Genomic DNA, 56,314 nt, shown 5'->3' with positions numbered 1-56,314 from the left:
CGTAGACGAGGTGGTCGTCCATGAACGGATTGTTCGCCGGGGGGAGGACGACGGTCCACATCATCAGGGTCAGCAGTGCTCCGGCGCCGGCCGCCAGCCGCATCGCGACGCCCAGGAGCAACGCGACGCCGATGGCGAGCAGGGCGCCCATGAACAGGACATCGGTCAGGGCGACGCCGGCGATCGAGTGGTAGAAACCGGCGAACGGGCCCGTTGCCGCGGATCCCAGGAATCCCTTCGTCGGGCTCCCTCCGTTGACCCAGGACTTGGCGGCGGTCGTGTCATGCCCCAGGCCGAACGCCTTGTCCAGGAACGCCCACAGGAATATCCACCCCAGCGCGAGGCGGATGCCCGCGAGCAGGTACCGCACCGTGGCGTTGACCCGCGGGTCGCCCCCGGACGCTGCCCTCGCCATGGTTCCACCGGCTCGGTTCACACCGACACCCACCGACTCGACGCCGGGCCGGTGTGCGGAGGTGTCCGGTACCAGCAGCGCCAACCCGGCGGCCGGCACGGCGTTCCGTAATGCTGCATTGTGGTTCCTGGCGATGTAGGCCATCGCACTCACATTCCTTGTTCTGCTCGTCACGCGGTGCCGCGGCCTGCTGGACACGGGTGGGTCGGTGCCGACACAACATCCGATGCGACGGAAGACGTGGTCCTCGGCACCTGGCGGGAAAGCCGCTGGAAGTCGGTCTCGACATCGAGCGGACCGGAGGCGGCGGCGGGGGGTCAGCCACCGGGGACCCGAGCGACATCCTCACCATACGCGCTGCCGTACGAAAAGGCGGCGGGAGAATCGGCGGCACCAGGCATCACCGGTACCGGTCCGCTGGTCTTCGTCACCGGTCCCACGGGGGCGTAGGCTCAACGTGTCGCCCGGGCCCCCGGTGGCTGTCCCACCCACCGCAAGGCCGGCCCTTCCTGACGGTTGCCGACCCGATGACGGCCCACTCCCCGGCCGGAAGACAACCCTCAGCGGACGCGGTGCCACCCCTCCCCTCTCCTCGCCCACGCGGGCCCCTTGCGACCAGCCGGTACCGGTGACCGCGCGAGAAGGCCCGAGAAGGGACCTCGTCGTGCCCACGCAGACTCACCCGACCGGCAGTGGATCCATGAGCCAAGCGCTGGTCGACGCGGCCACCGTGGCGGGCCACGCGCCGTCGATCCTCAACACCCAGCCATGGCGGTGGCGGATCGCCCGGAACCGGCTGGACCTCTTCATCGACCACGACCGGGTCCTCGACATCACCGATCCCGACGCCCTGCTCGCCACGCTGAGCTGCGGAGCCGCGCTGCACCACGCCCGGGTCGGCCTGGCCGCGCAGGGGTGGCACGTCGCCGTCACCCGGATGCCCGACCCGGCCGACCCCGGCCATCTGGCGCGACTGCGCGTCGACGGGCGGGCACCCGTCGAGCTGCAGGCCGTTCGCCGTACGCACACCATCCGGCTCCGGCGCACCGACCGCCGTCCCGTCACCGGCCTTCCGGTCGGGTCCGACGATCTCGGGGCGATCAGCGCGGCGGCACGGGCTGAAGCGACGTTGCTGCACGTCCTGCGACCCGATCAGGTGGTGGATCTCGCCGCCGCGACGAGCCATGCCCAGGAGACAGAGACCGCCGAGCCGGCGTGGCAGGCGGAGCTGGCGTACTGGACCGGCGGCTCCCGGCCGGCGGGCACCGGCATTCCCGACACCGCGATACCGCTCCATGCGCCGCAGACGACCGTGCCCGGACGCGACTTCGGCCACCACGGCGACCTGCCCGTCAGCACCGGACACGACCACAACGCCACCTACGCGGTGCTCTACGGTCGCGCCGACCAGCCGATGGACTGGCTACGAGCGGGCGAGGCCCTGTCGTCGGCCTGGCTCACCGCGACCGAACTCGGCGTGTCCGTACTCCCGATCAGCGCCCCCGTCGAGGTAGCCGACAGCCGGCAGACCATCCGGCGGCTGGTGGCCAACCTCGGACACCCGTACCTGGTGCTGCGCTTCGGCATGCTCGACACCGACGACCCGGGACCGGCGCACGCACCGCGGCTGCCGGCCGGACAGACCATCGACCGACCTCCGCCGGCGGACTTCCGCTCCGGCACGGTTCCGGTCGGAAGACCAATCAACCGGGAGGGCGACGGTCGGTATGAACCCACGTCACCACCGGCACCCCGCTAACCAGTACCGGCTCGACCACCGCACCTCCGGACAACGGCTGGCCGACTCGGTCACCTCGATCTTCGGCTCCTGACGATTCATCATCATCCAGACCGGCATCGTGAGCGCCTGGATAGCCGTCAATGTCGCTGCCGTCCTGCACCGCTGGGACCCCTACCCGTTCATCCTGCTCAACCTGCTCTTTCCACCCAGGCCGCCTACGCCGCCCCACTGATCCTGCTGAGCCAGAACCGCCAGGCCGACACCGACCGGGTGAAGGCCGAACATGACTACCAGGTCAACCAGCTCGCCCTGCAGTACCTCATCGCCTGGCACCGCGACGCGCACGGCGACACCTGCGACTGCGTACGGCGGGCCGAACCGGTCGTCCGCGGCATACTCACCAAGCTTGCTCGGGATCTATGACGCGGTTCGGGTGTCACTGGGACGAGGGGGCCGCCGCCTTCGCCGGCCAGCGGACGGACGCCACCGACGCGCTGTTGATGGCCGCCGCACGTACGGCGGCCTCGCCGCCGCTGATCGGGCGCGGCCTGTCCAACACGGAGCTGACCGAGCACCTCGGCCTCAGCCTGGCACCGTGAAGACGCACGTCGGGCGGCTGTTGAGCAAGCTGGCGGTACGTGATCGGGCGCAACTGGTCGTCGTCGCCTACGGACGGGCCTGGTCGGACCGGGCAGCCCACGCTGAGCGCATCGCCCCTCCATGGGAGAAGAGGCCAAGCGTGCTGGGCCTAGCGTAGTAGGCTGACGGGCATGCGCGGCGGGCTCCGAACGCCGGCTCACGTCACGACGCGGACACCGGGCCAGCGTTCGGTGGGGCGGTGGCGGGCGAGCCGTTCCCGAGAGATCTCCAGGCTTGCCCTGGTCGGGTTGCGGCGCCACACCCCGTCGAGGAGGTCGTCGAGGCCGTGCGGCGCACACACCGCGATCTGGCCGTAGGTGTCGAGGCGGGTCGCCACGGCGGTGGCGTACTCAGGCCAGGTGGCAACGGCATCGGCGATCGTCCGCAACGGCGCCACCGAACCACCGCCGAACTTCGCCGGATACCAGGTGTGCACAGCGGCCTGGTTCTTCGCCTCCCACGGAGGCTCCGGCCAGGCTGCCACCAGCCGCCGGGTGGCCTGGTCGTCGTTGTCCCGGCTCAGGTCCGCCGGATCGAGGAAGACGACGTCGACGTCCCGCACCGACGAGGGGTCGAAGCCGTCGCCGTACCGCTCGCTCCAGACCAGGTCGCGGATGGCGCCGGCGCCGATCCAGGCGTCCGGGAGGCCGGAGTCTCGAACGACGCCCAGCGCCCGGATCAGCCACGGGCTGCGCTGGACCAGATCCCGTAGTTCGTCTTCCCGCATCGTCTCCCCTGGTTGCCGCTGCCGGAGTCCTGAACAGTCGAACATTCGGCCCACGAGGGCGCCTGGCCGGACTGCTGGACCTGCGCGGCTCGTAACGGTCAGTGTCAGTGTCGGGGCGGGGTTCTGCCGGTCATCAGATGGTGAGTGTCGGTGGCGGCGTCGGCGACTTCATGCCACCGGAGGTGAGTGAGGTAGTCGTCGTCGAGGGCAGTGGGTCCGAGTTCGTTGAGGATGGCGGTCAAGGGTTCGAGCGTCGCGCTGATCGGTGCCATGGTGCCTTCGGCGGGGTGGCGGCGCTCGCCGGCTGCCGTTCGTCGTGGGCTTCGACGAGGACGGCGCTGCGACAGGACCGGAGGGCTGCCGCGCGGCGGGACTGGATCGGTGCCTGAGCGGGGACATATCAGGGCCAAACGGGGGTAACGGGCCGCCGGAGGTGGCGCATGGTGGCGATGGGGCAGGCCGCGCTCTCGGGTGAGCGGCTCCGGCAGACCGACGGCTTCCTCGCCGAGGCGTGGGCCGACATGGTCCGGCACGACGAGCGGCTGCGCGGGACGGCAGTCGAGGTGCGCTTCGACCGGGGGGTGGCGCACCTGACCGGCGAGGTCGCCGACCCGGAACAGTTGCGGCTGGTACGGGAGCTGATCGGCCGGGTCTCCGGCGTACTCGGGGTCTGGTGCCGGGTCACCGTGGCCGGGCGGGCGCCGGTGGCGGTCGACCTGGGCTGCGGTGCGACCAAACAGTGGCCGGGCAATCTGGGACTGGACATCTATCCGGCGCCGGGGGTGAACGCGGTCGCCAACCTGGCCGGCTCGCTGCCGCTGCGCGACGACTCGGTGGACGTGTTCTTCGCGGTGCACATCGTCGAGCACCTGATCGACTTCCTGCCGCTGTTCGACGAGTGCCACCGGGTGTTGCGTCCCGGCGGGGTCCTGCACGTGATGAGCCCCTGGTGGCGGCACGTCAACGCGGTGGCCGACCCGACCCACGTGCGGCTGCTCGACATGCAGACGTTCAAGGGCATCTGCGGTCAGCGACCACCGGGCACCCCACGCTGGTATCCGCTGCATGTCGGCTGCGACGGCGCCTCGATCTTCGCCGACCTGACTCCCCTGCCCGCGGACGCCCCGCCCCCTCCCCCAGCCCACCTGGCCCGCTTCTTCGACTGACCTCGCGGCCCGAACCGCATCACTCCGACGATCATGAGGTTGGCGGCAGCCGAGGAGGCAGACACCGCCGCCATGATCGCCCGGGCGGTGAGGACGCCGCGGGAGGGAGGGCTAGGTGGGAGGGGGTGGGGCGGACTCTCTCAAGGCCAGGTGGTGGGGGGCCACCAGCTCTCGGGGCGGAGCGTCGCGGTCGGGGCCCAGGCGGCCGGCCAGCAGCTCGACCGCCAGGCGGGCGACGCGCTCCTTGTCCGGGGCGACCGTGGTCAGCGTCGGGATCGAGAAGCGCCCGTCCTCGATGTCGTCGAAGCCGGCCACCGCGACGTCCTCGGGCACGCGCAGGCCCATCTCGTGCAGGGCGCGCAGCACGCCGAGCGCGAGCGTGTCGTTGAAGCAGAAGACGGCGTCGGGGCGTACCCCGGTGGTGAGCAGGTGCCGCACGGCGGCTGCGCCGTCCGCGCGGTGCCAGGCCGGTGCGGGCGCCACCAGGCGGTCGTCGTAGCCGATGCCGGCCTCGGCCAGCGCGGCGGTGTAGCCGGCCAGGCGGAGCCGGGCGCTCGCGCCCTCGGGGGTCCGCTGGGAGCCGATCGCGGCGATCCGGCGGCGGCCGAGCCCGATCAGATGGGCGGTGATCTCGCGGGCGGCGGCCACGTTGTCGATCATGACGTGGTCGGCAGGGCCGTGGTCGACCCGTTCGCCGAGCAGCACCATGGGCAGGCCGGCCAGGGCGGCGAGATCGTCGGCGGTGAGCGCGAGCGGGCTCAGGATCAGGCCGTCGATCATGTGGTCGCCGATCCCGCTGGCGGCCTTGCGCTCCTGCTCGGAACGGCCGCCGGTCTGGTCGATCAGCACGGTCCAGTCGTGGTCGGCGGCGGCGGTCACGACGTGCCGGGCCAGCTCGGCGAAGTAGGGGATGTCCAGCTCGGGCACGGCCAGGGCGATCACCCCGGTACGCCCCTTGCGCAGGTTGCGGGCGGACAGGTTGGGCCGGTAGTTGAGCGCGGCGATGGCCTCCTCGACCCGGGCCCGGGTGTCGGCGCGCACGTGCTGGTAGCCGTTGACGACGTTGGAGACGGTCTTCACCGACACTCCGGCCCGCTCGGCGACGTCCTTGAGCCTGTGCCGCACTGAACTTCCTCCCGGTGAACGCTGGCCGCAGCGTACCGCGTCACGACGACGCAACTGCCCCCTTTACACAGGTGCTTACAACGTTGTAGAAACCACTGACAGCGGAGTGACAGCGGTCACTCGCCACCGCAACGAGGAAGAGGTTGGCATCGTGCCGAACGCGCAGCTCACGATCGATCCGGCGTTCAGGGTCGCGCCGGCGGACCGTCGGATCTTCGGTTCCTTCGTCGAGCACATGGGGCGCTGCGTCTACGGCGGGGTGTACGAGCCGGGCCACCACACAGCGGACCGGCGAGGGCTGCGGCGCGACGTGCTGGACCTGACCCGTGAGCTGGGTGTCTCGGTCGTGCGCTATCCCGGTGGCAACTTCGTCTCCAGCTACCGGTGGGAGGACGGCGTCGGCCCGGTCGGCGACCGTCCACGCCGGCTCGACCTGGCCTGGAAGACCATCGAGACGAACGAGTTCGGGCTGGACGAGTTCATGACCTGGGCGGCCGAGGCCGGGATCGAGCCGATGATGGCGGTCAACCTCGGCACCCGCGGCGTCACCGAGGCGCTCGACCTGCTGGAGTACACAAACCACCCGGGCGGCACCCAACTGTCCGACCTGCGCCGCAAGCACGGCGCCGAGCAGCCGTACGGGGTGCGGCTGTGGTGCCTCGGCAACGAGATGGACGGGCCGTGGCAGGTCGGGCACAAGACCGCCGACGAGTACGGCCGCCTCGCCGCCGAGACCGCCCGCGCGATGAAGATGATCGACCCCTCGATCAGCCTGGTCGCCTGTGGAAGCTCCGGCCGCGGCATGCCCACGTTCGCCGCGTGGGAGGCGACCGTGCTGGAGCACACCTACGAGCACGTCGACTACATCTCCGCCCACACCTACTACGACCCCTCCGACGGCGACCGGGCCAGCCTGCTCGCCTCCGCCGTCGACATGGACGCCTTCATCACCGAGGTCGTCGCCACCGCCGATTACGTGGGCGCAAAGCTGCGACAGAAGCGCAAGCTGAAGATCTCCTTCGACGAGTGGAACGTCTGGTACCAGTCCCGCCTCCAGTCCGACCTGGACCGGCGCGGCTGGGTCGAGGCACCGGCGCTGATCGAGGACGACTACACGGCAGTCGACGCGGTGGTGGTGGGCGACCTGCTGATCACCCTGCTCCGGCACGCCGACCGCATCGGCGTGGCCTGCCAGGCGCAGCTCGCCAACGTGATCGCCCCGATCCGTACCCGCACCGGTGGTCCGGCCTGGCGGCAGAGCATCTTCCACCCGTTCGCCCTGACCGCCCGGTACGCCCGCGGCACCGTGCTGCGGACCGAGCCCACCGGCCCGACCTACGAGACCCGGCGGTACGGCGACGTGCCCGCGCTGGACACCGTCGCCGTGCACGACGAGGAGAGCGGCGAGCTGGCCGTCTTCGCGGTCAACAGGGGTCCGCAGGACATCCCGCTCGACCTGGACCTGCGCGGCCTGCCCGGCCTGCGGGCCGAGGCGCACACCACGGTGGCGGCCGGAACCGACCCGGACGCCACGAACACCGAAGCGGATCCGGAGCGGGTCACGCCCCGGGACCTCACCACGCCCACTGTCGACGGCGGCCGGGCCTCCGTGCTGCTGCCGGCCACCTCCTGGAACCTGCTGCGCTTCGTGCCGGCGTCGTGACCAGGCAATACTCCATCCCGTCCCCAAGGAGTACGCATGATCCAGAACGAGATGAGCCGACGGCACCTGCTCGGCCTCGGCGTCGGGCTCGGCGCGGCGGCCACGCTGACGCTCAGCGGCTGCGGCGGCGGCAGCAGCTCCGACAACTCCGGCGCGGCCGGCAACGGCGGCAAGGACTACACCGGCCCGAAGGTGGACCTGAAGCTGTGGAACGGCTTCACCGGCGGCGACGGTGACATCTTCAAGACGCTCGTCCAGCAGTTCAACGGCGAGCACCAGAACATCGCGGTCAGCGTGGTCACGTACCAGTGGGAGGACTACTACAGCAAGCTTCCCGGCGCGGTCTCCAGCGGCAACGGCCCGGACATCGCGGTCATGCACATGGACCAGCTCGCCACGTTCGCCGCCCGCGGCACGATCAGCGAACTGGACGACGTGGCGAAGGCCCTCGAGCTGAGCGAGGGCGACTTCGCCCCGACGGTCTGGAAGGGCGGCCTCTACAACGACAAGCGGTACGGCATCCCCCTGGACATGCACCCGCTGGGCTTCTACTACAACAAGGCGGTCATGCAGAAGGCCGGCCTGGACCCGGAGAAGCCGCCGGCCACCCGGGACGAGTACACCGCCGCGCTGACCGAGCTGAAGAAGTCGGGCGTGCAGGGCTTCTGGGTCAGCCCGTTCCAGTTCACCGGCGGCATGACCTTCTACAGCCTGCTGCACCAGTGGGGCGGCACGCTCTTCGACGCCGAGGTGGCGAAGGCGACGTTCAACTCCGACCCGGCGGTCGAGGCATGCTCCTGGCTGGTCGACCTGATCAAGCAGGGCCACTCCCCGGCCAACGTCGGCCAGGACGCCGACTACCTGGCATTCAAGAGCGGCAAGAACGCGTTCAACTGGAACGGCATCTGGCAGATCAACGACCTGAAGAAGAGCTCGAACGTGCAGTGGGGCGTCGCGCCGCTGCCGCAGATCGGCAGCCAGAAGGCCGCCTGGGCGAACTCGCACAATTTCACCATCGTCAAGCAGCGCTCGGCGAACGCGAACAAGACCGCCGGCGCGAAGGTCTTCATCAACTGGCTGAGCCAGCACTCGCTGGACTGGGCCAAGGGCGGCCAGGTGCCGGCCCGCAAGGCGGTCCGCGAGAGCAGCGAGTTCAAGGGCCTCGCCGAGGTCAACGCGCTCGCACCGGAGCTGGAGTACGCCGCGTTCCCGCCCGCCGCGCCGGGCCTGGGCGAGGTCATGCTGACCTTCTACAGCGCGTTCAACGAGGCTGCGCTGGGCAAGAAGTCGCCGAAGCAGGCGCTCGACGACGGCGTGACGAAGGCGAACAAGCAGCTCGAGGACAACCGCAAGAAGTACGGGAACTGATCCGCCGTGGCGGACGTGATCGAGGTCGGGGCGGCGCGCGACGGCGTGCCGCCCCCGGCGGCGCGCCCCCGCCGCCGGGGCGCGACGGAACGCGGCAACCACGCGACCCCGTACCTCTTCCTCGCGCCGTACCTGATCCTGTTCGGCGTCTTCGGCCTGGCGCCGATCCTGTTCGGGGTCTGGATCAGCCTGCACCAGTGGGACCTGCAACTGCCGAACCGGCCGTTCGTCGGGATCGGCAACTACCGGGACCTGTTCTCCAGCGACTCGGCGATCTACGGGGACTGGTGGTCCAGCGTCCGGGCGACCGGGATCTTCACGCTGTTCTCCGTACCGCTGCTGGTGGTCGTCCCGCTCGGCCTGGCGCTGCTGCTCAACCGCTCGTTCCCCGGCCGGACGTTCTTCCGGGCCGCGTTCTTCGCGCCGTACGTGCTGGGCGTGGCGGTGATCGGCCTGCTCTGGCGGTTCCTGCTGGACGCCAACCTGGGGCTGGTGAACCGGCTGCTCGGCGTGGTCGGGCTCCCCTCGGACACGCCCTGGGTGACCGACGTGCCGTGGGCCTGGGTGTCGCTGGTCGGGGTGACCGTGTGGTGGACCTGCGGCTTCAACGCGGTGATCTACCTGGCCGGCCTCCAGGACATCCCGGCCGAGCTGTACGAGGCGGCCGAGGTGGACGGCGCCGGCGGCTGGGACCGGTTCCGCCACGTCACGATCCCCGGCCTGCGCCCGGTGATGCTGTTCGTCTTCACCACCACGATCCTCGCCTCGGCGAACGTGTTCGGGCAGGCGTTCCTGATCACCCAGGGCGCACCGGGCGAGCAGACCCGGACCGTGGTCTGGCGGATCGTCGACGAGGGGTTGCGGGACTACGACGCCGGGCGGGCCGCCGCGATGAGCGTGTTCTTCGCGCTGATGCTGGCGGTGGTGAGCGTCGCCAACTTCCGGCTGTTCCGCTACCGGGAAGACTGAGGCTACGACATGAGGAACATGCGCGCGGTGGCGCGGTACGGCGTACTGCTCCTGATCACCGCGATCTTCGTGACCCCCCTGGCGTGGATGCTGCTGACGTCGGTGAAGACGTACGACGACGCGCAGCGGGTGCCGCCGGGCTGGCTGCCGAACCCGTTCTCCACCTACGGCTACCAGCAGATCGTCGACAACGCGGCGAACCCGGTGCTGCGCTGGTTCGTCAACAGCATGCTGGCGGCCAGCCTGCACACGCTGCTGGTGCTGGTGACCGCGTCGATGGCCGCGTACGCGCTGGCCCGGATGCGGTTCCGCGGCCGCAAGCTGCTGTTCGCGCTGATCGTGGGCACGCTGTTCCTGCCGCCCACCTCGCTGATCATCCCGAACTTCATCATCGCCGAGAAGCTGAGCTGGATCGACACGCTGACAGTGGTGATCGTGCCGGGCGCGGCGAGCGCGTTCGGGGTGTTCTTCCTGCGGCAGTTCTTCCTCTCCATCCCGGCCGAGCTGGAAGAGGCGGCGGTGCTGGACGGCGCGAACCACTGGCAGGTCTTCCGCCGGGTGCTGCTGCCCCTGTCGAAGCCGGCGCTGGCGACGCTCGCGGTGCTGTCGTTCCTGACCAACTGGAACGACTTCCTCTGGCCGGTGTACGTGCTGTTCAGCCCGGAGCGGCTGACCCTGCCGGCGGGCCTGGGCCTGCTCCAGGGCGCGTACGTGACCGACTATCCGGTCATCATGGCCGGTGCGGTGCTGGCGAGCGTGCCGGTGCTGATCCTGTTCGTGCTCGCCCAGCGGCACGTCATCCAGGGCGTCTCCCGCAGCGGCCTGAAGGGGTGAGCGGGTGAGGAAGGGCCCCTCTCAACGCGCGCCGGCGTTGAGAAGGGCCCTTCCTTCGGGGTGCCCGCCTCAGGGGATGGGGGCGCGCTCGGGGGTCTCCGAGTGCTCGCGACGGGCCAGCCGGTTCTTGCGGTGGCCGTACCCGAAGTAGATGACCGCGCCGATCAGCATCCACGCGAGGAATCGCAGCCAGGTCTCGACCGACAGGTTCAGGCTCAGGTAGATGCACGCCAGCGCGGTGATGATCGGCAGCACCGGCGAGAACGGCACCTTGAACGGCCGCTCCAGGTCGGGGCGGCGCTTGCGCAGGAGCGGCACCGCGATGGCGACCAGCGTGAACGCGCAGAGCGCGCCGATACTGACCAGGTCGGCGAGCGCGGACAGCGGCAGGAAGCCGGCGAGCAGCGCCACCGCGATGGTCATGATCCCGGCGATCCGGTACGGGGTGCCCCAGCGCGGGTGCACCTTGGCGATGGCCGGCGGGATGAGCCCGTCCCGCGCGATGGCGAAGCCGATCCGGCCCATGGCCACCAGGTCGACAAGGATCACGCTGGTGAGCCCGGCGACGGCGGCGATGGAGACGAGCACGGCGGCCCAGCCGGCACCGACCGCCCGGAACGCGGACGCGATCGGCGCGCCCTCGTCGATCTCGGTGTACTTGACCATGCCGACCACCACCAGCGAGACGCCGATGTAGAGCACCGTGGAGATGATCAGCGTGCCGAGCAGACCCAGCGGCAGGTCCCGCTTGGGCTTGCGGGTCTCCTCACCCAGGTTCGCCACGGCCTCGAAGCCGGTGTACGCGAAGAACACCACGGCGGCGGCGGTGAGGACCCCGACGAAGCCGAAGACGGAGGGTTCCAGCCCGAAGATGGCCTGGGTGACCGGTTGCTTGATGCCGTCGTCCCCGGCGCCGGCCGGCTCGGCGGCCGGGATGAACGGGCTGAGGTTTGCCGCCTTGACGAAGAACGCCCCGGCGATGATGACGAAGGCGCAGATCGCCACCTTGACCAGCACGAGCAGGTTGGTGACCCGGGCCGACTCGCGGATGCCGACGATGGCGACCACGCCGAGCACCAGCACGATGCCGATCGCGCCGAGGTTGACGACGCTGCCCTCCTCGGCGAACCAGGCGCTGGGCAGCCCGAACAGGTCGGCGAGGTAGCCGGACCAGCCGCGGGCCACCACCGCCGCGCCGAGCGCGAACTCCAGCAGCAGGTCCCAGCCGATGATCCAGGCGACGATCTCGCCCATCGTCGCGTACGCGTAGGTGTAGGCGCTGCCGGCGGTCGGCACGCTGCTGGCCAGTTCGGCGTAGCAGAGCGCGGCGAGCAGCGCGACCAGGCCGGCGATGCCGAACGAGATCACCACGCCCGGCCCGGCGCTGTTGCGCGCCTCGACGCCGGTGAGCGTGAAGATGCCCGTGCCGATCACGATGCCGATGCCGAAGCCCATCAGGTCGACCGCGCCGAGCCGGCGCCGCAGGCCCGGCTTGCCGTCCTCGCCGTCGGCGTCGCCCTGGGCGAGCACGTCCTGGATCGGCTTGGTGCGCAGGACCGACATCTGATCACCTCCCCGCCGTACGGCCGCCACGGTGGCGGTCTGTGACCGGGGGAGCTACCCAGCCGTTTCGGCTCCAATCCCGTACGCCATGTATCGGAATCGTCACGATCCGGTCGGTCGGACGAAGCCGGACATCGATCGGCCGTCCGGGTCTTGCGCCCGGCACGGATAGATGAAAGTTTCCTACCGGAGGAATGGATGTATCGGCGAATCTTGCCGCTACGCCCGCCACCGACTGTCCCCCCGGACCCGACGAAGGGACCGCACCGCATGAAGGCAACTCGGCTCGGAGCCGCCGCGCTGGCCGCGGCGTTGCTCGGCACGCTGGTCGCCGGCACGCCGGCGCAGGCCGCACCCGGCGACAACAGCACCGCCACTTACCCCTCCACCGACTGCGTCACCGACCCGGCCACCCCCAAGCGCCAGTTCCGGGCCATGTGGATCGCCTCGGTGACGAACATCGACTGGCCCAGCAAGGACTCCTGGACCGCGCCGGACCAGGTGGCCAAGCAGAAGGCCGAATACCTGGCCTGGCTGGACCTGGCGCAGAAGCTCAACCACAACGCCGTCGTGGTCCAGGTCCGCCCGACCGCCGACGCGTTCTGGCCCTCGCCGTACGAGCCGTGGTCGGAATACCTGACCGGCGTACGCGGCAAGAACCCGGGCTGGGACCCGCTGGACTTCCTGGTCGCCGAGTCGCACAAGCGCAACCTGGAGTTCCACGCCTGGTTCAACCCGTACCGCGTCTCCATGCCCGCGCCCGGCGGCGCCGGCGCCGACCTGTCGCAACTGGCCCCGGACAGCCCGGCCCGCCAGCACCCCGACTGGGTCTTCGCCTACCCGCCGGCCGGCGTCGCCGGCAGCCGGCTCTACTACAACCCCGGCGTCCCGGAGGTCCGCGAGTTCGTCCAGACCGCGATGATGGACGCGGTCAAGCGGTACGACATCGACGGCGTGCACTTCGACGACTACTTCTACCCGTACCCGAGCGGCACCCACCAGGTGCCCGACGACGCCACGTTCGCGGCGTACAACAGGGGCTTCACCGACAAGGCCGACTGGCGGCGGGACAACATCAACCTGCTGATCCAGGAGATGAACGCCAAGATCAAGGCGGTCAAGCCGTATGTGAAGTTCGGCGTCAGCCCGTTCGGCATCTGGCGCAACGCGTCGGCCGACCCGAACGGCTCGGACACCACCGGCTCGCAGTCGTACGACATCATCTCCGCCGACTCCCGCAAGTGGGTCAAGGAGGAGTGGATCGACTACATCGTGCCGCAGCTCTACTGGTACATCGGCCAGTACCCGGCCGCCGACTACGCCCGGCTGGTGCCGTGGTGGGCCGAGCAGGTGCGCGGTACGCGGGTGCAGCTCTACATCGGCCAGGCCGACTACAAGAGCGGTGACCCGGCGTACGGGTCGTTCTGGATGAACCCGCAGGAGCTGTCGAACCACCTGACGCTCAACCGGTCGTACCCGGAGGTGCTCGGCAACGTGCACTTCTCCGCGGTGCAGGTCCGGGCGAACCGGCTCGGCGCCACCGACATCTACGCCGCCGAGCACTACTCCCGGCCGGCGCTGGTGCCCACCATGACGCACCTGCCGCGTAAGCCGCTGCTCTTCCCGGTGGTCACCAAGGCCCAGCGGGAGGCGGACGGGGTACGCCTGAGCTGGCGGCAGCCGGCAGACGGCAAGGGGCCGCTCGGCACCGCCGCGTCGTACGCGATCTACCGGTTCGACGGGCACGGCCTGGCCGGGCGCTGCGACTTCGCAGACGCCTCGCATCTGGTCGGCACCGTGCGGGCCACCGACGGCGCCGTGCAATCCTGGCTGGACAGCACAGCTGCCGACGGCGCCCGCTACACCTACTACGTGACCGCGCTGGACCGGCTGGCGAACGAGAGCCCGGCGAGCCTGCCGCGCTTCGTGCGCTGATCTCCACCGGATGCCCCCGGGCCGCCTCGCCGGCCCGGGGGCATTCGTCTGTTTGGGCGAATGTCAGCGAGCCGTTCCCCGAAGCATCGCCGCAGCTCATCGGCTTGATCGACACTTGTCGACATCCGGAGATCCCGGACGCCACCCCCGCGGAGGTTCCCGTGTCCCGTCGCCTCGCCACCACCCTCGCCGCCGGAACACTCGCCCTGCTCACACTGCTCGGCCTGGCCACACCGGCCGCCGCCGCGGTGAGCACCCAGCAGAAGCTGTCCGTCCTGACCAGCTGGACGCAGACCAGCGCGTCCAGCTACAACGCCTGGAACAGCGCCCGGCAGAACCGGTCGCCCTGGGCCGAGTACGGCTTCGACTGGTCCACCGACTACTGCTCGTCGAGCCCGGACAACCCGATCGGGTTCAACTTCAAGCTCTCCTGCTACCGCCACGACTTCGGCTACCGCAACCACAAGGCGATGGGCGTCTTCTCCGCCGGCAAGTCCCGGCTGGACAACGCCTTCTACGCCGACCTGAAGCGGGTCTGCGCCACGTACAACGCGGTGGTGCGGCCCGCCTGCTACAGCCTCGCCTGGACGTACTACCAGGCGGTGAGCGTGTTCGGCTCGGTCGCCGCCGTGTCCCGGGCCGACCTCGACCGCGCCGCCCGGATGAAGGCCGAGGCCGAGCGCCGCGCCGCCGCCCGAGCCTGACGGGTGGGGAGCCCGCCGCCCGGCGGGCTCCCCGCACAGCCGTTCAGCGGCCCGGCTCAGCCCGTCGTGCTGCGCGGCTCGAACGCCGGCCACGAACCCCGCGTCTGCCCGCCGAACCGGGGCGAGTCGGCCGCCATGTCCGGGTGCTCCACGTGCAGCGCGAGCGCCGCGACCTCGTCCAGCCGCAGCCCCGCACCGGCGCCGTACGCGGCGTCGAACGCCTCGTCCCCGAGCACCCGGCGCAGCTCCGTCTGCCGGGCCGACCAGTACGGACCGTAGATCCCCGGCGTGGCCCGCAGGTTCGCCCGGGTGGCCTGCGCCGCGCCGAACAGCCGCGCCGCGGAGAGCGCGTCCCCCGCGAGCGCGCAGCGCACCGCTATCGCGTTTATCGTGTCGCAGGCCCGGCCCAGGTAGCCGTGGCTCATCCGGGACCGCAACGCCACCAGCAGGTGCTCGTGCGCGGCGACCAGATCGCCCCGGGCCAGCGCCACCATCCCGAGCAGCATGTCCACGGAGCGGCCGCCCCGCTCGGCCGGCCGGGACGCCTCGACCGGACGGGCCGCGGCCAGCAGGTCGGCCGCCTCGTCCAGCGCGCCCCGGCGCCAGAGCAGCTCGGAGAGGTTGTAGACGGCCAGCAGCGCGTCCCCCACCACGTCCTGCGCGTACGCCCAGTCGATCACCTCGCGGCAGATCCGCTCCGCCTCGGCGAACTGCCCCATGTCGACCAGCGGCGCCGCGCGTCCGGCCAGCACCCGGGCCAGCAACCCCCGGTCGCCGGACTGCCGGGCGGCCGCCTCGGCCCGCTGCGAGTACCGCAGCTCCTCGCCGAACTCGCCGTCCGCGCCCGCGTGCAACGAGTGCATGTGGTACGCGGCGGCCAGCTCGGCGTCCGGCATCACCTCGCCGGTCTCGGCCAGCCGGCCGTAGAGCCGGAACAGCCAGAGCCGCCCCTCCCGGGCCAGCCCGCGCTCCCGCCACCACTGGTCCAGGTCACCGGCCAGCGACAGGCCCGACCGGGCGCTGCCGCCGGTGGCGCACCAGCGCAACGCGGCCCGCAACTCGTTCGCCAGCGGGTCGAGCGCGTACAGGGAGAGCGTCACCGGGCGGCCGTCCGGCCCCAGGTGCGCCCGGTCCAGCGCGTGCCGGCACCAGGCGACGTGCCGGTCCCGGGCGCTCTGCTCCTCGCCCGCCTCGACCAGCCGCCGGGCCGCGTACGCCCGGATCGGGTCGAGCATCCGGTACGTGCTGCCGGAGGCGTGCGGCTCGGCCAGCACCATCGACTTGTCCACGAGCACCGAGAGCGGGTCGAGCGGGTCCTCGTCGAGCAGCCACTGCACGGTGGGCAGGTCCAGCGGACCGGCGAACACCGCCATCCAGCGCAGCAGCCGGGCCGAGCGCGCGCCGAGCGTCCGGTACGACCAGGTCACTGTGGCCTGGATGGTCAGGTGCCGCTCGCTCGCCGAACGCTGCACCGCGCGGGTCGCCGGGGTCGGCGGGGCGGCGCCGGTCGCGGCGGCCGCCAGGTCGACGGTGTCCTGCTGGTTGCCGCTCCAGCCCGCCTCCACCGGCGGCGGCTCCGCCGTCTCCCGGCCGGCGTCGAGCGTGCCCAGCATGTCGTCCAGCCGCTCGGCCAGCTGCCCGGCCGAGAGCACCCGCAGCCGGGCCGCGGCCAGCTCTATGGCCAGCGGCAGCCCGTCCAGACGGCGTACCACCCGGTGCAGGTCGGCCTGCTCGGCCGGCTCCGGCGCCCGTCCGCCCCGGGCCACAGCGGTGCGGTCCAGCAGCAGCGCCACCGCGTCGCTCCCCCCACCGTCGGGGTCCTCGTCCACCGACAGCGGCGGGATACGCCACACCACCTCGCCGGGCACGCCGAACGACTCCCGGCTGGTCGCCAGCACCCGCACACCCCGCCCACCGGCCAGCAACCGACCGATCACGTCGGCCGAGGCGGCGGTCTGGGCGTCGCAGGTGTCCAGCAGCACGAGCATCCGGCGCGGCGCCGCGTACTCGACGAGGGTGTCGACCATCGGCCGGCCCGGCTCCGGGCGGAGGCCGAGCACTGCGGCGATCTCGAACGCCACGAGCCCCGGGTCGGTCACCGCGGCGATGTCGACGAACCAGACGCCGTCCGGGTAGTCCTCGACGGTCCCGGAGGCCAGCTCCACCGCCAGCCGGGTCTTGCCGGCACCGCCCGCGCCGAGCACCGTCACCAGCCGGTACGCCTCGACCAGCCGGCCCAGCTCGGCGCGCTCGGCCTGCCGGCCGACGAACGAGGTGACCTGGGTGGGCAGGTTGTGTGCCGTCGCGTCGGCGGTACGCGGGCGCGGGAACCGCCGCTCCAGCCCCGGCGCGACGAGCTGGAACAGCCGCTCCCGGTCGTCGAACCCGCGCAGCCGGTGCAGACCGAGGTCCAGCAGGGACACCCCGTCCGGCAGCGGGTCGGCGTGCCGGGCGGTGGCGGCCGAGCAGAGCACCTGCCCGCCGTGCGCGGCGGCGGCCACCCGGGCGGCCCGGTGCACCTCGGGGCTGGCGTACTCGCCGTCGCGGGGCTCGGCGTAGCCGGTGTGCAGCCCCATCCGTACCCGTGGGGTGGCGTCCGGGTTGGGCCATTCGTGCTCGGCGAGCGCCCGCTGCGCGGTCAGGCAGGCGCGGACCGCGGCAGCGGCGTCCGGGAACGCGAGAAAGAACGAGTCCCCCTCGGTCAGCAGCTCCGCGCCGTCCGTGCCGGTCAGGGTGTCGCGCAGCAGCCGCCGATGCTCGTGCAGCACCGGGCGGTAGACCGGGCCGAGCATCCGGGCCAGCCGTGTCGAGCCCTCGATGTCGGTGAACACGAAGGTCACCCACCCGCTGGGGAGGTGGTGTCCTTGGGACATACGTCGAACCTCCGCCCGGTGACGTCGGGTTCATACTGCCCTATGGTCGCGCCGTCACGCATCGTGAGAACGGCTGGGCAGATTCCGCCCCAAGGTGCCAAAAGATCACACCGACGGCAAGACCCCGATCGACACGCGGGACGGACGCCCGAAAGTCAGCAACCGCAGGAGCCGCCGCAGCAACCACCACCGCTGGGAATCCCACCGCTCGGGGCGGCGCCGCCCCGGCCGGTGACGGCCACCGTGGACAGCAGTTTCACCGTGTCGGCGTGGCCCTGCGGGCAGGTGGCCGGCCGTGCGACCTCGGCCATCGGACGGTTGACCTCGAAGGTGTCGCCGCAGGCGCGGCAACGGAACTCGTACCGGGGCATGACCCAAGCGTACGGCCGGGCCTGACGTCGTCACCCCGATGGGTGATACTCGACGAGTGGTGGACGGCGAACGGCGAGCGACGGCCCGGCCCCTGCGACCCGCCGCGCCACCCGACGACGGCGCCCGGTCCATCCCGCGTCAGCGCAGCGACCGCGACTCCCTCCCGCCGGAGTCACCGGCCGACCGGCAGCCCGCAGCCGACCCGGGTACCGCGACCGGCCCGGACGCCGGGCCCGGCGCCGGGGCAGGCACGACGCCGGACCCCACGCCCGCAGCCGGGGCGAAGCCGACCGTCGAGCCGGACGCCGCGCCCGGCGGGAAGCCGCCGCCCGAGCCGGACGCGAAGCCGCAGCCCGAGCCGGGAGCGGACGGCGGGCGACGTCGGCGGATGCCGTTCGCACACGCCGTCCGGGCGCGGCCCGGGCAGGTCGCCGCCGGGGCGGCCCGGGCCACCCGCGCCTGGTCCCGGCGGCCCGGCGGGCGCACCACTCTGCCCGCGCTGTTCCTGCTCGCGCTGGTCGCCGCGGCCGCCACGGCCGGCGCGGTGGTCGTACCGGCGGCGGTCGGCCGGCCGCAACCGATCGCCGAGGCCACGCCGTCGCAGAGCGTGCCGCAGACGGCCGCGGCACCCGCCACGCCTCCGTTGCCGGGCCTGACCGGGCTGCCCGGCACGGCCGCGCCGACCGGCATGCCACTGCCCGGCACGCCACTACCCGGTGCGAGCACCGCCCCGGTGCTGCCCGCCGGCCGTCCGGCCGACGCGCTCGCCGGCTGGGCGCAGCGGGTCAGCGCGGTGACCGGCGTCCCCGTGGTGGCGCTCCAGGCGTACGCCTACGCCGAGCTGGCGCTCGCCCAGACCAACCGCGGCTGCCAGCTGAGCTGGACCACGCTGGCCGCCATCGGATACGTCGAGTCGCGCCACGGTGCGGCGAACGGCGCCACGCTGCAAGCCGACGGACGGGCCCTGCCGGAGATCAAGGGGCAGCCGCTCGACGGTCAGGGTGGCCGGTCCCGCATCCCCGACACCGACCAAGGGCTGCTCGACGGCGACCGCGTCTTCGACCGGGCGCTCGGCCCGATGCAGTTCATCCCGACCACCTGGCAGGAGATCGGCGCGGACGCCGACGGCGACGGCGTGAAGAACCCGCACGACATCGACGACGCGGCGCTGGCCGCCGGGCTCTACCTGTGCAAGGGCGGCCGGAACATGACCATCCCGGGCGACTGGTGGAGCGCCATCCTCTCCTACAACGACGTGCGTCGGTACGCCCAGGCGGTCTTCGACAAGGCCGACGAGTACGGCAGGCTCAGCCGCAACGTGAGGTGACGGCTCGCGTACATTCGCGGACTGAACCCTTCCCCCCGGCTGCCGTTGGCGGCAAGCTAGACGGGTGATGGTGCGCGAATGGGATCCCCGGACCGCGTCGTCCGCCGAGATCGCCTCCCTGCTGGACACGCTGAACGCGGTCCTGGCGGCCGATCTGCCGCAGGATCCGCCATGGCGGGAGAGTTCCCTGCGGGAGTATCTGTCCGAGGTGATGCCCGGCGAGCGGCGAATCTCGTGGGTCGCGCAGGACGACACCGCGCCGGACGGCACGCCCGGCGCGATCCTCGGGCATGTGCACGTGCTGCTGCTCGGCGGGATCGGCGTGCTGGAGGTGCTGGTGCACCCGGCGATCCGGCGCAGCGGGGTCGGCCGCGAGCTGGTGCGGGTGGCCGCCCGCCGGGTCTGGGACGAGGGCTTCCAGTCGATCGGCGTGGAGGTGGTCGGCGACACCCCGGCCGTGGGGTTCTACGAGTCGCTGGGCTTCACCCGGGACTACGTGGAGACCCGCAGCGTGCTCGACCTGGGTTCGGTGGACTGGCCGGCGCTCACCGAGATGGCCGCCGGGCTCGGCGCGGGCTACCGCGTGGAGTTCTGGCCGGGCGGCCCGCCGGACGAGCTGATCGGGGCGTACGCGCGGGCCAAGGCCGAGGTGCGCGACTCCGACGACGTGGAGCTGCGACCCAGCTCCTACGACCCGGACCGGCTGCGTGACAGCCTCGCCACGCTGCACCGGCGCGGCATGAAGCCGTACATCGTGCTGGCGCTGCACGAGCAGACCGGCGAGGTGGCCGGGTTGACCGAGGTGGTCGTGCCGGCGCAGCACCCGACCCGGGCCGACCAGTACGACACGATCGTCGTCCACGATCACCGCGGCTACGGCATCGACCGGGCCATCAAGGCGCGGATGCTGCTGGAGCTGCGCTCGGCCGAGCCCGAGGTGATCGAGGTGCAGACCTGGAACGCGCAGGACAACGAGTCGATGCTGAAGGTCAACGCCGAGTTGGGCTACCGCCCCGACCGCGACTGGTGCGAATACGGTGTGGACGTCGCCGAGCTGGTGCACCGGCTGGACAGTCATCGCTGATCGTTCACCAGCCGGTCATCGACAGGGCTGGACGGCGCACCCACGAGAGCCTTAACGTTCGTTAGTTCACGTCCACCCATCGTGGAGGCCCCATGCGCCCGCGCCGCACCCTCGCCGCGCTCGCGACCGCCGCCGTCACCCTCACGGCGATCGCTGTCGCACCCACCGCGGCCAGCGCCGCGCCCACCGACCTGTTCATCTCCGAATACGTCGAGGGGTCGTCCAACAACAAGGCCGTCGAGCTGTACAACGGCACCGGCGCCCCGGTCGACCTGGCCGCCGGGGGCTACCAGCTCCAGCTCTTCTTCAACGGCGCCACCACCTCGACGAACGTGGCCCTGACCGGGACCGTCGCCGCCGGTGACGTGTTCGTCTTCGCCGCCTCGTCGGCCGGCCCGGCGATCCTCGCCCAGGCCGACCAGACGTACTCCGGTTCGCTGTTCAACGGCGACGACGCGGTCGTGCTGCGCAAGGGTGCCGCGGTGGTCGACTCCCTCGGCCAGGTCGGCGTCGACCCGGGCACCGAGTGGGGCAGCGGGCTGACCAGCACTGCGGACAACACGCTGCGCCGCCTGCCCTCGGTGACGGCCGGCGACACCGACCCGGCGGACCCGTTCGACCCGGCCGCGCAGTGGGCCGGCTTCGCCACCGACACGTTCGACGGGCTGGGCAGCCACACCGTCGGCGGCGGCCCGGCCGACCAGCCACCCACGGTGGCCTGCGGCGGCGCGCTGACGCTGTCGGCGGGCGCCACCGCGACCCGTGAGGTCACCGCTACCGACGCCGACGACACGGTCACCGACCTGGCTGTCACCTCGGTCGTGCCGGTGCCGGCGAGCGGCTCGATCAGCCGTACCGCGTTCACCCCGGCGGCAGCGGACGGCGGCACGGCCACCGCGACGCTCAGCGCCACCGGCCTGCCGGCCGGCGGCTACGCGGTCACAGTGACCTCCACCGACGACGAGGGCGACACGGCCACCTGCACGCTCACCGTGCAGGCCACGAGCGTGCTGTCGATCGGCGAGGTGCAGGGCCGCACCGCGGACGACGAGGACGGTCGCACCGACCGGTCGCCGCTCGCGCCGGCCAGCGGCAACGGCACCAGCTCCACGCTGTACGACGTACGCGGCGTCATCACCGGCATGTCGCTGACCCGCAGTTCGGCCGGGGCCGACCAGTGGGGCTTCTACCTCCAGAGCCGGCTCGGCACCTCCGACGGCGACCCGCTGACCTCCGACGGCCTGTTCGTCTTCATGGGCTCGTTCACCACGCTGATCGGCGGGTACGCCCCGGCCGTCGGTGACGAGGTCGTACTGCGCGGGCGGGTCTCCGAGTACTTCGACCAGACCCAGCTCTCCGGCGCCTCGCTGGTCCGCAAGCTCGACTCCGGCCTCGACGTGGACACCGTCGTCCGGGTCGACGACGCGACCCCGCCGGCCGAGGCGGCCGCCGCCGACCTGTTCTGGGAGCGGCACGAGGGCGAGCGGATGCGGGTACGCGCCGGCAGCGGCGTCTCCGCTCCCCGGCACATCTACTCCTCCACCGCCGACTCCGAGATCTACGTGCTGGACCGCGAGGACCCGATCATGAAGCGGTCCGACCCGTACGCCCGCCGGGTGTTCCGGGACGCCCACCCGCTCGACGACATCCCCGGAACGCTCTTCGACAACGGCAACAACCAGCGGATCCTGCTGGGTGCCGGCGGCGTGAAGGCGACCGCCGGTGATTCCCGGGCGCTGCTGCCCGAGGCGCGCACCTTCGACACGCTCACCGAGGACGCCTACGGCTCCGTCTCGTACGCGTTCAGCAAGTACAGCGTGCAGCCCGAGCAGCTCACCCTGACCGGTGGCACGGACCCGGCCGGGAACCACCCGCCGCAGCCGGCCGACCGCGGCAGTGAGGTCGCGATCGCCACCTACAACGTGGAGAACCTGTACGACTACCGGGACGATCCGTTCGACGGCTGCGACTTCGCCGGCAACACCGGCTGTCCCGGTGTCAGCCCGCCGTTCGACTACGTGCCGGCGAGCCCGGAGGCATACGCCGCCAAGCTGGCCGTGCAGGCCCGGCAGATCGTCAACTCGCTGCACAGCCCGGATCTGATCCTGGTGCAGGAGGCCGAGGACCAGGACATCTGCTCGGTGGTCGACGGCGCCCTCGCCTGCGGCGACGCCAACAACGCCGACGGCGCGCCGGACACGGTGCAGGAGCTGGCGCTGGCCATCGCGGCGAACGGCGGCCCGGCCTACGCCGCCGCGTACGACCGGACCGGTGCGGACGCCCGGGGCATCGCCTCGGCGTTCCTGTACCGCACCGACCGGCTGACGCTGGCCCAGGCGACCGCCGCGGACCCGCTGCTGGGCTCCGCCCCGACCGTCCAGTACCGCTCGGCGGCGCTGCCGTCGAACGCCGAGGTCCAGAACCCGAAGGCGTTCAACGCGGTGCTGCCGGCCGACGTGGACCGGTCGACCGGGGTGGACGGCAGCAACGTCTACACCCGCGCGGCGCAGGTGGCCCGGTTCACAGTGAAGGCCGCGCCCGGATCGAGTGAGCGGTTCACGCTCTGGGCGGTCGCCAACCACTTCTCGTCCGGTCCGGACAGCCGGGTCGGGCAGCGCCGGGAACAGGCCGCGTACGGGGCGGCGATCGTCCGGGCGGTCGAGGCGAGCGACCCGGACGCCCGGGTGGTCTACGGCGGCGACCTGAACGTCTTCCCCCGCCCGGACGATCCGATCGCCACCGCACAGAACCCGACCCCGTCGGACCAGCTCGCCCCGCTGTACGACGCCGGGCTGCACAACCTCTGGGACGACCTGGTGGCGGACGCGCCCGCGTCGGCGTACTCGTACACCTTCAGCGGTCAGGCGCAGACGCTTGACAACCTCTTCGTCAACGACCCGATGCACAAGGACCTGGTGCAGGTACGGACGGCGCACGTCAACGCCGACTACCCCACCGACGCGCCGGAGCTGGGTGACCGGGGCGCCAGCGACCACGACCCGCAGGTGGCCCGGTTCCGGTCGCGCGCCTCGCTGCGGGTGGCGGACACCTCGATCACCGAGGGCGACAAGGGCACCCGCGCGATGACGTTCACCGTCAGCGTGTCCCGCCCGCTCTCCGAACCGGCCCTGATCTGCGCGGCCACCTACGGCGGCACCGCCCTGGCCGGGTCGGACTACGACCCGTACGTGGGCTGCCGGCTGCTGGCCGCGGGCCGGACCTTCCTGGAGTTCCCGGTCACCGTGCGCGGCGACCGCAGACGCGAGGCGGACGAGAAGCTCACGCTGTACGTGGGCGGGGTGCCGGGCCTGCGGCTCGTCGACCCCTCCGGCGTCGGAACGATCCTGAACGACGACTGAGCGGTGTGGCGCGCGGCGGCCCGTCGATTCGCTCATGGGCGGATGGGCGGGCCGCCGCGGTATCCGCACCGCTGCGGGTCGGGCGGGGGCGGCACGTTCCGGTACTTGGCCACCCGTACCTCCCACTGGCTTCGGCGGCGCAGCCAGTCCCGGACCTCCCGGTTGCGATAGAAGGTTTCCGGCGGGCGGGCCAGCCCGTACCGGTCGGCCCACCACTCCCCCGGCTCCGGGTCGGTGACCACGTCGAGGTGGGACGGGTACCGCCGGTCCGCGCCGTCCCGCAGGTCGGCCCGGTCGCGCATGGGCTTGAGCACCCGGCCGGCCTCGTCGACGACCACTAGCCGGAAGCCGGCCGTGCCCACGATGCGCGACAGCATGGCCAGGCTCGGCGTCAGGCTGCCCGCCTCGATACGCCCGATCGTGCTCGGATGGACCCGGGCGAACCGGGCCAGCTCACGTTGGCTGGCGTCGCCCCGGCGGCGCACCGCCCGGACGATCCCAGGCGCCGGGAACGGCACGTCGAACGGCTCGGTGAGCAGCGCCGGCCCGTCGTCTCCCGCCGCCGCGGCGGGCACGCCGGGTGCGGCGGGCACGCCGGGTGCGGCGCAGGCTCCCGTGCCCGTGCCCGTGCCCGTGCCCGCGCCTGTGGCAGCGGCGGTGGCGGTGGCGGTGCCGCTACGGGCGCCCGTGGCGGTACCGGTCGCGGCGGACGCCTCCGGCTCGGTGTCGGCGATGTCTGTCACGCCGCCCACGGTCCCGTCCCCGCACCGACCGGGCAACCCCGCTCCCCGCCCCTGTGGAAAACCCGGGACGCGGCGTCCAACTCCGCCTGACAGCGACCACCAGAACATACAGAGAGTGACACTTACTCGACGTTAAGAGCCACTGCCAAAGCGATAGACCCAGCCGCAGCATAAAATCGACTAAACGGACACAATGCCCGTGACTCCCGCGGCAGTGATAACCACCAGGGCAGACTTTGCTCTGCAGCCACCGCGGCAGCGCTCACGTTTCGTGACCGTTGCGCCCATGGCTGCAGAGCAAAGTCGGCGAGGGGTCAGGTGTGGTGCCACCCGAAAAGACACGCTGAGTCACTGCCTTGGGCTGTGGACAGCGCGCGGCGACCAACAACGAAAAGGCGAAACCGGAGAACTCCGCGAGCGGCGGTCAGTAGCGCTCGCGCAGCAGCCGGGCTGCCTCGACGGCCCAGTAGGTGAGGATGATCTGGGCGCCGGCCCGGCGAATCGAGGTGAGCGTCTCCAGCATCACCCGCTCCCGGTCGATCCAGCCGTTCGCGGCGGCGGCCTCGACCATCGCGTACTCGCCGGAGACCTGGTAGGCGGCGACCGGGACGTTCACCGCGGCCCGGACCGCCGACACCACGTCGAGGTAGGGCAGCGCCGGCTTGACCATCACCATGTCGGCGCCCTCGGCCACGTCCAGCTCGACCTCGCGCAGCGACTCCCGCAGGTTCGCCGGGTCCTGCTGGTAGGTGCGCCGGTCGCCCTCCAGCGCCGACTCCACCGCGTCGCGGAACGGGCCGTAGAAGGCGGAGGCGTACTTCACCGCGTACGCGAGCACCGAGACGTCCTGGTGCCCGGCGGCGTCGAGCGCCTTGCGGACCACGCCGACCTGGCCGTCCATCATCCCGGAGGGCCCGACCACGTGGACCCCGGCGGCGGCCTGGGCCACCGCCATGTCGGCGTACGCGGCGAGCGTGGCGTCGTTGTCGACCCCGCCCTCGGGGGTGAGCAGGCCGCAGTGCCCGTGCGAGGTGAACTCGTCCAGGCACAGGTCGCTCATCACCACTGTCGAGTCACCGACCTCGGCGATCACGTCCCGAATAGCGGTGTTGAGCACGCCGGCCGGGTCGAGGCCACCGGAGCCGGTCTCGTCCCGCGCCGCCGGCACCCCGAACAGCATGATCCCGCCGACCCCGGCCTGGACCGCCTCGGCGGCGGCCTTGCGCAGCGAGTCCCGGGAGTGCTGGAGCACCCCCGGGAGCGACGCGATCGCCCTCGGCTCGGTCAGCCCCTCCTTGACGAACATCGGCACGACCAGCTCGGCCGGGTCGACGCGGGTCTCGGAGACCAGCCGCCGCACGGCCGCGTTGCTGCGCAGCCGGCGGGGCCGGATCTCGGGGTACGGCATGACGGGGCCTCCTGTCAGCGGAACCGCAGGGCCGTCGGGCCCTGCACCTTGGAGCCCCGGCGCTGCTTCGCCGGCATGGCGGCGAGCTTCTCCCGCAGCTCGACGGCGTAGGCGGCGAGCGCCTCCACCAGGTCGGGCACCGAGGCGTGCGGCGGCTGCACGTCGACGCGCAGGCCGAACTCGGTGGCCGTCTCCGCCGTCTTGGGCCCGATCACTGCAACAACCGTCCGCGCGTGCGGCTTCCCGGCGATACCGACGAGGTTCCGCACGGTGGACGACGAGGTGAACAGCACCGCGTCGAACCCGCCCGACTTGATCGCGTCGCGGATCTCGGCGGGCGGCGGGGCGGCGCGCACGGTGCGGTACGCGGTCACGTCGTCGACCTCCCAGCCGCGCTCGGTGAGGCCGGCGGCCAGCGTCTCGGTGGCGATGTCGGCGCGCGGAAGCAGCACCCGGCCGACCGGGTCGAGGATCTCGTCGTGCGGCGAGAACTCGGCCAGCAGGCCCTCGGACGACTGCTCCCCGGAGGGGATCAGCTCGGGCTGGATGCCGAAGGCGCGGACCGCCTCGGCGGTGGCGTCACCGATGCAGGCGATCTTCACGCCGCCGAAGTGGCGGGCGTCGAGGCCGTGCTCGGCGAACTTCTCCCACACCGCCCGGACCGCGTTCACCGAGGTGAAGATCACCCAGGCGTACCGGCCGTCGACCAGGCCCTTTACCGCCCGCTCCATCTGCGCCGGGGTGCGCGGCGGCTCGACCGCGATGGTCGGCACCTCGCACGGGATCGCCCCGTACGCGCGCAGCCGTGCGCTCATCACGCCGGCCTGCTCCTTGGTGCGGGGCACCAGCACCTTCCAGCCGTACAGCGGGCGGTTCTCCCACCAGCTCAGCTTGTCGCGGTCGGTGACGGCCGCGCCGACGGTGAGCACCACCCGGCCGGTGAAGCCGAGCGCCGCCGCGACGAAGGAGTCGACCGTCGACGTGGTGGTGTACTGCGTCTCGCCGGTGCCGTCGCCGGTCACCCCGACCGGGGTGGTGCCGTCGACCCCGGCGGCCAGCAGGCCGTCCCGGACGGCGGCCAGGTCACCGGCGTCCACGGCGAGCGCCAGCGAGCCCCGGCCCACGGCCGTGGCTAGCGCCTCGAAGTCCAGCGCGGTGACGTCCTCGACGTCGGCGGCGGTGCGTACGCCCGGCAGCGGGACGCCCGCGTAGGTGGCCACGCCCTCGGCCTGGCCGACGCCCGGCACCACCTCGAAGTGCGCGGCGGTACGAGCGACCGCCTGCACCTCCTTGACCACCGAGTCGTGGCCGAACGGGTCACCGGCGACGAGGTGCACGGCGTTCTGCCCGGACCGGGCCGCGGAGATCAGCACCTTCGCCACGTCCCCCGGCACGCCCTCGGCAGGGCTGAACTCGGCGTCGGGCCGGGCCTGGGCGCGGACGTGCGCCAGGAGCGACTCGGGTACGCCCCGGTCGTAGACCACCTGGTCGGCCTCGACCAGGGCGTCCAGCGCCCGGCGGGTCAGCAGGCCCGGGTCGCCGGGTCCAGCCCCGACGAATGCGATCTGGCCGACGGGCTTACGGGTGCGGGTCATTCTGTGCTCCCAAGTTGCTGGGTCCCCGGGCCGGCCTGAGCGTCCTGGCCGAGGATCGAGTCGGCGCCGAGTTCGAGGAGTTCGGCGGCGAGTGCCTTGCCGATCTCCGCCGCGTCGGCGGGCGTTCCGGTGCGGGACAGCCGGAGGTCACGGGTACCGTCCGGGCTGATCACCGCACCGCGCAGGTAGATCTCCTGATTCACGTCGCCCTCGTCGGTGGGCTCGCCTTCGGCGAGGACGGCGTACGCGGCCACGGGTGCGCTGCACCCTGCCTCCAGGGTGGCCAGCAGCGCCCGCTCCGCGGTGATCGCGGCGCGGGACGGTTCGTCGTCGAGCAGCGCGAGCAGCTCGATCACGTCCTGGTCGTCGGCCCGGCACTCGACGGCCAGCGCACCCTGGGCGGGCGCGGGCAGCATGAGCATCGGGTCGAGCGTCTCGGTGATGACGTCGGCACGGCCGATCCGGTTGAGCCCGGCGCGGGCCAGCACGACGGCGTCGAGGTCGGCGTCCGGGCCGAGCACCCGGGCCACCCGGGTGTCGATGTTGCCCCGGATCGGGGTGACCTCCAGCTGCATGCCCAGCGCGTGCAGCTGGGCGATCCGGCGCAGCGCGCCGGTGCCGACGCGGGCGCCGGGTGGCAGCTCGGCGAGCGTACGGCCGTTCGTCGCCACCAGCGCGTCGCGCGGGTCCTGCCGGGGCGGCACGGCCGCGACGTGCAGGCCGGGCGCCGCCGCGGTGGGCAGGTCCTTGTACGAGTGGACGGCGAAGTCGATCTCACCGGCGGTCAGCGCGTCGCGCAGCGCGGAGACGAACACACCGACGCCGAGCCGCTGGACCGGGGCGGTGGACCTGTCGCCTGCGGTCACCACCTCGACCAGCTCGACCGGGCGGCCGGTGGCCGCGGTGAGGGCCTCGGCGACGTGGCCGGACTGGGCCATCGCCAGGGCGCTGCCCCGGGTACCGAGGCGAAGGGGGGCGGTCATCGCGCACCTCCGGTGGGCGGGACGTCGGCGGCGTCGAACGACGGCCGGCCGTCGAGGTCGGTGGTGACCACGTCGGGGACGGTGTCGACCGGGGACGTCTGCGGGACGTCCAGGTCGAACAGTTCGCGCAGCAGCGCCGCGTACTGGTCGCCGCCGGGCTCGGCGGCGAGCTGGCGGACCCGTACGGTCGGCTGGTGCAGCAGCCGCTGCACGACCCGGTGCACGGTGCGGGCCACCTCGGCGCGCTGGTCCTCGCTGAGGTCGGGGCGGCGCTGGCCGAGCCGGCGCAGCTCGGCGGTGACGACGTCCTCGGCCCGGCCGCGCAGGGCGGCCACCGTAGGCGCGACGTCGGCGCCGCGCAGCCAGCTCAGGAACGCCTCGACCTCGTCGGCCACGATCCGGGCCACCTCGGCGGCGTCGGCCGCGGCCGGTCCGTCGGCGAGCACGGTGACCATCCGGTCGATGTCGATCACCTCGACGCCGGGCAGCTCGGCGACGCCGGGCTCGACGTCGCGCGGAACGGCCAGGTCGAGCAGGATCAGCGGCCCCCGGTCGGCGTCCCGGCGGGCCAGCGCCCGGGTCACCACGTCGCGGGTGAGCACCGGCTCGGTGGCGGCGGTGGCGGCCACCACGACGTCGACGGCGGCGAGCGCGGTGATCAGCTCTGCCATCGGCACGGCGGCGGCGCCGTACGACTCGGCGAGCCGGACGGCACGGGCGGCGCCCCGGTTCGTCACGGTGAGCGGGCCGGCGCCCAGCCGGGACAGCGTGGCCACGCCCAGCGAGCCCATCGCGCCCGCGCCGACCACCATGGCGGGCCGGCCGGCCAGGTCGCCGTCGAGCAGGTCGGCGGCGAGGTCGAGGGCTGCGGTGACGACGCTCTGCCCGGCCCGGTCGATGTTGGTCTCGGCGTGTGCGCGCTTGCCGACCCGCAGCGCCTGCTGCATCAGCTCGTGCAGCAGCCGCCCGGCCGAGTCGGCGCCACCGGCCCAGTGGTACGCGTCGCGGAGCTGGCCGAGGATCTGCGCCTCGCCCACCACCATCGAGTCGAGCCCGGCGGCCACCCGGAAGACGTGGTCCACGGCGGCGGCGTCGTAGTGCACGTAGAGGTGCGGGGCGAGCGCCGACGGCTGGCAGCCGGCCTGGTCGGCCAGGACCGCGCAGATGTCACCGAGCCCGCCGTGGAACCCGGAGACGGCGGCGTAGACCTCCACCCGGTTGCAGGTGGAGACCAGGACGGCCTCGGCCACGTACGGCTGGGCGATCAGGCGGTCGAGCGTGCGGGTGAGATCGGCGGGCGGGACGGCCAGCTGTTCCAGGGTGGCGACCGGGGCGGTGCGGTAGGACGCGCCGACGACGAGCAGTTTCACGTGCCGATCGCCTCCTGGGTCTCGGTTGTCGCGAGTCCGCCGGGCAGGGCGGTGAGGGCGGACCCGCCCGTGGCGGGGAGCGCGGTCAGCGATGCCTTGCGGTGCTCGTGGAAGGACAGGATCTGCAGCTCGATGGCGAGGTCGACCTTGCGCACGTCGACCCCGTCCGGAACCGAGAGTACGCACGGCGCGAAGTTGAGGATGCTCGTCACGCCGACGGCGACCAACTGGTCGGCGACCGCCTGGGCGGCCGGGGCGGGGGTGGCGATGACGCCGATCGAGATCGAATCCTCGGCGACGATGGCGGGCAGTTCGTCGACGTGCCGTACGACCAGGCCGTTGATCTCCTCGCCGACGCGGGACCGGTCGGCGTCGAGCAGTGCGGCGATGCGGAATCCGCGGTTGGCGAAGCCGTCGTAGCCGGCCAGGGCGTGACCGAGGTTACCCACGCCGACGAGCGCGACGGCCCGGCACTGGGTGAGTCCGAGCACCGAGGAGATCTGGTCGATCAGCAGCGCGACGTCGTAGCCGACGCCCCGGGTGCCGTACGAGCCGAGGTGGGACAGGTCCTTGCGGAGCTTCGCGGAGTTGACGCCGACGGCGTTCGCGAGGCCCTCGCTGGACACCGTCTCGTGCCCGGAGTCGGCGAGCGCGTGCAGCGCACGCAGGTATTCCGGAAGCCGGGACACGGTCGCCTCGGGCAGGTCCGGAAGCGCCGGTATGGCACCGGTGCGATCGGGCGCGCCTGGTTGACGGTGCTGGCTCATGAGACTCCGTGCGGTGCGATCCTCGACCAGCGACGGGGGCCGGTCGTTTCGGGACTCCCGCTGGCGACCGAGATTGCCGGCTGTGCTAGCAGGGCGCGTCGAAACTACAGAGTAGGTGTTTGTGAAGGGGTGCACAAATCGCGATCTTGAAAGCTCGCGACGCGCCTTCACCTGCCCCTCCATTCCCGCAAGATCGATCAACCGCGTCCGTCGGCGGCGTGTGGCGATTATTGCTCAATCCAGACTTCTCTGACCAATCGCACGGGCCCTGTAGCGCTCCGTGACCGGCGTGGCGAGGCGAGTCTCACGTTTTCGAGTAGGGAGAACCCCACCCCGAAGAGGCCAGCGTGCGGGATGGGTCGGCGGCTCACGCGCCCATAGCCTCGAACCATGACCGCCATACCGCTGAACGCGCCCACCCCGCTGTCCCCCGTCCGGGGGCTCCTGCACCGCCTCGCCCGTGACACCACCTACGTGCTCGTGGGCCTCCCGTTGGCGATCGTCGGGTTCGTGCTGGCAGTGGTGGGGATCGCACTCAGCGCCGGATTGCTGGTGACCACGCTCGGCCTGCCGATCCTCGCCGGCTTCCTCTACGCGGCCCGAGGGCTGGCCGACATCGAGCGGCTCCGGCTCGCCGGCGTGCTGGACCGGCCCCGGGTACGCCCGGTCTACCGCACGCCGGAGCCGGGCGCCGGGTTCTGGCGCCGGGTCTTCACCCCGATCCGGGACGCGCAGTCGTGGCTCGACCTGCTGCACGCGTTCGTCCGGCTGCTGGTGGCGGCGCCCACATTCGTGCTGCTGGTGGTCTGGTGGGTGCTGGCCCTGGGCGGCACGCTCTACGTCACATACGACTGGGCGATCCCGCGTGGCGCGAGTGACCAGGACCTGAGCCAGCTCCTCGGGATGGGCGACGGCGCCGGGGCGCGGATCACGCTGAACACCGCGATCGGCCTGTTCGCCCTGTTCACCCTCCCGCTGGTGGCGCGCGGTTGCGCCCGGCTCGAGGCCGGGCTGGCGTACTCGCTGCTCACCGGCGTGGCCGAGATGCGGCAGCGGATCATCACGCTGGAGGAGCAGAAGCGGGCCGCCGCCTCGGCCGAGGCGGTCGCGCTGCGCCGGCTGGAGCGCGACATCCACGACGGCCCGCAGCAGCGGCTGGTCCGGCTCGCCATGGACCTCGGCCGGGCCCGCCACCAGCTCGCCGCCGACCCGGAGGCCGCCCGGCAGACGATCGACGAGGCGGTCGCGCAGACCCGGGAGACGCTGGACGAGCTGCGTGCCCTGTCCCGGGGCATCGCACCGCCGATCCTGGTCGACCGGGGCCTGCCCAGCGCGCTCGCCGCACTCGCGGCCCGCGCCCTGGTACCCACCGAGCTGACGGTGGACGACGACCTGGGCACCGCCGCCGGACGGCTCGACCCGGGGCTGGAGAGCACCGCGTACTTCGTGGTGGCCGAGGCCTTGACGAACGTCTCGAAGCACAGCCGGGCGACCGCCTGCCGGGTGGAGGTCACCCGGAAGGTGGGCCGGCTGGAGATCACCGTCACCGACGACGGCGCGGGCGGCGCGCACCTGGCCAAGGGGCACGGACTCAGCGGCATCGCCGACCGGGTCCGGGCGGCGGGCGGCACGCTCGAGGTGGACAGCCCGGCCGGCGGCCCGACCCGGATCCACGCCGAACTGCCGAGGTGAACCGGGCCGCCGTGCGGTGACGCGGCGCCCGGTATCCGGGTCGCCGGGCGGGTGCCGGGTCCAGGCGTGATAGACACCGGACCCATGCGGGTGGTGATCGCGGACGATGCCGTACTGCTCCGGGAGGGGCTGGTCCGGCTGCTGACCGAGTACGGGCACGAGGTGGTGGCGGCCGTCGGTGACGGTGACGCGCTGGTGGAGGCGGTGGTGGCGCACCGGCCCGACGTCTCGGTGGTGGACGTGCGGATGCCGCCGTCACACACCGACGAGGGCCTGCGCGCCGCGGTGGAGGTCCGCCGCCGGGTGCCGGGCACGCCGATCCTGGTGCTGTCCCAGTACGTCGAGGTGTCGTACGCCGACGACCTGCTGGACACCGCGGGCGGGAGCGGCGGCGGAATCGGCTACCTGCTCAAGGACCGGGTCGCCGCGATCGACGAGTTCCTGGACGGCCTGGCCCGGGTAGCCGCCGGCGGCACCGTGCTCGACCCGGAGGTGATCAGCCAGCTGCTGGTCCGGCGGCGGCGCGACGACCCGCTCGGATCGCTGACCCCGCGCGAGCGCGAGGTGCTGGCGCTGATGGCCGAGGGACGCTCGAACACCGCCATCGCGCGGGCGCTCGTGGTGAGTGACGGCGCGGTCGAGAAGCACGTTCGCAACATCTTCACCAAGCTCGACCTGCCCCCGGACGCGACCACCCACCACCGCCGCGTCCTGGCCGTCCTGGCCCACCTGCGCGCCTGACCGGGCCGGTCAGGTCAGCGTGCGGGCCAGTGTCACCGCGTCGGTGAGCGTGTCGGCGGCCGGGTGGCCGCTGCCGCGCAGCCGGTCCGGGTCGGAGAGGCCGCCGGTGTAGAGGACGCAGCGCGCGCCGACCGAGGCGGCCGCGTCGGCGTCGTCGAGCGAGTCGCCGATCAGCACCACCTCCTGCCCGCCCAGCCCCAGCTCGGCCAGGTGCTTCTCCAGCCACTCGGCCTTGTGCCCGCCGCCGACCGTGGCGCGCAGCCCGTCCACCCGGCGGAAGTGCGGGGTCAGCCCGTACGTGTGCACGGTCGGCACCAGCTCGTCGTGGAACCACATGGACAGCAGCGACTGGCTGCCCTCCCACGCCTCGATCGCGGCGGTGGCGTCGGCGGCCAGGGCGCAGGTGGTGAGCCCGGCCCGGTACGCGTCGTGGAAGACCCGGTCGAGCACGCCGAAGGCGTCGGCGTCGACGGCCCGGCCGAGCATCTCGGCGTAGTAGTCGGCGATCGGCCGCCGGAACCGTACCCGGTGCTCGGCCGCGGTGACCGCCGGCCCGCCGGCGCGGGCGAAGGCCACGTTGGTGGCCCGGACCACCAGGTCGAGGTCGTCGAGGAGCGTTCCGTTCCAGTCCCACACGAGGTGGCGTCGCATACCCGTCACCCGAGCACTCTAAGGCTAGAGCTGCGGCGTGGTCAGATCGCGCAGCAGCCGGTCCTCCTCGACCCGCCAGTAGCCGTGCTCCTTGCCGTCGAGCAGCACCACCGGCAGCCGGTCGCCGTAGTCGCGCTCCATCTCCAGGTCTCCGGTGACGTCCCGCTCCACCCAGCGGTCGCCGGTGACCGCCACCACCCGGTCCAGCGCGGCCTTGGCGTCGTCGCACAGGTGGCAGCCGGGCCGGGTGATCAGGATGAGCCTCGGGTCGCTGGACATCGGATACCTCCGTGCGGATCTCGGTCGGCGCCGGCGACGGCACCGGGGGGCGCCGGGCGCAGCTCGGTCCTGTGTACCTTCCCGATCGCCGAGCACGGCAGGCCGTCGGCGAACTCGACTGCGGTCGGGCAAGGTGAACCCGGCCAGGTTACGCGCGCGGTGGGCGAGCAGGTCCGCCGCCGTCACCGGCGGGCCGGCCGCCCGGACCACGTACGCCCGCACAGTCTCGCCGGTTCGCGGGTGCGGCACGCCCAGGACGGCCGACTCGGCCACGCCGGGGTGCGCCCGGACGCGTGGAACAGCGGTGGCGGGAGCCCGGACACGCCCGCCGGGTCCCCCGCACGGGACTGCAATTGCCGTAGCGTGGGATTCCCCGCCACGGGACGAGGATCTCCACGGATGTCCGGCGGTCCGCCCGAGGTGAGCCGTCCGCACCGCCCCGCGACACGCCGAGTGAAAAGAAAATCGGCTCCGACCAGGGCTTTCCACTGCAGACCAGGTTCCGGCGCGAAAGTCAATCGCCCGCGACGGACAACCGGTCCGCCATGTGTGCGACCTGGCGGGAAATACTTCCGCTCTGTGTAACGGACTTGCCACGCGTGGGTGACGTTGGCCCTATCATCACTCGGGTCGGCTCACCCCATTTGCCGTGAGTCGACACCCCTCAGCCCGAGGAGGCCCCCGTGCCGTTGAGCGCATTGGACCAGCACCTCAAGGGGATCTGCCGCGCGTCGGCACGTCCCGACCCGGCCGTGCCCGACCGGGTGCCGCCCGGTCCTCCGGCGCGGTCGTCGTCCGCTCGGACCGGGGAGGCACAGTGACCACCTTCGGTTACGCCGAACGACCATCCGGTGTCACCGGCCCGGCCCAGCGCAACCCGCTCAACGAGCGCGCGGACCCCGGCGCCCGGGGCGCCGACGGCCAGCTCGCGGTCCGCGGCGAGGGATGGCGGGTACGCAGCCGCGCGCACCACACCAACGAGGCGCCACCCAGGCCCGCGGCGCCCGGCGGCAACGCGAAGCCCGCGACCGGCCGCCTGGGCAGCCCGACCCGCCCGACCATGCCGGCTCAGGCGCGCCGCGGCGACGCGGCGACCGGGAGTGAGCCGTCCGCCGCCGAGACCGCCATCCTGCCGGCGGTGACCGCCGGCGACACCGCCGTCCTGCCCGCCGTGCCGGCCACCGCGCCCGCCACCGGATTCCCCAGCCGCCCCGACCCGTCCGACCCGGCGACCGAGGTGTGGACGCTCGTCGAGCGCGCGCAGGCCGGCGAGTCCGAGGCGTTCGGACTGATCTACGACAGGTACGTGGACACCGTCTTCCGGTTCGTCTACTTCCGGGTCGGCAACCGCCAGCTCGCCGAGGACCTCACCTCCGACACGTTCCTGCGGGCGCTCAAGCGGATCGGCAGCTTCACCTGGCAGGGGCGCGACCTCGGCGCCTGGCTGGTCACCATCGCCCGCAACCTGGTCGCCGACCACTTCAAGTCCGGACGCTACCGGCTGGAGGTCACCACCGGTGACGTCCTGGACGCCGACCGGGAGGACCGCGGGCCGGAGGGCAGCCCGGAGGCGGCGGTGGTGGAGCACATCACGAACGTCGCCCTTCTCACCGCCGTCAAGCAGCTCAACCCGGAGCAGCAGGAGTGCATAGTGCTGCGGTTCCTCCAGGGCTTCTCGGTGGCCGAGACGGCCCGCTCCATGGGCAAGAACGAGGGCGCCATCAAGGCCCTCCAGTACCGGGCGGTCCGGGCGCTGGCCCGGCTGCTGCCCGACGGCTTCCACTCCTGACCTGGCGCACCCGCCCGGCGCACGGACGCCGGGGGTGTCGCATGCCCGACGTGCCCCGCTCGCCCCTCACTCCCGGTGATTTCTTCCGCCGCCCCGCCCGTAACCGGCGACCGGCGCGGTCCGTTTCTCCGGGTGCGACCAGTGGTTGTCCCGGCGTCCCCCGGGCCACCCGGTCCGGCGGGTCAGGTCGGCCGTCCCGGTCGGCCCTGGGCCACACGCTGCCACCGGTCGCTGGTGACGACGACGGCCGTCCGGCCGTGACCAGCGAGAGGGGGTGCCGCGGTGGACAGCGACCTCTTCTCCCGTCGGCGAGCCGAGCGCTTCGCGCAACTCCTCGACGAGGCAAACGGCGGACGCCGGCACCACGTCCGGTCCAGGGCGGACGGTGAACTCACCGCGCTCGTCGAGGTGAGCCGCCGGCTCACCGCCGACCGGCCCGACGTCGACGTGGACGCCGAGTTCCGTACCGGCCTGCGGGCGATGCTCGTGGCCACCGCCGAGCGCGAGGGCGTCGGCGCCCCGGCCAAGACCGCCACCGGGGTACGCGGCGCGCTGCTGCCCGCCATCACCGGCCGCCGGGCGCGGGCGCGGGGCGCGATCCTGGTCGGCGTGGCCGCCGGGGCCATCGCCCTCTCCGGCATCTCCGCCGCGAGCGAGAACGCGCTGCCCGGCGACGCCCTGTACGGCATGAAGCGCTCCACCGAGCGCGCCCAGCTCGCGCTCGCCAGCTCGGACATCGGCCGCGGACAGCTCTTCCTCGACTTCGCCCGCACCCGGCTCGACGAGGCCTCCTCGGTGCGCGACGACCGGCTCGGCTTCAGCGCCGTCCTGGACGACATGGACGCGGACACCCGCCAGGGCGTACGCCTGCTGACCACTGTCGCCGCGCAGCGCTCCGACCCGACGGCGCTGGACGCGGTGGACACCTTCCTGGCCGGCCAGCGCCAGGTGGTCAGCGGCCTGCTCGACCGGCCCGACCACGCCGACCGTGAGCGCACCCGCCGCTCGCTGGCGCTGCTCGACGCGGCGGGCAAGCGCACCGACGCGCTCCGCGAGGCGATCGCCTGCGGGCTGCCCGCGCCGCAGGCCAGCGACACGCTCGGGCCCGCTCCGGCCGCCTGCCCGGCCGACCGCTGAGCGGCGGACGCCTACCGCGCCACACTTCTCCCGGCGGACACCCGGCCGTCACAGCCTGCCGGATACGCTCGACGAGGAGGTCGCACGCCGTCGTCGAGGCAGGGAGGTCACCGTGGCCGGGAGCCGGAAGGTGACCGTCAGCACCGACGCGCACGGGCACACGGCGGGCTGGTCGGAGACCCCGTCGGCACCGGCGACCACCGTCGCGCCCGACCCGGCCGCCGCCGCGTTCTTCGACGTGGACAACACGATGATGCAGGGCGCCTCGATCTACTGGTTCGCCCGCGGGCTGGCCGCCCGGAAGTACTTCACCGCCGGTGACCTGGCCCGGTTCGCCTGGCAGCAGGCCCGGTTCCGGCTGCTCGCCACCGAGCACGCGGGCGACATGTCGCAGGCCAAGGAGACGGCGCTCGCCTTCGTCCAGGGCTGGCGGGTGGACGACATCGAACGTCTCGCCGACGAGATCTTCGACGAGCTGATGGCGCCGCGCATCTGGGCCGGCACCCGCCGCCTGGCCCAGCGTCACCTCGACGCCGGCGAGCGGGTCTGGCTGGTCAGCGCCGCCCCGGTGGAGATCGGCCGGGTGATCGCGGCCCGGCTCGGCCTGACCGGCGCGATCGGCACTGTGGCCGAGGTGGTCGACGGCGCGTACACCGGACGGCTGGTCGGCGACCTGATGCACGGGCCGGCGAAGGCCGACGCGGTCATCCAGCTCGCCGCCGTGGAAGGGCTGGACCTGGCCCGGTGCGCCGCCTACAGCGACTCGGCGAACGACCTGCCGATGCTCTCCGCGGTCGGCCGCGCGGTGGCGGTCAACCCCGATCCCGCGCTGCTGCGGCAGGCCCGTGAGCGGGGCTGGGACGTGCGCGACTTCCGCACCGGGCGCCGCGCCGTACGCATCGCCGTGCCCTCCACCGCCGCCGCCGGGCTGCTCGCCGGCGCGGTCACTGCCGGCCTCGCGCTGCACCGGCGCCGCCACCGCGACGCCTGAACCCGCGCGCCCGGCTCAGGGGCCGAACGGGTCGGGGCGCCGTTCGAGCAGCTTGTGCAGCGTCTGCTGGATCGTCTCCCGCACCTGGTCGGCGAGGTTGAACACCACGAGCGGGTCGTCCGCCGCGTCACGCAGGTGCGCGGTCGGGATCGGCGGGCAGAACTCGATCAGCCACTTGCTCGGCAGCGGCACCATGCCCAGCGGCCCCAGCCAGGGGAACGTCGGCGTGACCGGGAAGTACGGCAGTTTGAGCAGCCTAGCCAGCGGTTTGATGTCGGCGAGCATCGGATAGATCTCCTCGCCGCCCACGATCGCCACCGGCACGATCGGCGTGCCGGTGCGCAGCGCGGCGGAGACGAACCCGCCCCGGCCGAAGCGCTGGAGCTTGTAGCGGTCGGCGTAGAGCTTGCCGACGCCCTTGAAGCCCTCCGGGAACACACCCACCAGTTCCCCGTTGCCGAGCAGCCGCTCCGCGTCCGGGCTGCACGCGACGGTGCCGCCGGTCTTGCGCGCGATCCCGGAGACGACGGGCATCCGGAAGACCAGGTCGGCGCCGAGTAGCCGCAGGTAGCGGTGCGTCGGATGCCGGTCGTGCAGCGCCGTGGAGAGGATCAGCGCGTCGAGCGCCACAGTGCCGGAGTGGTTGCCCACGACCAGGCCGGCGCCCTCGGCGGGCACGTGCTCGACGCCGGTGACCTCGGTGCGGAACCAGTCCCGGTAGAGCAGCCGGACCAGCGGGTGGACCACCACGTCGGTCAGGTCGGCGTCGAAGCCGAACTCGTCCACCTCGTAGTCGCCGGCCAGCCGCCGCCGCAGGAACGCCAGCCCCTTGGCCACCCTGCGGTCCCATTGGTCCCCCGGCCGGTCGGCCACGGCCGGCCCGGACGGGGTGGCTTCGGCGGGCACGTCGTCCCCGGCCGGTGCCGCGTCCGCGACGGACTGCTGCGCCTCGGTGACCGCCTTCTTCGCCACGGTCTTCTTCGCGACCGTCTTCTTCGCCGGCTGGTGGGCCCCGGCCGGACCGGCCACCGCCGGGTCCGGCGGCGCGGCCGGGCGGACGGACGGCGCGGTCACCCGCCGGTGTCCGTTGCGCCGCGCCGGCTCCGCGCCCGGATCCGGCACCTCCAGCGGTACGTCGTAGCGCGCGTCACGCCGCTCGTCCGGGCTGCTCACGAACGCTCCCGTAGGGTCGAGCGGACCTGCCTGATGCTCTCCAGCACCAACTGCTCGGCGGCGGCCAACTGGTCCCGGGTGACCACGACGCCGCCGTGGTGGGCGCGGATGAAGTCGTCGAACGCGGCGGCGGTGGAGCGGGGCGTGAAGCCGTACTCCCGCTCCAGTCGGCTGGTGTCCACCACCCGACCGTGCACGAAGAGGTCCACCTGATCCAAGCCGTACCGGCCGAAGCCCAGACTGCGGGCGATCGCGGCGACCCCGGCCAGTCCCGGTTCCAGCACCGGCACCGCCACCCGGCCGGCCCGGCGGATGGCCTGTGACAACGAAAGCACCCCCGGCCCGGCGACGTTGTAGGTGCCCGGGTGGTCCTCGGCGACGGACCGGTGCAGCACCTCCAGCGCGTCGTCGAAGTGCAGGAACTGCAGGCGCGGGTCGCGGCCGAAGACGGTGGGCACCACTGGCTGGGAGAAGTAGCGGGTGAGCGTGGTGTCGGCGGCGTACCCGATGAACGGCGCGAATCGCAGCACCGTCGCGGTGACGTCGGGCCGGCGGCGGCGGAACCCGCGGACGTACCCCTCGATGTCGAGGATGTCGCGGCCGAAACCGCCGCGCGGCACCTCGCGCGGCTCGGTCTCCTCGGTGAAGACGGCCGGATCGCGGAACGACACCCCGTACGCGGCGGTGGACGAGCGGACCACGAGCTTGCGCAGCCGGGGCGCGCGCTGCGCGGCCGCGAGCAACTGCATGGTGCCGATGACGTTCTGTTCCTTCATCCCCGCCCGGCCGCCCTGCTGCGGGTCGGGGGCGGTGACAAGCGCCAGGTGCACCACCGTGTCGACGTCGAGGTCGAGCAGGAGGCCACCGAGCGAGTCGAGGTCCAGGCGGATCCGTTCGACGTCGGAGAGCAGGTCGGCCAGCTCGGGGTTGGGCGGCGACGGATCGACCCCGATGACGCGCTCGATCCGCTCGTCGGCGGCGAGCCGGGCGGCCACGTGGGCGCCGAGCCAGCGACCGACCCCGGTCACGACGACGACCCCCGGGGCACCGGAGGTGTCACCGGGGGTCATGTCGTGCGCCTAGCGCGGCAGGCGGGATCGAGCCGGGACGTCCACGGCCTGATCACCTGAGCCTCCGAGGGTCGACATTTGGCAAGTGGTGCCGGGTGCCGGGCCGGAGCCCGGCCCCGGTCACTTGCCGAGACGGCGACGCTGGACGCGGGTCTTGCGCAGCAGCTTGCGGTGCTTCTTCTTAGCCATGCGCTTACGGCGCTTCTTGACCACCGAGCCCATACGACAGCCTTTCGATGCAACGTGCGGGGCGGACCGGCGGACACCACCACGGGGTGGTGCCCTGACCGCTTGCGGACAACGGACCGGACCAGCGTGGTGGGCAGGGCACACCAGAGGGCGATCACGGTCGTGGCCCAGCCTAACCGGAGTGCGTCAGCAGGACCAACGCGCCCCCGTCGATGCCCCTTTCGTCGCACTCCGCGGACCGGGCCGCCGAGGGCTCAGGCGGACTCCTGGAAGGCACCCCGGAGGTATTCGTGCACGGCGTGCTCGGGCACCCGGAACGACCGGCCGACCCGCACCGCGGTCAGCTCACCGCTGTGCACGAGACGGTAGACGGTCATCTTGGAGACCCGCATGACCGTCGCCACCTCGGCGACGGTCAGGAACCTGACATCCGACAGTCGTGCGTCGGACTGCGACCCGGCCATGGCTCACCGACCCATTCCCGTGCCCGGCGCGTGCCACCGGGCAGGTGCTTCCGCCTCGACGAGCGACGCGCGTGTAACCAGTACGGTAGCGGGACGGCTGTGACCTGCGCGATCCCTTCCACCCTTTGATCATGGCGAGACGGTCGTTCACCCGATGTCCACCAGGGCTTTTTCGCCCGGACGGGTGCCTCGTCCGAATCCGCCGCCGACACGCGCCGTCTACTCGGCGCGCAGCGCCACCACCGGGTCGAGCCGTCCGGCCCGCTGCGCCGGCACCACGCCGAAGAGGATGCCGACCGCCGCGGAGACGCCGAACGCCAGCGCCAGCGACCACCAGGTGATCGCCGCCGGGATCGGCGAGAACGCGTCCACGAGCAGCGCGGTGCCCACGCCCAGCGCCATCCCGGCCAGGCCGCCGACCGAGGTGAGCAGCACCGCCTCCAGCAGGAACTGCACGCCGATGTCGCGGGGCCGGGCGCCCACCGCCTTGCGCAGCCCGATCTCGCGGGTCCGTTCGCGTACCGAGACCAGCATGATGTTGGAGACGCCGACGCCGCCGACCAGCAGCGAGATGCCCGCGATGGCGGCCAGCACGCCGGTCAGGACGCCCAGGATGTCGCCGAGCACACCGAGGATCTGCCGCTGGGTGACGGCGCTGAACTCGGTGTCCGGGTGCCGGCGGGTCAGCTCCGCGACGATCCGGTCGCCGAGTTCGTCGATCCGTTCCCGGTCCGGCGCCTTCACCGCGATGCCGTCGATGCGCTGCGTGCCCCACAGCCGTTGCGCCGCCGTCACCGGTACGTGCACCTCGTCGTCCCGGTCCACGCCGAGGCTCTGCCCGAGCGGGGCGAAGACGCCGATCACCCGGAACCGCACGCCGGCCAGCGTGACCTGCTGGCCGAGCGGGTCACGGTCGGGAAAGAGCGCCCGCGCCACCGAGTCGCCGAGCACCGCCACCCGGCGGCTGGTGTCCACGTCCGCCCCGGTGAGGTAGCGGCCGCGCGACAGCGACCGGGTGAACACCGACGGGGTGGTCTCCAGCACGCCCTGCACGGTGGTGAAGTCGGACCGGTTGCCGGCCCGCGCGGTCGCGCCGGAGGCCACCGTGACGGCGACCCGGCCGGGGTCGCCGACCACCCGGGAGACCGCGTCGGCGTCGCCGAGGTCCAGCGGCGACACCACCGGCGCGTTGCCCACCTCGATCCGGCCCGGCACCACCAGCAGCAGGTTCGAGCCGAGCCCTTCGACCTGCTGCTCCACCTGCTGTTTCGTGCCGGTGCCGATGGCCACCAAGATCACCACCGAGGCGACCCCGATGATCACCCCGAGCATGGTGAGCAGGCTGCGCAGCCGGTTGGCCCGCAACGCGTCCGATGCCACCCGCCACGCCTCGGCAAGTCTCATCCGGCGTCCTCGGAGTCGCGCGGGCGGCCCTCGGCCGGCAGGTGCTTCCCGGCTCGCGGAAGGCGCCCGGTGGCACCGGCGGCGCCACCGGGGCCACCGGGCGGGTGCCCCGGGCCGCTTCCGGACGCGGACCGGGGCTCCGCGCTGGGAGCGGGGTCCAGTGTCGCAGGTCCGCCGGATCCGTCCGACGGCGGTCGATCATGAGCGCTGTCGGAGCGGATCAGCCCGTCCCGCACCGCTATCCGCCGACGCGCCCGGGCGGCCACCTCCTGGTCGTGGGTCACCATCACCAGCGCCACCCCGGACTCGGCGTTCAGCTGTTCCAACAGCTCCAGCACCGCCTCGCCGGTGGCGCTGTCCAGGTTGCCGGTGGGCTCGTCGGCGAGCAGCACCGCCGGTTCGGTCACAAGCGCCCGGGCGATCGCCACCCGCTGCTGCTCGCCGCCGGAGAGCTGGTTGGGCCGGTGGTGCAGCCGGTGACCGAGCCCCACCCGGCCCAGCACCGCCGCCGCCCGCTCCCGCCGCTGCCGCGCCCCGACACCCCGGTAGACCAGCGGCAACGCCACGTTGTCCACTGCCGACGTACGGGCCAGCAGGTGGAACGCCTGGAACACGAAACCGATCGTCTCGTTGCGCAGCGTCGCCAGTTCCGGGGCGGTGAGCGTGGTGACGTCCCGGCCACCGATCACCAGCCGGCCGCCGCTGGGCCGGTCCAGCCCGCCGAGCAGGTGCATGAGCGTCGACTTGCCCGAGCCGGACGGCCCGATCACCGCCACGTACTCGCCCTGATCGATGGTGAGCGACACCCCGCGCAGCGCGGACACCGACACCCCGTCCAGCTCGTACGTGCGCGAGACGTCGACCGCCTCGATCGCCGGTACGGTCACGGCAGCTCCTGGCCGTCGCGCACCTGGTCGGCGCCGCGCACCACCACCCGGTCACCGGCCCGTACGCCGTCGACGATCTGCACCAGGTCCTGCCCCTGCACGCCGACCGTAACCGGCACCCGGTCGGCCCGGCCGTCGCGCAGCACCCAGACCGCGTCCCGCCCGTCGGCGGAGAACACCGCCGACGCCGGCACCGCCACCGCGTCGGCCGCCTCCCGCACCCGCAGCCGCACCACGGCGTTCATGCCGGGGCGGGGCGCCGGAGCGGCCTCGGCCTCACCGAGGCGGCCGGCGCCCAGGTCGAGCCGGACCCGGTAGGTGACGCCACCCCGGGCCGAACTGCTGGGCAGCACGTCGACCGACCGCACCGTCGCGTCGTACGTCGCGCCGGTCACCGCGTCCAGCTCGACCGACGCGGGCACCCCGGCCCGGACCAGCAGCACGTCGGTCTCGTCCACCTCGGCGAGCAGGCCGAGCCGGCCGATGTCCACGACCGTGAGCACCGGGGTCCCGGCGGTGACCCGGCCACCGGCCGGGATCGCGTCGTCCACCCCCGGTGGCGGGCCGCTCTGCCCGCCCGTGCCGAGCGCCGACGGGTCGAGACCGGGCACCGCCGCGCCACCCGCCGCACCGAGCAGCCCGGCCAGGTCGGCCGGGGCCGCCCGGGTGCCGCCCGGCTGCACCACACCGGCGATCGGCGCGCGCAACGTCAGCGCGTCCACAGTCGCCTTCGCCAGGTCGTACGCCTGCTGGGCCTGGAGTCGTTGCGCGGCCGACAGCGCGCCGACGGCGCTGTTCAGGCCAGCCACCCCGCGCTGCAGCTGCGCGACGGCCCGGTCGGCGGCGCGGGCGGCGGACTCGTACTGCCGCTGCGCCGACTGGACCTGGAGCAGCAGCGCCGCGCGTACCCGCGGGTCGCCGACCTTGCCGGCGGCGGCGCGGGCGGCGGCGAACGCCTCGTCGGCGGCCCGGTCGGTGCCGCGCCGGCTGCCGCCCAGGTCGCCCGTGCCGGCACCCCGCCCGGCGCGCTTCGCCGCACGCAGCGCGTCCCGCGCCTTCGCCAGGCGGTCCCGGGCCGACGGCGAGTCGATCACCGCGAGCACCTGCCCCCGGCTCACCCGCTGCCCCGGCTGGACGCGCAGGCGGGTGAGCGTGCCGTCGGCGGGTGCGGTGAGGGTCGCTGCGGCTCGCGCGGTGACCGTGGCCGGAGCATCGATCACCTCGCTCACCGGCGCGCGGGAGACCTGGGCGACTGCCACTGCCGGGGCGTCGTCGCCGCAGGACGCGGCGGTCGTGCCGGTCAGCGCGACAACGGCGAGCACCGCGGTGACGAGACGGGGGCGGCGGGCCGCGGGCAGCCGCGGCGAGGAAGTGCGGACCACCCGGCCCATGCTACGACCCGTCGACAGGTGTCGACGTGTCAGCCGACGACGCCGCGCACGTAGGCCACGCAGTCGTCGTGCAGCATCGACCACGGGTCGCCGAACACCTCGTCGGCGGCCTGCGCCGGGGGCCGGCCCTGGTGGACCACGGCCCGGTAGAAGTCCAGCATCCGCTGCTCGCCGTACCTGTCGACCAGATGGCGTACGGCCAGGTAGCCCACGCCGTAGGCGCCGCCGACCCGATCGTCGCTGGCGTCGTCGGCGGGCGCCACCGCGTCCAGCCGCCCGGACCACCCGCCGCGCAGCAGCTTCCGCACCTCGGCCAGGCCGTCGTAGCGCTGCACGGGCTGACCGTCGGCCCCGGCGTACTCGGCCAGCCCTTCCACCAGCCACCAGTCCGCGCGGTCGGCATAGCCCCGGTCGGGCAGCGAGGCGGCATGGGTCAGCTCGTGCCGGAGCAGGTCGTCGATGCCGGCCGGGGTGACGATCGGGGCGTTGAGCACGACGTCGTGCCGTCCCCCACCGACGCCCACCGCGTACCCGGCGGTCCACTTCGGCCGGCCGCCGCCGTACCAGCGCTGCCACTCGCCCTTCCCGGCGTAGTAGACGAGATACCGGTCCGGCGGGGCGCCGCCGACCGCGTAACGGTCCGCGGCCCGGGCTGCGGTCTCGGCCTGGGCGAGCAGGCCGGGCAGCCGGCGCCGCTGGGCGGGCGTGGTGGCCACCACGACCCGCTTGCCGACCGCCACCGCGAGGTCGCTCACCTGCCACGGGCGCACGCCCGCCGGGTCCGTGGCGGACGGGTCCACGGCGGCCAGCCGGGGCTCCTCCCCTGCCAGCCGCCAGCGCGTGCCCAGCTCCACTGTGCTCGGCGCGCAGTCCGGCACCACGAAGCAGTAGCCGACCGTGACCACGAACCGCCACTCCCCCGGCTTCCCGTCGACCGCCGCCGGCACCCCGTCGGCCGACGACCGCCAGGTGGTGACGCGCAGCGCCCGCAGCGCCTCGTACCGGCGGGTCAGCGCCGGCCGGGCGGCCGGTTCGGCGACCGTGAGGAAACCGGCCCGGTCCGCGCCGACGAGCGCGGCGGCCTGCCGGTCCAGCAGCGCGAGCATCCGCTCGCCGAGCCGCCGCTGCGCCGCCGTGCCCGGGTCGTCCTTCGCGGTCGTCCGCCCGGCCGCGTCCGGCGCCGACTCCCGCAGGAGTACGCCGGGCACCGCGCCCGCCACCAGGCCGAGCGCGAGTCCGAGCGCGGTCCAGAGCGGCCACCGCCGCCGTCCCTGCGACGCCCGCCTCTGCTCGCCCACCTGCGCCAGGGGTACGGGGTACGGCGCTGCGACGGCGACGGGGTGCGACGGACTCGTGTCCGCGACTGGGTGCGGCGGCGGACTCCTATCCGCAACCGGAGGCGCGACGGGATGTGACGGTGGGTCCGCGTCCGCCTCAAGGGCCCCGGCCGGGCGGAACGGTGGGTCCGCGTCAGCCTCGGTCGTACCGGCCGGGCGCGGGGGCGGGCTTGTGTCCGCTGCCGGGTCGCCGAGATCGGGCGCGCTGTCGGCGTTCTCGCTCGGCACAGGTGCGGAGTCGCCGTCGCCCGCCGGAACGGAGGCAGGGGGCGGGGGTGCGGCGTCGACGCGGTTCGCCGACGGCGGGTTTGCGTCGGCGGCATCCACGTCGGCGACGAGGGCAGCGCCCGTGGCATTGCTGTCGGTGGGACGAGGCTCGTCGCCGTCCGTCGTCCGACCGGGAGGCTGCTCGTCGCCGTCGGTCACCGGCGAAGGGTACGACCAATCGGGCGTTCCGGGAAAGAATCCCGCCGCAGTTCCGCCCCAGTCAGAGATCTTGGTAGGAAAGTGCCCCCATAGGGGCCGGATCCTTCCAAGATCTCTCAGATCGGGGTACCGCTCACCGTCAGCGCGGTCTTGTCCGCTGCCCAGAGGGCCACCAGTGCCATGCCGGGCGGCATCTCCGCTCTTGATGGCCTCGCGGTGATCGCGAACTTGTCGGCGAGCCACTTGATTATCGCGATCGTCGCGGTTAGCCCTCTGCCGCCAGGCCAACCCGACAGATTGCATGGTGACCGATGATGCTGGCTTGTGGTGGACGGGCAAGGCCCACACCCCGGCGGACGGGATGCGGGCCTCGTCGCCTGGCGCCTCAGTCGCTCCAGATGGCCTCGGTGTCGAAGAAGATCGGCTTCTGCACGTTGCGGATGGCGATCCACATGCGCTTGATCTCCTCAATCGTGGCGTCCTGGACCTCGCACGCCGTTAGCAGCGCCTCCACCTTCCACCAGCGCGGCAAGGTCCTGCCGGTGCCGTTGAGCAGCCGCGACACCGTGGACTTGGAGACGCCCATGCTGTCCGTAAGTAGTCCGTACGGTGGCTCACCGGCCTCGCGGTACTCCAGCATGAGCCGGCCGGCCAGCTGGTCGAGTTGGGCCCGGGTCACGGCGGCGGCGCTCATGCCGTGCCAGGGCGGCGGTGACCGCCCAGATACACGCTGACGGCCGTGGCGGCCCCGACGACCGCCAGGATGGCGCTCACCGCCGCCGCGACGGTGTACCCGGCCAGCACCAGGGTCGTGACGGTCATGCCAACGACGACCAGGACGATCAGCCGGAGCCGGCGCCGACGGCGCTCGCGCAGCTCCTTGGTGGTGGCTGGCGGCCAGAGGACCTTGCAGGAGAACTTCACGTGCATGTCTAGCTCCACTTCTCGGCGCAGATATGTCCGCCCGGATGCCTCCGCGAACGGAGACACCCGGGCCATCGGTCTTGGCGGCCCGGGATGGACCTGAGCGAATTGCCGTGCCCTCGGTTCCAGCCGAGCGCACCTCGCTTGGCGAACATGGTGCACGACGATTGACCCCAACGGAAGCCGGTCTGGAGCATGAACCAGTGCAGACCGTTTTGATAAGCCAATTCTTACGATCGGAAGTGATCGGATTGGGGGCACGCGGTGAAGGCGAGATTTCCGGCGTTCGGAGTGGCCACGATCGCAACGAAGAGCCCTCGAAAAAAAAATGGCCCCCGCTGGAACGGGAGCCATTTCTTATTCATTCCCGAGCCGCCAAGACCAATGAAGAAGCTTCGGGAAATCCGCCTGAAGCGGACGTCGTGCGCTGAGAGCGGGCCGGATGCCTGCGCGTCCCCAGGCGACCGCCGCCGCAACGAAGCTTGCCCCAAGGTTCCCTCGACCACAAGCGCTGAGCTGCGATTGAAACGAACTGAAACGTTCTGAAACGCAATGAATCAAGGTGCAAGCAAATGCAACCAAGAACGTCCCGCCGGCGCGCCGGCACGCGCATGCCACCGGGCCCCCCGCGACGCGCGTGCGCACGCACGCGCACGCCTACGCGCGCGCGAGCCCAACGCGCGAAAAGACACCCTCGACCAAATGCCCAGAAACAGCTTCCGAACATATTTCCGCCGCCATTGATCCGCCCTTTCCTGACACTCACGGAGCCTCTGCGGTGAAGTATTTACATCCGCCCTCAGGAGCCGCACAAGGAGCACTTATCGATCATAGATACGCCCGGCTAGGAATTGCCTGCAATAAATTGCGATTCAAATCTCAGAAGCGGAGAAGGTAGCATGATTACCCGACCCATGTGATCCTCGTCACACGACTGTGCGTGGATGTCTTCAACGGGATCTTCGCCGTAGTGGCGAGGCCGCGGCAGGTGCGGCATGTCCGGCCAGGGTGAGCAGCACGCCGCCGGCGAGGAAGCAGGCGGCCTGGACGGCGAGCTTGGCCGGGCCGGGCACCGAGCCCAGCAGGGCCAGTTCCAGCAGGAAGATCACGCCGAGCAGCGGCGCCCCTCATCGGTTCCCCCAGGACAGGTAGGCACGGTCCAGGCCGGAGACCAGCTCGCCGAAGGAACGATCGGTGTCGCGGGGCAGCCCGAAGCCGCCCGCCGCCTCCAAGGCGACGAAGCCGTGCACGGCGGCCCGGAACATCCGGATGGCGTCGACCGCGGCGTCGCCGTCGAGGCCGTACCCGAGCAGGATGGCGCGGATCGCGCCGACCGCGCGTTCCCCGGCGGCCAGATGGTCGGGGTCGGCCGGGTCGGGCACTCGCTGGGCGGCCGGGTAGCGACCGGGGTGCCGCCGCGCGTACTCCCGGTAGGCGGCGGCGACGGCGCGCAACGCGTCGCCGCCTGCCCGGCCCGCAGCGGCAGCCGTGAGTACGTCGGCGATCTCGGCGGTGGCGAGCACGGCCAGCTTCTGGTGCAACGCCTCCACGCCCCGGACGTGCTTGTAGAGGCTCGGCAGCGCGACGCCGAGCCGGGCCGCGAGCGCGGCAAGGGTCAGCCGCTCGTAACCGACCTCGTCGGCGAGCGCGGCGGCTTCCCGCACGACTGTCGCCGGGGTCAGGCCCGCCCTAGGCACGCCAGGTCACCGCCAGGAACTCGACCAGGTCGGCGGCGGTGGCGTCGGGCTGGTCGGCGTGCGGGTAGTGGCCTGAGTCGGCGACCATGCGGGCCTCGGCGACGGCGAACAGCCGGCGCGCGGCCCGCGCCTCGGCGCCCGGGTCGGGGAAGTCCGGGTCCTTCGTGCCCATCAGCACCAGCACCGGCCGGCGCACCTCGGGCGCCCGCGCGGTCCAGTGCGGGTCGGCCGGCGCGATCACCCCGCGCACCGCGGGCATCCGGCCGCGCAGCCCGGCGACCAGCTCCTTGCGGTACGCGGCGTCGTCCGCCGGGCGCCCGCACGGGAACAGCGTGCTGTGGAACAGCCCGAACAGCCGAGGGCTGCGCAGCACGGCCGCCTGCGCGACCCGCATCAGCGGGTTCAGTTTCGGGGTGCCGACGAACGGGCTGACCTGCACGATGCCGCTGACCAGTTCCGGCACCTCGGCGGCGGCGAAGACCACCGCGGCGGCGCTGGACGAGCTGCCGACCAGCGTGGCCGGCCCGCCGCCGAGCGCCCGCACCACGGCGAGCAGGTCGCCGCCGACGTGCTCGGGGGCGTACGTGGGCCAGTGCGGACTGGAGTCGCCGTGGCCACGTACGTCGACCGACGCGACCCGGTAACCGGCCGCGACCAGGCGGGGCGTCAGGTGCCGGAAGGCGGCCCGGTTCTCCCCCATGCCGTGCGAGAGGACCACGAGCGGCCCCGTTCCGTGCACCTCGTACGCGATGGTGCCGCCGTCCCGCGCCACTTGGCTAACTGTCATAGCCAATAAGCTAATGCTGTTAGCTTTGGCCGTCAAGAAGCGTCCCGGGACGAAGACAGGCCGGCGGGACCAGAGGTCTCCGCCGGCCTGTCTCGGGACAGACGAGGGGTGTCAGGCCCGCTTCACTTCTTCGACAGCACCGCGCGGCCGAAGAACGCCAGGTTGGCCGGGCGCTCCGCGAGCCGGCGCATCAGATAGCCGTACCACTGGTCGCCGTAGGGGACGTACGTCCGCACCGTGTAACCCTCGCCGACCAGGCGCTGCTGCTCCTCCGGGCGGATGCCGTAGAGCATCTGGAACTCGAACCGGGCCGGGTCGCGGTCGAACCAGCGTGCCCGGTCCTCCCCGATCGCGATCAGCCGCGGGTCGTGCGTGGCCAGCATGGGATAGCCGTCGCCGGACATCAACACGTTCATGCAGCGCACGTACGACCTGTCCACCTCGCGGGCGGACTGGAACGCCACCGACTCCGGCTCCTTGTACGCGCCCTTGCACAACCGCACCCGCGACCCGGCCGAGGCCAGCTCCCGGCAGTCCGACTCGGTCCGCCGCAGGTACGCCTGGAGCACCGCGCCCGTCGACGGGTGGTCCTTGCGCAGCTTCGCCAGCATGTCCAGCGTCGAGTCGGTGGTGGTGTGGTCCTCCATGTCCAGCGTGACGGTGGTGCCCGCCGCGTCGGCCGCCGCGCAGATCGCCCGCGCGTTGTCGTACGCCAACTGCTCGTCGAACATCTGGCCCAGCGCGGACAGCTTCACGCTGACCTCGGCGGCCGGGGTGAGCCCCGCGGCGGCGAGCCGGCGCAGCAGCCTCAGGTATTCGTCCCGGGTGGCGTTCGCCTGCTCCGGGGTGGTGGTGTCCTCGCCCAGGTAGTCGAGGGTGACCGCTTGGCCGTCGGCGACCAGCTCGCGGGTGGCGCGCAGCGCGTCGTCGGTGGCGGCGCCGGCGACGAACCGGCGGACGACGTCCCGGGTGAACGGGGCCGTCGCGACGAGCCGTTCCACCTGGGAGGACCGGGAGGCGGCGAGGATGACGGAACGGAGCATGAGCCGAGCGTAACGCTCATCACCGGACCTCCGCCGGGTACGTCCGGGGCCCGCCCCGCACCCTCCTCCGGCCTGGGCCGGGCACCCCCGGCTGGCGGGGATCGGCTACAACGTTCACGTGGATCGACGACACCCCCGGCGCCGGCTCCGCTCGGCCTCCGTGCAGCTCGGCGCGCTGACCGCGCTGGCCCTCGCGCTCTCCGGCTGCAACAACGGTTACGACGACGACGATGACGACTGCGCGCTCGGCCCGGCCGGCGGGGGCGGCGACGTCGTCGCCGTCGCCCAGCGCGTGCCGGCGGCGACGGCCACCACCGGCGCGCGCGGCGAGTCGCTCCCGACGACCGCCGCGCTGCCCGAGCGCGGCGGCTTCGGCACCCACCTCGCCTCCTGCGGCGGCTGACGTGCGTCGCGAGGCGAGCACGCCGCGCCCCGGCTGGGACGAGACCATCCGGGCCCAGGGCCTGGTGTACGTCGACACCGAGCTGCCCGACGGCGAGATCATGTCGTACTGGGACGAGACGGCGGCGTACGCGTTCACGCTCGACGAGGTGCTCCGGCTGGAGGAGGCCACCGAGGAACTGCACCGGATGTCGGTGGCCGCCGCCGAGCACGTGGTGACCCGCAACCGGTACGCCGAGTTCGGCATCCCCGAGTGGGCCGCCGAGGCGGTCGCCCGCTCGCTCCGGGAGTCCCCGCCGACGCTCTACGGCCGGTTCGACCTCTGGTACGACGGCAGCGGGCCGCCCAAGATGCTGGAGTACAACGCCGACACCCCTACCGCGCTGGTCGAGGCGAGCATCGTGCAGTGGTACTGGCTGGAGCACACCCGCCCGGATGCGGACCAGTGGAACAGCCTGCACGAACGCCTCGTCGGCGCCTGGGCCAAGATCGGAGCCGGGCTGCACGAGCCGCGGACGCACGTGCTCTGGTCCTCCGAGGAGGAGTCGGGCGAGGACCAGATCACCGCGGGTTACCTGGCCGAGACGGCCCGCCAGGCCGGGCTGGACGTGACGCTCATGCCGATCCAGCGGGTCGGCTGGGACGGGCGACGCTTCGTCGACGCCGACGACCGGCCGATCACCACCTGCTTCAAGCTCTACCCCTGGGAGTGGATGCTGGCCGAGCCGTACGGGCGGCCGGCGCTCGACCCGGGTACGCCCACCACCTGGATCGAGCCGGCCTGGAAGCTGCTGCTGTCGAACAAGGCGCTGCTCGCCGTGCTCTGGGAGCTGTACCCGGGCCACGAGTACCTGCTGCCCGCCTACCTCGACTCACCACGCGGCATGACCGAGTACGTGGCCAAGCCGCTGCTCGGTCGCGAAGGCGGATCAGTACGCATCGTGACCGGCGACACGGAGATCACCAACCCGGGGATCTACGGCGAGGAGGGCTTCTGCTTCCAGGAGTTCCGCGCGTTGCCCGAGTTCGAGGGCAACCGGACGGTGCTGGGTAGCTGGATCGTGGACGGCGAGTCGGCCGGCGCAGGCGTGCGTGAAAGCGAAAGCCTCATCACCGACGGTTACGCGCGGTTCCTGCCCCACTACATCGACGCGCCGCGTCTGCCCTGAGTCGTCTACCGTTGGTGTCGTGAACTTCGACGCGTACGCCCGGACCGGGGTCGAGCTCGTCAACGCCCGGCTGGACGACCTCGACGGTCTGCGGGCCGTCTTCTCGGAAGAGCAGGGCTGGATGCGTGACGAGGTCGCCGAACGGGACCTCGCGATCTTCCGGCGGGCGCAGAAGCGCCTCCGGGACGTCTTCGAGTACGGCACCTCGGGCCGGGACAACGAGGCGGTGGCGGAGCTGAACGCGCTGCTGGAGGCGTTCCCGGTGCAGCCGCGCATCTCCGGCCACGACTCCTCCGACTGGCACATGCACGTGACCAGCCGGGGCGCGTCGGTCTCGTCCGAATACCTGGCGGGCGCGGTCTGGGGCCTGTCGGTGTGGCTGTGCGAGTACGGCAGCGCCCGCTTCGGGGTCTGCGCCGACGACCGCTGCGGCAACGTCTACCTGGACACCTCGTCCAACTGTTGCCGGCGGTTCTGCTCCGAGCGCTGCGCCACCCGCTCCCACGTGGCGGCGCACCGGGCCCGCAAGCGGGCCGCTGTCGGCGAGCAGGCCGTACCGGCGCAGCCGCTGTCCCCGGTGAGCTGACCCGCCGCCTGATCGGGGCGGCGCGTCCCGATCAGGCGTCCACGGGCGAGGGCGCGGTCAGGTTGGCCCGGGCGAACTCCAGCGACTCCCGCAGGTCCGCCTCGCGGACCGCGCGGCTCTTCGCGCCCCGGGTGGTCACCTCCACCGCTACCGAGCCGGTGAAGCCCCGCCCGGCGAGCGAGCGCAACATCTCCGCGCAGGGCTGGCCACCGCGGCCGGGCACCAGGTGCTCGTCGCGCCCCTCGCCGGTGCCGTCGCCCAGGTGCACGTGCGCCAGCCGGGAACCCATCCGATCGGCCATCGCCATCGCGTCGCTGTGCGAGGCCGCGCAGTGCGACAGGTCAAGCGTGTACGAGGCGTACTCGATCTCGGTCGGATCCCAGCCCGGCGCGTACGGGACGAACTGCCGCCCGGCCATCCGCACCGGGTACATGTTCTCCACCCCGAAGTGCAGCCCACCGAACTGCCCGGCGATGGTGTCGAGCCCGTCGGCGAAGGTACGCGCGTAGTCACGCTGCCAGGTGAACGGCGGGTGCACCACGACCGTCGGGGCCTCCAGCGTCTCGGCCAGCTCGGCGGCCTTGCGCAGCCGCTCCCACGGGTCGGGGCTCCACACCCGCTGGGTGACGAGCAGGCAGGGGGCGTGCACCGACAGCACCGGTACGCCGTAGTGCTCGGCGAGGCCGCGCAGCGCGCCCGCGTCCTGGCTGACCGGGTCGGTCCAGACCATCACTTCGAGGCCGTCGTAGCCGAGTTCGGCGGCGAGCTGGAACGCCGCCGCGGTCCGTTCGGGAAAGACCGAGGACGTGGACAGGAGCACCGGAACGCGGGAAGTCACGCTTTCGAGCGTAGCCCCAACCGCCAGCAAGCATCGGGACGAGCAACCGCAAAGCTACCCAGAGCGCTCGTACGGTCACATCGGCGCGAGCTGATCGAGCCGACGCAGGATCACACCCTCCCGTAGCGCCCACGGGCAGATGTCCACGCAGTCGACGTCGAGCCGGCGCATCACCGCCTCGGCCACCACCGCGCCCGCGAGGAGCTGGTGCGCCCGCTGCGCGCTCACCCCTTCCAGCCCGGGCAACTGGGCCGGTGGGATGTGCCGGACGAATCCGAGCACCTGCCTCAGGCCGGTACGGGTCAGGCTGCGCCGAGCCCACAGGCCCGCGCCCGAGGGCGCGGCGCCGGCCAGCCGGGCCAGCGTGCGGAACGTCTTCGAGGTGGCGACCGGCCGATCCCAGCCCACCGCTGTCAACTGCTCCACCACCGGGTCGAGCTGCGCGTCCACGTACGCCCGCAGTTCCTCCACGGCCTCGGCCGGCGGCGGCGCCGCACCGGCCGGATCGACGGCGAGCCGCTCCCGGCTGAGCCGCCCCGCGCCGAGCGGCAGCGAGATCGCCACATCCGGGTGCTCGTCGATGCCGGCGGCCAGCTCCAGCGAGCCGCCACCGATGTCCATCGCCAGCAGCCGGCCGGCCGACCAGCCGAACCACCGCCGCACCGCCAGGAACGTCATCCGCGCCTCGTCCGCGCCGGAGAGCACCTCCAGGCGTACGCCCGTCTCGTCGCGGACGCGGGCCAGCACGTCGGCGGCGTTCGTGGCTTCGCGGACCGCGCTCGTGGCGAACGCCAGCAGATCCTCGGCGCCCAGCCCGTCGGCCGCCGCCCGGGCCATGCCGACCGCCTTGACCAGGCCGTCCGCGCCGCCGACGGTGAGCGCGCCGTCCGGCCCGATCTGCTCGGCCAGCCGCAGCACCACCTTCTCTGAGTGCGCCGGCCAGGGATGCGCGCCGTGGTGGGCGTCCACCACCAGCAGGTGCACCGTGTTGGAACCGACGTCGAGGACACCCAGTCGCATGGGGAAGACCCTAGGGCCAACACGTTTCGTCGGCTCGACGGCCGGGCGGGGTCACCGCGCGTACGCTGGTCCGAGTGACAGGGCAGATCGAGCTTCACGTGCTGGTGGACGACCCCGCGGACCCGCGCAGCCGCGAGGTCGGGCTGGACTTCCCCCGGGAGTGGATCGAGTTCGTCGACCCGGCCGACCCGAAGCACGTCGTCCGCGCCGACCTCACCTGGCTGCTGTCCCGCTGGACGTGCATCTTCGGCCAGGGCTGCCACGGCATCGTGGCCGGGCGGGCCGCCGACGGGTGCTGCTCGCACGGCGCGTTCTTCACCGACTCCGACGACGAGAAGCGGGTCCGGGCGGCCGTGAAGCGGCTGACGCCGCAGACGTGGCAGCACTTCCGGCGCGGGTTCAAGAACTGGACCGAGAACGACACCGTCGACGGCAAGACGCCGGCCCGGCGTACCGCCACCCGCGACGTGGACGCCCCGTGCGTGTTCCTCAACGACGCCGACTTCCCCGGTGGGGGCGGCTGCGCGCTGCACGCCCAGGCGCTGCGCGACGGGGTGCATCCGCTGGAATACAAGCCGGACGTCTGCTGGCAGTTGCCGGTACGCCGCGACCAGGAGTGGCACAAGCGGCCGGACAACACGAAGGTGCTGATCTCCACGCTCGCCGAGTTCGACAGGCGCGGCTGGGGCGCGGGCGGGCACGACCTCGACTGGTGGTGCACGTCCTCCACCGACGCGCACGTCGGCGCCGAGCCGATGTACGTGTCGTACGGCCCGGAGCTGACCGCGCTGATCGGCGCGCCCGCGTACGCCAAGCTGGCCGAACTCTGCGCCGCCCGGCTGCGCCAGGGTCAGGTCGCCCCGCACCCGGCCAGCGAGTAGGGCGCCGCCCTTTCGCGCTCCGGCGGCGACCCGACCCGTGTGAGTCCACCGTGGACGGGGTACCGGGCGGTGGTGGCGGTCGGCGAGGCGGTGGAGCTGTGGCGGTCGCGGCTGTGGCCCGGTGTCCTGCTCTCGGCGGGGTTGGCCGCGTTCGGGGTGTCGACCGATCGACCCGCCCTTTTCGGTCTGGGCACGGCGGCCGCGGTGCCCGTGTGCTTCGCGGCGCTGCTGCGCAACGGTGGACTGCTCGCCGACGACGTCGGGCTGCTCGTGCGGCGCCGTGGCCGCACGGTGCGCAGCTACCGGTGGGAGGAGATCCGCCAGGCAGGTCCGGTCTCGGTCGGCTTCAATCGGTTCGGTCTGGCGGTGCTGCCCGAGGGCGGCCCGTACGACGTTCCCGGCCCGAACCACGCCGTGGTGATCGGCCAGGTGTGGATGTGGAGGGGCCCGGACGGTCAGACCCGTGCCCGGCCCGGACATGCCGCCGGCCGGCACCCCGTCAGGGTGCCGGCCGGCGTGTGTGGTCTTACTTGGTCCAGTGCTGGGCGACGAGGTCGGCGGCCTGCTGCTCCCACTGGGCGTAGTGGTCCGGGTAGGCCGACACCTGGACGGTCTG

General features: G+C 72.7%; 53 protein-coding genes and 2 pseudogenes (1 of these 55 cut by a window edge). 23 read left to right on the top strand and 32 right to left on the bottom strand.

Translation table 11 applies throughout. The features are described 5' to 3' along the window. Window positions 1–415, bottom strand: partial view of a hypothetical protein gene (locus ACFYO8_RS09965; RefSeq protein ID WP_387257186.1) — the 5' portion only. Its footprint begins 107 nt before the window's first position; 415 of the gene's 522 nt are visible here — the first part of the coding sequence; its start codon is at window positions 413–415; its stop codon lies beyond the left edge, outside the window. 700 nt (window positions 416–1,115) lie between these two features. On the opposite strand from ACFYO8_RS09965, the gene ACFYO8_RS09960 reads away from it, so the two are divergent. From ACFYO8_RS09960 to ACFYO8_RS09945, 4 genes and pseudogenes are all read left to right on the top strand, one after another. Then, entirely contained in the window at window positions 1,116–2,174 is a 1,059-nt protein-coding gene (locus ACFYO8_RS09960) for an Acg family FMN-binding oxidoreductase (RefSeq protein WP_387256951.1), read from the top strand. 100 nt (window positions 2,175–2,274) lie between these two features. Beyond that, window positions 2,275–2,414 (top strand): annotated as a pseudogene (locus ACFYO8_RS09955) (DUF1003 domain-containing protein); the annotation flags it as partial. A gap of 12 nt (window positions 2,415–2,426) precedes the next feature. Beyond that, window positions 2,427–2,579: a hypothetical protein gene (locus tag ACFYO8_RS09950; protein WP_157551556.1), complete on the top strand. Its 153-nt coding sequence runs from the start codon at window positions 2,427–2,429 to the stop codon at window positions 2,577–2,579. Further along, on the top strand, window positions 2,576–2,755 hold the full coding sequence (locus ACFYO8_RS09945) for a hypothetical protein (RefSeq protein ID WP_387256949.1): 180 nt from the start codon (window positions 2,576–2,578) through the stop codon (window positions 2,753–2,755). The genes ACFYO8_RS09950 and ACFYO8_RS09945 overlap by 4 nt, the downstream gene beginning before the upstream one ends. A 197-nt stretch (window positions 2,756–2,952) precedes the next feature. Here the strand turns inward: ACFYO8_RS09945 and ACFYO8_RS09940 are convergent, their stop codons facing one another. Together ACFYO8_RS09940 and ACFYO8_RS09935 are read right to left on the bottom strand one after the other, a co-directional pair. Further along, window positions 2,953–3,522 carry a nucleotidyltransferase family protein gene (locus ACFYO8_RS09940; RefSeq protein WP_355047349.1) on the bottom strand — a complete coding sequence of 190 codons (570 nt, stop codon included), beginning with the start codon at window positions 3,520–3,522 and terminating at the stop codon, window positions 2,953–2,955. 104 nt (window positions 3,523–3,626) lie between these two features. Beyond that, complete coding sequence (locus ACFYO8_RS09935; protein WP_355015315.1) at window positions 3,627–3,794, bottom strand: hypothetical protein; 168 nt, start codon at window positions 3,792–3,794, stop codon at window positions 3,627–3,629. 168 nt (window positions 3,795–3,962) lie between these two features. Between ACFYO8_RS09935 and ACFYO8_RS09930 the strand changes: the two genes are divergently transcribed. Beyond that, entirely contained in the window at window positions 3,963–4,688 is a 726-nt protein-coding gene (locus ACFYO8_RS09930) for a methyltransferase domain-containing protein (RefSeq protein ID WP_354874558.1), read from the top strand. 111 nt (window positions 4,689–4,799) lie between these two features. On the opposite strand, the gene ACFYO8_RS09925 is transcribed toward ACFYO8_RS09930, so the two are convergent. Then, window positions 4,800–5,813 (bottom strand): LacI family DNA-binding transcriptional regulator, encoded by a 1,014-nt coding sequence (locus ACFYO8_RS09925; protein WP_354874560.1) that lies wholly within the window; start codon window positions 5,811–5,813, stop codon window positions 4,800–4,802. Between the two features lie 151 nt (window positions 5,814–5,964). Between ACFYO8_RS09925 and ACFYO8_RS09920 the strand changes: the two genes are divergently transcribed. The 4 genes from ACFYO8_RS09920 to ACFYO8_RS09905 are packed head-to-tail and all read left to right on the top strand — an operon-like array spanning window position 5,965 to window position 10,647. Then, window positions 5,965–7,476, top strand: a complete 1,512-nt coding sequence (locus tag ACFYO8_RS09920) for an alpha-N-arabinofuranosidase (protein ID WP_354874562.1) — start codon at window positions 5,965–5,967, stop codon at window positions 7,474–7,476. Between the two features lie 36 nt (window positions 7,477–7,512). Next, window positions 7,513–8,844 carry an ABC transporter substrate-binding protein gene (locus tag ACFYO8_RS09915; RefSeq protein ID WP_354874564.1) on the top strand — a complete coding sequence of 444 codons (1,332 nt, stop codon included), beginning with the start codon at window positions 7,513–7,515 and terminating at the stop codon, window positions 8,842–8,844. 6 nt (window positions 8,845–8,850) lie between these two features. Continuing rightward, window positions 8,851–9,813: a sugar ABC transporter permease gene (locus tag ACFYO8_RS09910; protein WP_354874566.1), complete on the top strand. Its 963-nt coding sequence runs from the start codon at window positions 8,851–8,853 to the stop codon at window positions 9,811–9,813. Between the two features lie 9 nt (window positions 9,814–9,822). After that, a complete protein-coding gene (locus tag ACFYO8_RS09905; protein WP_354874568.1) occupies window positions 9,823–10,647 on the top strand; it encodes a carbohydrate ABC transporter permease in 825 nt (274 codons plus the stop codon). A 69-nt stretch (window positions 10,648–10,716) separates the two neighbouring features. Here the strand turns inward: ACFYO8_RS09905 and ACFYO8_RS09900 are convergent, their stop codons facing one another. Then, window positions 10,717–12,210 (bottom strand): amino acid permease, encoded by a 1,494-nt coding sequence (locus ACFYO8_RS09900; protein ID WP_354874570.1) that lies wholly within the window; start codon window positions 12,208–12,210, stop codon window positions 10,717–10,719. A 270-nt stretch (window positions 12,211–12,480) separates the two neighbouring features. On the opposite strand from ACFYO8_RS09900, the gene ACFYO8_RS09895 reads away from it, so the two are divergent. Together ACFYO8_RS09895 and ACFYO8_RS09890 are read left to right on the top strand one after the other, a co-directional pair. Further along, window positions 12,481–14,145 carry a family 10 glycosylhydrolase gene (locus tag ACFYO8_RS09895; RefSeq protein WP_354874572.1) on the top strand — a complete coding sequence of 555 codons (1,665 nt, stop codon included), beginning with the start codon at window positions 12,481–12,483 and terminating at the stop codon, window positions 14,143–14,145. Window positions 14,146–14,306: 161 nt separating this feature from the next. Continuing rightward, window positions 14,307–14,849 (top strand): phospholipase, encoded by a 543-nt coding sequence (locus ACFYO8_RS09890; protein ID WP_354874574.1) that lies wholly within the window; start codon window positions 14,307–14,309, stop codon window positions 14,847–14,849. A 56-nt stretch (window positions 14,850–14,905) separates the two neighbouring features. On the opposite strand, the gene ACFYO8_RS09885 is transcribed toward ACFYO8_RS09890, so the two are convergent. After that, entirely contained in the window at window positions 14,906–17,722 is a 2,817-nt protein-coding gene (locus ACFYO8_RS09885) for an ATP-binding protein (protein WP_387256947.1), read from the bottom strand. A 155-nt stretch (window positions 17,723–17,877) separates the two neighbouring features. Continuing rightward, window positions 17,878–18,093 (bottom strand): zinc ribbon domain-containing protein, encoded by a 216-nt coding sequence (locus tag ACFYO8_RS09880; protein ID WP_355094138.1) that lies wholly within the window; start codon window positions 18,091–18,093, stop codon window positions 17,878–17,880. 38 nt (window positions 18,094–18,131) lie between these two features. Between ACFYO8_RS09880 and ACFYO8_RS09875 the strand changes: the two genes are divergently transcribed. The 3 genes from ACFYO8_RS09875 (at window position 18,132) to ACFYO8_RS09865 (ending at window position 23,864) form a co-directional block, all read left to right on the top strand. Further along, entirely contained in the window at window positions 18,132–19,421 is a 1,290-nt protein-coding gene (locus tag ACFYO8_RS09875) for a murein transglycosylase (RefSeq protein ID WP_387256946.1), read from the top strand. A gap of 67 nt (window positions 19,422–19,488) precedes the next feature. Further along, window positions 19,489–20,505 (top strand): GNAT family N-acetyltransferase, encoded by a 1,017-nt coding sequence (locus tag ACFYO8_RS09870; protein ID WP_355047352.1) that lies wholly within the window; start codon window positions 19,489–19,491, stop codon window positions 20,503–20,505. Between the two features lie 92 nt (window positions 20,506–20,597). Then, on the top strand, window positions 20,598–23,864 hold the full coding sequence (locus tag ACFYO8_RS09865; RefSeq protein ID WP_354874582.1) for a lamin tail domain-containing protein: 3,267 nt from the start codon (window positions 20,598–20,600) through the stop codon (window positions 23,862–23,864). Between the two features lie 32 nt (window positions 23,865–23,896). On the opposite strand, the gene ACFYO8_RS09860 is transcribed toward ACFYO8_RS09865, so the two are convergent. The 6 genes from ACFYO8_RS09860 to ACFYO8_RS09835 all read right to left on the bottom strand — a co-directional run bounded on the left by ACFYO8_RS09860 (window position 23,897) and on the right by ACFYO8_RS09835 (window position 30,730). Then, window positions 23,897–24,607, bottom strand: a complete 711-nt coding sequence (locus ACFYO8_RS09860) for a helix-turn-helix transcriptional regulator (RefSeq protein WP_387256944.1) — start codon at window positions 24,605–24,607, stop codon at window positions 23,897–23,899. 424 nt (window positions 24,608–25,031) lie between these two features. Then, window positions 25,032–26,015: a porphobilinogen synthase gene (gene hemB, locus ACFYO8_RS09855; RefSeq protein WP_354874586.1), complete on the bottom strand. Its 984-nt coding sequence runs from the start codon at window positions 26,013–26,015 to the stop codon at window positions 25,032–25,034. 14 nt (window positions 26,016–26,029) lie between these two features. Then, the gene (locus ACFYO8_RS09850) at window positions 26,030–27,610 is read right to left on the bottom strand and encodes a uroporphyrinogen-III synthase (RefSeq protein ID WP_354874588.1); all 1,581 of its coding nucleotides are present in this window, start codon (window positions 27,608–27,610) and stop codon (window positions 26,030–26,032) included. Further along, window positions 27,607–28,593, bottom strand: a complete 987-nt coding sequence (gene hemC, locus ACFYO8_RS09845; RefSeq protein ID WP_354874590.1) for a hydroxymethylbilane synthase — start codon at window positions 28,591–28,593, stop codon at window positions 27,607–27,609. The genes ACFYO8_RS09850 and hemC overlap by 4 nt, the downstream gene beginning before the upstream one ends. Beyond that, on the bottom strand, window positions 28,590–29,963 hold the full coding sequence (locus tag ACFYO8_RS09840) for a glutamyl-tRNA reductase (protein ID WP_354874592.1): 1,374 nt from the start codon (window positions 29,961–29,963) through the stop codon (window positions 28,590–28,592). Before ACFYO8_RS09840 ends, hemC begins: the two co-directional genes overlap by 4 nt. Then, complete coding sequence (locus tag ACFYO8_RS09835; RefSeq protein ID WP_354874594.1) at window positions 29,960–30,730, bottom strand: redox-sensing transcriptional repressor Rex; 771 nt, start codon at window positions 30,728–30,730, stop codon at window positions 29,960–29,962. The genes ACFYO8_RS09840 and ACFYO8_RS09835 overlap by 4 nt, the downstream gene beginning before the upstream one ends. Before the next feature lie 390 nt (window positions 30,731–31,120). Between ACFYO8_RS09835 and ACFYO8_RS09830 the strand changes: the two genes are divergently transcribed. Together ACFYO8_RS09830 and ACFYO8_RS09825 are read left to right on the top strand one after the other, a co-directional pair. Further along, window positions 31,121–32,422, top strand: coding sequence for a sensor histidine kinase (locus tag ACFYO8_RS09830; protein ID WP_354874596.1), 1,302 nt, complete (start codon window positions 31,121–31,123; stop codon window positions 32,420–32,422). Window positions 32,423–32,506: 84 nt separating this feature from the next. Then, window positions 32,507–33,163, top strand: a complete 657-nt coding sequence (locus tag ACFYO8_RS09825) for a response regulator transcription factor (RefSeq protein ID WP_354874598.1) — start codon at window positions 32,507–32,509, stop codon at window positions 33,161–33,163. A 9-nt stretch (window positions 33,164–33,172) separates the two neighbouring features. On the opposite strand, the gene ACFYO8_RS09820 is transcribed toward ACFYO8_RS09825, so the two are convergent. The 3 genes and pseudogenes from ACFYO8_RS09820 to ACFYO8_RS09810 form a co-directional block, all read right to left on the bottom strand. Next, complete coding sequence (locus ACFYO8_RS09820) at window positions 33,173–33,814, bottom strand: HAD hydrolase-like protein (protein ID WP_354874641.1); 642 nt, start codon at window positions 33,812–33,814, stop codon at window positions 33,173–33,175. A gap of 24 nt (window positions 33,815–33,838) precedes the next feature. Then, window positions 33,839–34,093: a glutaredoxin family protein gene (locus tag ACFYO8_RS09815; protein WP_013288752.1), complete on the bottom strand. Its 255-nt coding sequence runs from the start codon at window positions 34,091–34,093 to the stop codon at window positions 33,839–33,841. Window positions 34,094–34,270: 177 nt separating this feature from the next. Beyond that, a pseudogene (locus tag ACFYO8_RS09810) lies at window positions 34,271–34,342 on the bottom strand (hypothetical protein); the annotation flags it as partial. Between the two features lie 568 nt (window positions 34,343–34,910). On the opposite strand from ACFYO8_RS09810, the gene ACFYO8_RS09805 reads away from it, so the two are divergent. The 3 genes from ACFYO8_RS09805 to ACFYO8_RS09795 all read left to right on the top strand — a co-directional run bounded on the left by ACFYO8_RS09805 (window position 34,911) and on the right by ACFYO8_RS09795 (window position 38,010). Further along, complete coding sequence (locus ACFYO8_RS09805; protein WP_355094541.1) at window positions 34,911–35,882, top strand: ECF subfamily RNA polymerase sigma factor, BldN family; 972 nt, start codon at window positions 34,911–34,913, stop codon at window positions 35,880–35,882. A gap of 282 nt (window positions 35,883–36,164) precedes the next feature. Next, window positions 36,165–37,019 carry a DUF5667 domain-containing protein gene (locus tag ACFYO8_RS09800; RefSeq protein ID WP_354874605.1) on the top strand — a complete coding sequence of 285 codons (855 nt, stop codon included), beginning with the start codon at window positions 36,165–36,167 and terminating at the stop codon, window positions 37,017–37,019. Window positions 37,020–37,131: 112 nt separating this feature from the next. Continuing rightward, complete coding sequence (locus tag ACFYO8_RS09795; RefSeq protein ID WP_357711489.1) at window positions 37,132–38,010, top strand: HAD family phosphatase; 879 nt, start codon at window positions 37,132–37,134, stop codon at window positions 38,008–38,010. A gap of 15 nt (window positions 38,011–38,025) precedes the next feature. Here the strand turns inward: ACFYO8_RS09795 and ACFYO8_RS09790 are convergent, their stop codons facing one another. The 14 genes from ACFYO8_RS09790 to ACFYO8_RS09725 form a co-directional block, all read right to left on the bottom strand. Then, window positions 38,026–38,916: a lysophospholipid acyltransferase family protein gene (locus ACFYO8_RS09790; RefSeq protein ID WP_355094549.1), complete on the bottom strand. Its 891-nt coding sequence runs from the start codon at window positions 38,914–38,916 to the stop codon at window positions 38,026–38,028. A 263-nt stretch (window positions 38,917–39,179) separates the two neighbouring features. Beyond that, on the bottom strand, window positions 39,180–40,253 hold the full coding sequence (locus tag ACFYO8_RS09785) for an NAD-dependent epimerase/dehydratase family protein (RefSeq protein ID WP_354874608.1): 1,074 nt from the start codon (window positions 40,251–40,253) through the stop codon (window positions 39,180–39,182). A 120-nt stretch (window positions 40,254–40,373) separates the two neighbouring features. Next, window positions 40,374–40,475 carry a 30S ribosomal protein bS22 gene (locus tag ACFYO8_RS09780; protein ID WP_007465623.1) on the bottom strand — a complete coding sequence of 34 codons (102 nt, stop codon included), beginning with the start codon at window positions 40,473–40,475 and terminating at the stop codon, window positions 40,374–40,376. A 221-nt stretch (window positions 40,476–40,696) separates the two neighbouring features. After that, window positions 40,697–40,906, bottom strand: a complete 210-nt coding sequence (locus ACFYO8_RS09775) for a helix-turn-helix domain-containing protein (protein ID WP_013288759.1) — start codon at window positions 40,904–40,906, stop codon at window positions 40,697–40,699. 219 nt (window positions 40,907–41,125) lie between these two features. After that, window positions 41,126–42,310: an ABC transporter permease gene (locus tag ACFYO8_RS09770; protein ID WP_354874611.1), complete on the bottom strand. Its 1,185-nt coding sequence runs from the start codon at window positions 42,308–42,310 to the stop codon at window positions 41,126–41,128. Next, entirely contained in the window at window positions 42,307–43,197 is an 891-nt protein-coding gene (locus ACFYO8_RS09765; protein ID WP_354874613.1) for an ABC transporter ATP-binding protein, read from the bottom strand. The genes ACFYO8_RS09770 and ACFYO8_RS09765 overlap by 4 nt, the downstream gene beginning before the upstream one ends. Then, complete coding sequence (locus tag ACFYO8_RS09760) at window positions 43,194–44,588, bottom strand: efflux RND transporter periplasmic adaptor subunit (protein WP_354874615.1); 1,395 nt, start codon at window positions 44,586–44,588, stop codon at window positions 43,194–43,196. The genes ACFYO8_RS09765 and ACFYO8_RS09760 overlap by 4 nt, the downstream gene beginning before the upstream one ends. Window positions 44,589–44,617: 29 nt before the next feature. Next, window positions 44,618–45,886: a hypothetical protein gene (locus ACFYO8_RS09755; RefSeq protein WP_387256942.1), complete on the bottom strand. Its 1,269-nt coding sequence runs from the start codon at window positions 45,884–45,886 to the stop codon at window positions 44,618–44,620. 850 nt (window positions 45,887–46,736) lie between these two features. Beyond that, on the bottom strand, window positions 46,737–47,045 hold the full coding sequence (locus ACFYO8_RS09750; RefSeq protein ID WP_387256940.1) for a helix-turn-helix domain-containing protein: 309 nt from the start codon (window positions 47,043–47,045) through the stop codon (window positions 46,737–46,739). After that, window positions 47,042–47,281, bottom strand: coding sequence for a hypothetical protein (locus ACFYO8_RS09745; RefSeq protein WP_387256939.1), 240 nt, complete (start codon window positions 47,279–47,281; stop codon window positions 47,042–47,044). Before ACFYO8_RS09745 ends, ACFYO8_RS09750 begins: the two co-directional genes overlap by 4 nt. A gap of 944 nt (window positions 47,282–48,225) precedes the next feature. Beyond that, the gene (locus tag ACFYO8_RS09740) at window positions 48,226–48,384 is read right to left on the bottom strand and encodes a hypothetical protein (RefSeq protein ID WP_387256938.1); all 159 of its coding nucleotides are present in this window, start codon (window positions 48,382–48,384) and stop codon (window positions 48,226–48,228) included. Window positions 48,385–48,402: 18 nt separating this feature from the next. Further along, window positions 48,403–48,972 (bottom strand): WHG domain-containing protein, encoded by a 570-nt coding sequence (locus ACFYO8_RS09735; RefSeq protein WP_387256936.1) that lies wholly within the window; start codon window positions 48,970–48,972, stop codon window positions 48,403–48,405. Next, a complete protein-coding gene (locus tag ACFYO8_RS09730) occupies window positions 48,965–49,759 on the bottom strand; it encodes an alpha/beta fold hydrolase (protein ID WP_387256935.1) in 795 nt (264 codons plus the stop codon). Before ACFYO8_RS09730 ends, ACFYO8_RS09735 begins: the two co-directional genes overlap by 8 nt. Window positions 49,760–49,881: 122 nt before the next feature. Further along, a complete protein-coding gene (locus ACFYO8_RS09725) occupies window positions 49,882–50,802 on the bottom strand; it encodes a proline dehydrogenase family protein (protein WP_387256934.1) in 921 nt (306 codons plus the stop codon). 118 nt (window positions 50,803–50,920) lie between these two features. Here ACFYO8_RS09725 and ACFYO8_RS09720 point away from each other — a divergent pair, with 118 nt between their 5' ends. Genes ACFYO8_RS09720 through ACFYO8_RS09710 form a run of 3 tightly spaced genes read left to right on the top strand, consistent with a single transcriptional unit; the run spans window position 50,921 to window position 52,959 of the window. Then, window positions 50,921–51,205: a hypothetical protein gene (locus ACFYO8_RS09720; RefSeq protein ID WP_354874625.1), complete on the top strand. Its 285-nt coding sequence runs from the start codon at window positions 50,921–50,923 to the stop codon at window positions 51,203–51,205. A gap of 1 nt (window position 51,206) precedes the next feature. Next, window positions 51,207–52,373 carry a glutathionylspermidine synthase family protein gene (locus ACFYO8_RS09715; protein ID WP_387256933.1) on the top strand — a complete coding sequence of 389 codons (1,167 nt, stop codon included), beginning with the start codon at window positions 51,207–51,209 and terminating at the stop codon, window positions 52,371–52,373. A gap of 19 nt (window positions 52,374–52,392) precedes the next feature. Further along, a complete protein-coding gene (locus ACFYO8_RS09710) occupies window positions 52,393–52,959 on the top strand; it encodes a CGNR zinc finger domain-containing protein (RefSeq protein ID WP_387256931.1) in 567 nt (188 codons plus the stop codon). A gap of 31 nt (window positions 52,960–52,990) precedes the next feature. On the opposite strand, the gene ACFYO8_RS09705 is transcribed toward ACFYO8_RS09710, so the two are convergent. Together ACFYO8_RS09705 and ACFYO8_RS09700 are read right to left on the bottom strand one after the other, a co-directional pair. Then, the gene (locus tag ACFYO8_RS09705) at window positions 52,991–53,797 is read right to left on the bottom strand and encodes a sugar phosphate isomerase/epimerase family protein (protein WP_387256929.1); all 807 of its coding nucleotides are present in this window, start codon (window positions 53,795–53,797) and stop codon (window positions 52,991–52,993) included. A 75-nt stretch (window positions 53,798–53,872) separates the two neighbouring features. Then, the gene (locus tag ACFYO8_RS09700; RefSeq protein WP_355047343.1) at window positions 53,873–54,817 is read right to left on the bottom strand and encodes a Ppx/GppA phosphatase family protein; all 945 of its coding nucleotides are present in this window, start codon (window positions 54,815–54,817) and stop codon (window positions 53,873–53,875) included. Between the two features lie 74 nt (window positions 54,818–54,891). On the opposite strand from ACFYO8_RS09700, the gene ACFYO8_RS09695 reads away from it, so the two are divergent. Then, a complete protein-coding gene (locus ACFYO8_RS09695) occupies window positions 54,892–55,698 on the top strand; it encodes a hypothetical protein (RefSeq protein ID WP_354874635.1) in 807 nt (268 codons plus the stop codon). The last annotated feature ends 616 nt before the right edge of the window (window positions 55,699–56,314 follow it).

Source organism: Micromonospora sp. NPDC005257 (assembly GCF_042872445.1).
GTDB lineage: Bacteria > Actinomycetota > Actinomycetes > Mycobacteriales > Micromonosporaceae > Micromonospora.
This window is presented reverse-complemented; position numbering and strand designations above follow the sequence as displayed.

Excerpts from the sequence above, each read along its gene's own strand:
- ACFYO8_RS09915 (WP_354874564.1), top strand. The coding sequence starts at position 7,513 with ATGATCCAGAACGAGATGAGCCGACGGCACCTGCTCGGCCTCGGCGTC.
- ACFYO8_RS09900 (WP_354874570.1), bottom strand. The coding sequence starts at position 12,210 with ATGTCGGTCCTGCGCACCAAGCCGATCCAGGACGTGCTCGCCCAGGGC.
- ACFYO8_RS09905 (WP_354874568.1), top strand. The coding sequence starts at position 9,823 with ATGAGGAACATGCGCGCGGTGGCGCGGTACGGCGTACTGCTCCTGATC.
- ACFYO8_RS09825 (WP_354874598.1), top strand. The coding sequence starts at position 32,507 with ATGCGGGTGGTGATCGCGGACGATGCCGTACTGCTCCGGGAGGGGCTG.
- ACFYO8_RS09830 (WP_354874596.1), top strand. The coding sequence starts at position 31,121 with ATGACCGCCATACCGCTGAACGCGCCCACCCCGCTGTCCCCCGTCCGG.
- ACFYO8_RS09820 (WP_354874641.1), bottom strand. The coding sequence starts at position 33,814 with ATGCGACGCCACCTCGTGTGGGACTGGAACGGAACGCTCCTCGACGAC.
- ACFYO8_RS09745 (WP_387256939.1), bottom strand. The coding sequence starts at position 47,281 with ATGCACGTGAAGTTCTCCTGCAAGGTCCTCTGGCCGCCAGCCACCACC.
- ACFYO8_RS09930 (WP_354874558.1), top strand. The coding sequence starts at position 3,963 with ATGGTGGCGATGGGGCAGGCCGCGCTCTCGGGTGAGCGGCTCCGGCAG.
- ACFYO8_RS09835 (WP_354874594.1), bottom strand. The coding sequence starts at position 30,730 with ATGAGCCAGCACCGTCAACCAGGCGCGCCCGATCGCACCGGTGCCATA.
- ACFYO8_RS09885 (WP_387256947.1), bottom strand. The coding sequence starts at position 17,722 with ATGTCCCAAGGACACCACCTCCCCAGCGGGTGGGTGACCTTCGTGTTC.
- ACFYO8_RS09895 (WP_354874572.1), top strand. The coding sequence starts at position 12,481 with ATGAAGGCAACTCGGCTCGGAGCCGCCGCGCTGGCCGCGGCGTTGCTC.
- ACFYO8_RS09945 (WP_387256949.1), top strand. The coding sequence starts at position 2,576 with ATGACGCGGTTCGGGTGTCACTGGGACGAGGGGGCCGCCGCCTTCGCC.
- ACFYO8_RS09935 (WP_355015315.1), bottom strand. The coding sequence starts at position 3,794 with ATGGCACCGATCAGCGCGACGCTCGAACCCTTGACCGCCATCCTCAAC.
- ACFYO8_RS09880 (WP_355094138.1), bottom strand. The coding sequence starts at position 18,093 with ATGCCCCGGTACGAGTTCCGTTGCCGCGCCTGCGGCGACACCTTCGAG.
- ACFYO8_RS09870 (WP_355047352.1), top strand. The coding sequence starts at position 19,489 with ATGGTGCGCGAATGGGATCCCCGGACCGCGTCGTCCGCCGAGATCGCC.
- hemB (WP_354874586.1), bottom strand. The coding sequence starts at position 26,015 with ATGCCGTACCCCGAGATCCGGCCCCGCCGGCTGCGCAGCAACGCGGCC.
- ACFYO8_RS09700 (WP_355047343.1), bottom strand. The coding sequence starts at position 54,817 with ATGCGACTGGGTGTCCTCGACGTCGGTTCCAACACGGTGCACCTGCTG.
- ACFYO8_RS09785 (WP_354874608.1), bottom strand. The coding sequence starts at position 40,253 with ATGACCCCCGGTGACACCTCCGGTGCCCCGGGGGTCGTCGTCGTGACC.
- ACFYO8_RS09760 (WP_354874615.1), bottom strand. The coding sequence starts at position 44,588 with ATGGGCCGGGTGGTCCGCACTTCCTCGCCGCGGCTGCCCGCGGCCCGC.
- ACFYO8_RS09815 (WP_013288752.1), bottom strand. The coding sequence starts at position 34,093 with ATGTCCAGCGACCCGAGGCTCATCCTGATCACCCGGCCCGGCTGCCAC.
- ACFYO8_RS09750 (WP_387256940.1), bottom strand. The coding sequence starts at position 47,045 with ATGAGCGCCGCCGCCGTGACCCGGGCCCAACTCGACCAGCTGGCCGGC.
- ACFYO8_RS09850 (WP_354874588.1), bottom strand. The coding sequence starts at position 27,610 with ATGACCCGCACCCGTAAGCCCGTCGGCCAGATCGCATTCGTCGGGGCT.
- ACFYO8_RS09725 (WP_387256934.1), bottom strand. The coding sequence starts at position 50,802 with ATGCTCCGTTCCGTCATCCTCGCCGCCTCCCGGTCCTCCCAGGTGGAA.
- ACFYO8_RS09960 (WP_387256951.1), top strand. The coding sequence starts at position 1,116 with ATGAGCCAAGCGCTGGTCGACGCGGCCACCGTGGCGGGCCACGCGCCG.
- ACFYO8_RS09730 (WP_387256935.1), bottom strand. The coding sequence starts at position 49,759 with ATGACAGTTAGCCAAGTGGCGCGGGACGGCGGCACCATCGCGTACGAG.
- ACFYO8_RS09940 (WP_355047349.1), bottom strand. The coding sequence starts at position 3,522 with ATGCGGGAAGACGAACTACGGGATCTGGTCCAGCGCAGCCCGTGGCTG.
- ACFYO8_RS09780 (WP_007465623.1), bottom strand. The coding sequence starts at position 40,475 with ATGGGCTCGGTGGTCAAGAAGCGCCGTAAGCGCATGGCTAAGAAGAAG.
- ACFYO8_RS09770 (WP_354874611.1), bottom strand. The coding sequence starts at position 42,310 with ATGAGACTTGCCGAGGCGTGGCGGGTGGCATCGGACGCGTTGCGGGCC.
- hemC (WP_354874590.1), bottom strand. The coding sequence starts at position 28,593 with ATGACCGCCCCCCTTCGCCTCGGTACCCGGGGCAGCGCCCTGGCGATG.
- ACFYO8_RS09775 (WP_013288759.1), bottom strand. The coding sequence starts at position 40,906 with ATGGCCGGGTCGCAGTCCGACGCACGACTGTCGGATGTCAGGTTCCTG.
- ACFYO8_RS09875 (WP_387256946.1), top strand. The coding sequence starts at position 18,132 with ATGGGTGATACTCGACGAGTGGTGGACGGCGAACGGCGAGCGACGGCC.
- ACFYO8_RS09865 (WP_354874582.1), top strand. The coding sequence starts at position 20,598 with ATGCGCCCGCGCCGCACCCTCGCCGCGCTCGCGACCGCCGCCGTCACC.